Raw genomic sequence first — 56553 nt, 5'->3', positions numbered from 1 at the left:
GCGGGGGACGTCACGTTCTCGCGGAGCTTGACGGGGTGTTCGCCGCTGTCGCGGAGCATCGTCGCGGCGCCGATGGCGGACTGGACGATCAGGTCGTGTGCCTTGTCCCGGGGCAGGCCGAGCAGGATGCCGGCGTCGGTCATGGCCTCGACCAGGTAGAAGAAGTACGCCGGGCCCGAGCCGGAGAGGGCGGTGCAGGCGTCCTGCTGGGACTCGGGGACGCGGAGCGTCTTGCCCACGGCGCCGAAGATCTCCTCGGCGTGGGCGAGGTGGTCGGCGGTGGCGTGGCTCCCGGCGGAGATGACCGACATGGCCTCGTCGACGAGGGCGGGGGTGTTGGTCATGACGCGGACGACCGGGGTGCCGGGGGTGAGGCGTTCCTCGAAGTAGGACGTCGGGATGCCCGCGGCGCCGCTGATGACCAGGCGGTCGGCGGGGACGTGCGGGGCGAGCTCGTCGAGGAGGGTGCCCATGTCCTGGGGTTTGACCGTGAGGATCAGGGTGTCGGCGGACTTGGCGGCGTCCTGGTTGGAGACCGGGGTGACGCCGTAGCGGGTGCGGAGTTCGTCGGCCCGGTCCCGGCGGCGGGCGGTGACCAGGAGGTCGGCGGGGGCCCAGCCGGCGCGGATCATTCCGCTGAGCAGGGCTTCACCGATCTTGCCGGTGCCGAGGACTGCGACTTTCTGGGTCATGGCTGTGGGTGCCCTCCGGGGGTGCGTCGTCCCTCGTCATCCTCGCATCCCGGGGGCCGGTGGGGGCGGGGCGTCCGGTGGGCGGGACGCCCGGGTGGCGGGCCGTCGCTGATTCACACCGTCCGGCGTTTCAACGTGGCCGCGCCCAGGGCGAGGACCAGCACCGCGCAGCCCGCGACGATCGCGGTGTCGCGGACGAAGGCCGTCGTCATGTCGGTGTGCCGCATGACCTCGTTCATGCCGTCGACGGCGTAGGACATGGGCAGGGCGTCGGAGATGGTCTCGAGGACGGGGTGCATGTTCTCGCGTGGGGTGAACAGGCCGCAGAGGAGCAGCTGGGGGAAGATCACCGCCGGCATGAACTGGACGGCCTGGAATTCCGAGGCCGCGAAGGCCGAGACGAAGAGGCCGAGGGCCGTGCCGAGGAGCGCGTCGAGGAGGGCCACCAGCAGGAGCAGCCAGGGGCTGCCGATGACGTCGAGGCCCAGGAACCAGAGGGCGAGGCCGGTGGCGAGGGCCGACTGGATGACCGCCAGGGTGCCGAACGCGAGGGCGTAGCCGGCGATGAGGTCGCCCTTGCCGAGGGGCATGGCGAGGAGGCGTTCCAGCGTGCCGGAGGTGCGTTCGCGCAGGGTGGCGATCGAGGTGACCAGGAACATCGTGATGAGCGGGAAGATCCCGAGGAGTGAGGCGCCGATGTTGTCGAAGACGCGCGCGCTGCCGTCGAAGACGTAGCGGAGCAGCAACAGCATCAGGCAGGGGACCAGGAGCATCAGCGCGATGGTGCGCGGGTCGTGGCGGAGCTGGCGCAGGACCCGGGCCGCGGTGGCGGTGGTGCGGGAGAGGTTCAGGGCGCGGGGCGCGGCGGGTGCGGACGTCGCGGGGTGGGTGGTGCTCATCGGGTGCTCTCCTTCGTACCGCCGGCCGCGGTGGCCTCGTCGACCAGGTGGAGGAAGGCGTCCTCGACGGTCTCGGAGCCGGTGCGGGTGCGGAGGGCGTCGGGGGTGTCGTCGGCGAGGATCTCGCCGGCGCGCATGAGCAGGAGGCGGTGGCAGCGCTCGGCCTCGTCCATGACGTGGGAGGAGATCAGCAGGGTCGCGCCGCGTTCGGCGGCGATGGTGTGGAAGAGCTGCCAGAGGTCGCGGCGCAGGACGGGGTCGAGGCCGACGGTGGGTTCGTCGAGGACCAGGAGTTCGGGGGTGCCGAGGAGGGCCACGGCGAGGGAGACGCGGCTGCGCTGGCCGCCGGAGAGGCTGCCGGCGAGGACGTCGGTGTGGGTGGTGAGGTCGACGTCGGCGATGGCCCGGGTGACGTTCTTGTGGCGGCGGCCGGCGGCGGCGCGGCCGGGGTCCGCGATCGCGGCGAAGTAGTCGAGGTTCTGGCGGACGCTGAGGTCGTCGTAGATGGAGGGGGCCTGGGTGACGTAGCCGATGCGGGTGCGCAGGGTGGGGTGGCCGGCGGGGCTGCCGAGGACGTCGAGTGTGCCGCTGACCTTGGCCTGCGTGCCGACGACGGCCCGCATCAGGGTCGACTTGCCGCAGCCGGAGGGGCCGAGGAGGCCGGTGACCTGACCGCGCGGGACGGTGAAGTCGAGGCCGCGCAGGACGGTGCGGGGGCCTCGGACGACGGTGAGGCCCTGGGCGCGGACGGCCGGTTCCTCCGGTGGGCGGAAGGAGTAATTCATCATGCGATGAATAATCCTCCCGCTCCCGGGGAGGCGTCAAGCCGTCGACGCCGGGGGCGTGGTCGCGAGGAGGAGGACGACGTCGTAGGTCTCCTCGACGATCCCGTCCGGGAAGACCCGCAGGACGTGCCGTCGCTCCTCGGCGAGGTAGGCCGCGATCCGCGTCCTGGGTCAGGAAGACCGAGTGGCTGCCGATGTTGGCCAGGTGGGTGTCGATGGGCACGCGACGGCTCCAGCGGATGTCGCGGCGGCGCAGGTCGAGGCGGCCGGAGGGGTCGGCGACGTGGGCGCCGATGCCGCGTTTCTCGGCGAAGAGATCGAGGCCGAAGTGGCGGTCGATGCGCCCGGCCGCCTCACCGATCCACGGCACGTCGACCGCGTCGGTGTTCCACCACAGCGCGAGTGCGCCACCGGGGCGGAGGACGCGCAGCGCTTCCGGGACAGCACGGTCGGGGTCGGTCCAGTGCCAGGCCTGGGCGTAGGTGAGCAGGTCGGCGCAGTGGTCGGCGAGGGGGAGCGCGTTGCCGTTGCCCCGGACGACCGGCACGTCGGGGAGGGCGCGGCGGAACTCGGCCGCCATGCCGTCACCGGGCTCGACGGCGATCACATCGGCGCCGCGCGCGTGCAGGAGGGCGGTCGCCATGCCCGTGCCGGCGCCGACGTCCACGACGCGGGAGCCGGCGAGGGGGCGTGCGGTCAGCTCCTCGATCGTGTCGAGGAGCGCGGCGGGGTAGGAGGGGCGGTTGGCCGCGTACTGGGCGGCGGCTCCGTTGAAGGAGTGGGCGCGGGCGGTGCGGGCGACCTGATCTGCGCTCGATGTCGTCATACCGCCGTCGTGGCCGTACGACGAGCACGTGCCAGAGGCTTTCCGGTGAGGTCAGGAGCGGCGGCGGCGCTTTTTCGACGGGTTGCCCGAGCGGCGGGTGGTGCGCTTCTCGTGGTCCTCGCGGGCCTTCTCGTACTCGGCGCGGTGCAGCCTCTCGCCCGGGGCCTCGATGAGGGAGCGGAAGAAGTAGGCGAGGAGGGAGCCGATGAACCCGATGGACAGGAGGCCGCGGAGGGATGCCTGGCGGTCCGGGTCGGGGCGGGTGGTGAAGGCGGACCAGGTGTGGCGGAAGGCGAGCGCGCTGCAGATCGCGAACATCACGACCATCAGCAGCGTGACGAAGCTGCCGACATCGGCGATCTCGAGCCCCTGGTAGGCGATGCGCAGCACGAGGCAGGCGGCCACCGCCGCGGCCAGGGAGCCGACGGCGACGCCGACGCGGCGGCCGGTGTAGCCGCCGGAGTGGTCGACCCAGGTCGTGCCGAAGAAGCGGATGGGCTCGGGCTGGGGGCCGGCGGGCGTGCCCGGGGAGCCCGCGGTGCTGTCCGGGGTGCCGTTCTCTGCGCTCACGCGTCGATTATGGCTCCGGGGGCGCCGCGGGCTCCGGGTGGGATCAGGCGCAGCGCGGGGCCACGTACCCGTCGCTGCCGGTGCGGACGTACGCGTCGGAGACGTACTGGCCGTTGCCGATGTTGTCCCAGATGTTCGAGGTGCCGTACGGGCCCGACACCCACGTACCCGGCGTCTGGCAGCGGATCGAGACCCAGGCGCCCTCGGTCAGGACCCGCACGACCGGGTAGCCGGTGCCGGGACCGCTGCGGACGTTCAGCTGGTAGCCCGGTGCCACCGGGTAGGAGGCCGTGGCGGCGGCCGTGGTGATGTTCTCCGTGGTCGCCTTCTCGTCCCCGCTCGCCGTCTCCTGCGTCTGGTCGACAGACATGACACAACCTCCCCCGTTGCACCCCACGACTGTCGTGGGGTCCCGTTGATTCCCTGATAACAAGCCATGAAACACCAGTTCGTCACTCGCACGCGGAGGCGGGCAAGCCGCCTCGGTGCCGCACGCGCCATCGACTAGGCTCCGAGCGTCGCGCGCGCGGACGAACAGCACGGGGGTGGTTCCATGGCGCCGCAGCGGAACAGCGGAGCGGGCGCGGAAGCGGAACTTCCGGAGTACGCCGGTCACTACCGTCTGGAGTCCTGTCTGGGCTCGGGCGGCATGGGCGTGGTGCATCTGGCCCGGAGCACCTCCGGCATGCGGGTCGCGGTGAAGGTGGTGCACGCCCGGTACGCCATGGACCCCGAGTTCAGGGGGCGCTTCCGGCAGGAGGTGGCGGCGGCGCGGCGGGTGAGCGGGGCGTTCACGGCACCGGTCGTGGACGCCGATCCCGAGGGCGGGCGGCCGTGGATGGCCACCCTGTACATCCCCGGACCGACGCTCTCCGAGCGGGTGAAGCGGAACGGCCCCCTGGACCCGGACCAGGCGCGTCGGCTGATGGCCGGGCTCGCGGAGGCGCTGCGCGACATCCACCGGGTCGGGGTGGTGCACCGGGACCTCAAGCCGAGCAACGTCCTGCTCGCCGAGGACGGGCCGAAGGTCATCGACTTCGGCATTTCCCGGCCACGGGACAGCGAACTGCGGACCGAGACCGGGAAGCTGATCGGCACGCCGCCGTTCATGGCGCCCGAGCAGTTCCGCCGGCCCCGCGAGGTGGGCCCCGCGGCCGACGTGTTCGCCCTCGGCTCGCTCATGGTGCACGCGACGACGGGGCGCGGTCCGTTCGACTCCGACAGTCCGTACGTCGTCGCCTATCAGGTCGTGCACGACGAGCCCGATCTGACGGGCGTTCCGGAGTCGCTCGCGCCGCTGGTGCTGCGGTGTCTCGCCAAGGAGCCCGACGACCGGCCCACGCCGGACGAGCTGATGCGTGAGCTGCGGTCGGTGGCGGCGGCCTACGACACGCAGGTGTTCGTGCCGGCGCAGCGGACGGAGGAGCCGCGCGAGGAGGCCGCGCCGGAGCCTTCGGCGGACGCCCCCGCGCGGCGTCTCGGCAGGCGGGCGGTTGTGGTGGCCGGGGCGCTCTGCCTCGCCGTGCTCGGCGGGCTCACGGCGCTCCAGGTGTCCGGCGGCACGGAACCGGCGCGGCGGACCACCGCCGCGCAGAGCGTGCCGGGCGGCTTCGGCGTGTGGGAGACGGCCCTCGACTCCGAGGGCGGCGGCATGCCCCAGTGCTCGTACGGAACGGGGGAGCTGCTGTGCGCGCTGCCCGGTTCGGTGCTCGCCCTCGACCCGGCCGACGGCCGCACGCTGTGGCGGCACGAGGTCGGGGGAACCGCCCGGAGCGAACCGCCGCTCCTGTCGGGCGGCCTCGTCCAGCCCTCCCTCGACCGGACAGGCGACCTGGAGGCGCTCGATCCGGCCACGGGAGAGCCGGTGTGGCGGAAGGACCCGCCCGAGTACGACGGAGTGCGGGCGGTCGGCGGCACGCTCCTGCTGACCCGCGCCGACGGGACGGTCACGGGCGTGGACGGCGCCTCGGGCGGGACCAGGTGGTCCCACCGGATTCCCGGGCAGGCCGTGCCGTACTTCTCCTCGTTCGCCGGGGAGCGCGGGGAGCCGTCCGCGTACGCGACGAGTCCGTCCGGGGACGGGAGCCGGACGCGGGTCACCGCGGTGGATCCGGCGACGGGCGACGTGCGGTGGGCCGCGGAGCTGGAGGGGGAGCTGACGCCTGTGGGCGCGGCGGACGGGGCCGTGTACCTCGTCGTCGGCGGTGAGGTGTACGGGGACGCGACGGCCGTGCTCCGCTACACACCCGGCACCGGGGCCACCCGCCGGGTGGAGCTGCCGGTGCCGGTCGCGCAGGCGCAGGCCGGGGTGCGCGGGGAGACCGTGTACCTCATGGGTGCGGGCGGATCGCTGGTCGCCGTCGACATGGCGGCGGGGACGCAGCGGTGGCGGCTGGAGACGGGCGTGAGCCGGGGCTCGGAGCCCGTCTCCGACGGGCGGCACGTGTACGTCACCGCACCAGACGGACGGCTGCTGGGCGTCGACGCCCGCCGGGGGAAGCTTCTCGGGCAGACCCGGCCACGGCTAGGCGCCGACTCCGACCGTGTGCCCGCCGCGCTGCCCGCACCCGTGCTCGCGGGCGGCCACGTCTACGCGGGCGCGCCCGACGGCACCGTGTTCGGGGTGGCGGGACGGGACCCGGCCGACTGGTGAACCAGGGGGACTGCGCCGGGGAACGGAGGCGCGAGCGCGAGCCGGTGATCGCGTACGGCATGTGCACGCGTCCGTGCCCCCGCGGGACCGGGTGTGCGGGCGGGGACGGGCGGGGTGCGGCGGCCCGGAGCGGCGAGGGCCGCCCCCGCGGTGCGGAAGCGGCCCTGCTCGCGGCCCGGTGAGGCTCGGCGTGTGGCTCGGCGTGTGGCTCAGCCCAGCTTGCTGACGTCCCGCACCGCGCCCTTGTCCGCGCTCGTCGCCATCGCCGCGTACGCCTTCAGCGCCGCCGAGACCTTGCGGTCGCGGTTCCGTGGGGCGTACCGGCCGTCCAGGGCCTGCTCGCGGCGGGCCAGTTCCGTCTCGTCGACCAGCAACTCGATCGAGCGGTTCGGGATGTCGATGCGGATGCGGTCGCCGTCCTCGACGAGGGCGATGGTGCCGCCCGAGGCCGCCTCCGGGGAGGCGTGGCCGATGGACAGGCCGGAGGTGCCACCGGAGAAGCGGCCGTCGGTGATGAGGGCGCAGGCCTTTCCGAGGCCGCGGCTCTTCAGGTACGACGTCGGGTAGAGCATCTCCTGCATGCCGGGGCCGCCCTTGGGGCCCTCGTAGCGGATGACGACGACGTCGCCCTCCTTGACCCGCTGGGTGAGGATCTTCTGGACGGCCTCCTCCTGCGACTCGCAGACGACCGCCGGGCCCTCGAAGGTCCAGATGGACTCGTCGACGCCGGCCGTCTTGACCACGCAGCCGTCGACCGCGAGGTTGCCGCGCAGGACGGCCAGGCCGCCGTCCCTGGAGTAGGCGTGCTCGGCGGAGCGGATGCAGCCGCCCTCGGCGTCCTCGTCCAGGGAGTCCCAGCGCTCGGACTGGGAGAAGGCCTCCGCCGACCTGACGCATCCGGGAGCGGCGTGCCACAGCTCGACCGCCTCCCGCGAGGGGGAGCCGCCGCGGATGTCCCAGGTCTTGAGCCAGTCCGCCAGGGACGGGCTGTGGACGGAGTGGACGTCCTCGTTGAGGAGTCCAGCGCGGTGCAGCTCGCCCAGCAGGGCGGGAATGCCGCCCGCGCGGTGCACGTCCTCCATGTAGTACGTGCGGTCCTTGGCGACGTTCGGGGCGACCTTGGCCAGGCAGGGGACGCGGCGCGAGAGGGCGTCCATCTCGGTGAGGCCGAAGGGGACCTCCGCCTCCTGGGCGGCGGCCAGCAGGTGCAGGATCGTGTTGGTGGAGCCGCCCATCGCGATGTCGAGCGCCATGGCGTTCTCGAAGGCAGGCGCGGTGGCGATGCTGCGGGGCAGGACCGAGTCGTCGTCCTGCTCGTAGTAGCGGCGGGTCAGGTCCATGACCGTGCGCGCGGCGTTCTCGTAGAGCGCCCTGCGGGCGGTGTGGGTGGCCAGGACCGAGCCGTTGCCGGGGAGGGAGAGCCCGATGGCCTCGGTGAGGCAGTTCATCGAGTTGGCGGTGAACATGCCGGAACAGGAGCCACAGGTCGGGCAGGCGTTCTCCTCGATGCGCAGGACGTCCGCGTCGGAGACCTTGTCGTTGGCCGCCTCGACCATGGCGTCGACCAGGTCCAGCGTGCGGACCGTGCCGTCGACCAGGGTGGCGCGGCCGGACTCCATCGGGCCGCCGGAGACGAAGACCGTGGGGATGTTCAGCCGCAGGGCCGCGTTGAGCATGCCTGGCGTGATCTTGTCGCAGTTGGAGATGCAGATCAGGGCGTCCGCGCGGTGCGCCTCGACCATGTACTCCACGCTGTCCGCGATCAGGTCGCGGGAGGGGAGGGAGTACAGCATGCCGCCGTGGCCCATGGCGATGCCGTCGTCGACGGCGATGGTGTTGAACTCGCGCGGGATGCCGCCGGCCGCGGTCACCGCCTCGCTGACGATCCGGCCGACCGGTGCGAGGTGGGTGTGGCCGGGGACGAACTCCGTGAAGCTGTTGGCGACCGCGATGATCGGCTTCCGTCCGATGTCCGCACCGGGTACACCGGAGGCGCGCATCAGGGCGCGGGCGCCCGCCATGTTGCGGCCGTGGGTGACTGTGCGGGACCTCAGCTCGGGCATCGTCGCTCGCTCCTTCGGAGAGTTGTGACTGTCGTCGAGCGTACGCCGGTCATTCAGGGAGTGGGACGAGGCGTCCGGAATGCGGGACGCATGTCTCGCCCGGCCGGGGCTCCGCGCGCCGGCCCCGAGGGTGTCAGCGGCCGGTCAGATGTCCCTGCACCACCGGGGCCACCCGTCTGATGATCTGCTCGGCATCGGCCGAGGCCAGCGGCTCCACCTTGATCACGTACCGGACCATCGCGATGCCGACGAGCTGGGCCGCGGCCAGCTCGGCGCGCAGTTCCGCGTCCGGGAGGTCGAGCCGTCCGGCGATACGGCGTAGCAGCTGGCCGGCGATCAGGCGGCGGAAGACCCCGGCCGCGGTCTCGTTGTTCACGGCGGAGCGGACGATCGCGAGCAGCGGGGCCCGCGTGACCGGGCTCTCCCAGAGTCCGATGATCATGCGGGTCATCCGCTCGCCCACCTCGTCGAGCGGCCCCTCGAGCACCTTGTCCCGCGCGGTGAACGCCGGTGCGAAGGCGACCTCGACGGCGGCCTCGAACACCTGCTCCTTGGTGCCGAAGTAGTGGTGCACCAGCGCGGAGTCGACCCCGGCCGACCTGGCGATCCCCCGGACGGTCGTCTTCTCGTACCCCCGCGAGGAGAACTCCTCCCTGGCCGCGTCGAGGATGCGGTCCCGGGTGCCGCCCGATTCCGTACGCCGAGGACGGCCGCGGCGCCGGGTGGCGCCGTCGCCCCGGGCGGAGGCGCCCGGGCCGTCGCTCGCGGTGACGCCGGTCACCGCCGGGGCACCCGGATGCCGGAGGACGCCAGGTGCAGGCGGGTGAACGCCAGCGCCTCGGCCAGATCGGCCTCGCGCTCCGCGCTCGACATGGCCCGGCGGGTGTTGACCTCGATGACGACGTGACCGTCGAAGCCGCTCGACGCGAGGCGCTCCAGCACCTCGGCGCAGGGCTGGTCGCCGCGGCCCGGCACCAGGTGCTCGTCCTTGGCGGAGCCCCTGCCGTCGGCGAGGTGGACGTGGCCGAGGCGGTCGCCCATGCGGTCGATCATCTGCAGGGTGTCGGTGCGCGCGGTCGAGGCGTGGCTGAGGTCGATCGTGAAGTGGCGGTAGTCCTCCTTGGTGACGTCCCAGTCGGGGGCGTACGCCAGCATCTCGCGGTCGCGGTAGCGCCAGGGGTACATGTTCTCGACGGCGAACCGCACGTCCGTCTCGTCCGCCATCCGCCAGATGCCGTCCACGAAGTCACGCGCGTACTGCCGCTGCCAGCGGAAGGGCGGATGGACGACGACCGTCCCGGCGCCGAGCTTCTCGGCGGCGACGCGGGCCCGCTGGAGCTTGGTCCAGGGGTCGGTGGACCACACGCGCTGCGTGATGAGCAGGCAGGGCGCGTGGACGGCCAGGACGGGGATGCGGTGGTAGTCGCTGAGCCTGCGCAGCGCCTCGATGTCCTGGCTGACCGGATCGGTCCACACCATGACCTCGACGCCGTCGTACCCGAGGCGCGCGGCGATCTCGAAGGCCGTCGCCGTCGACTCCGGGTAGACGGAGGCCGTCGACAGGGCGACCTTCGCATCCGGGATGCGGACTACGTCCCTTGCTTCTGCCACGAGCCTCAGGTTACGGGGTGCGGTCGGGTGGGCGCGGGGTGCCCGATGGCCGGTGTGGTGATTGCCATAGGCGGACGCTGACTCCCGCGCGGCCTTCGCGTCCGCGCGCCGGAGCCACGCACCGGGACGGCCGCGCGCCCTCCGAAGTCCTATCCCTGATCCATGTGGTCCAGGCGGCGGAGGATGACGCCCTCCCGCAGGGCCCAGGGACAGATCTCCAGGCGCTCGACGCCGAACAGGTCCATCGCACCCTCCGCGACCAGGGCCCCGGCGAGCAGCTGGCCCGCGCGGGCCTCGGAGACGCCGGGCAGCTCGGCGCGCTCGGCGGCGGACATGGCGGCGAGCCTCGGCACCCAGGCCTCCAGCGACTCGCGTTTCAGCTCGCGCTGGACGTACAGGCCCTCGGCGGAGCGGGCGGCGCCGGCGAGGCGGGCGAGCTGCTTGAACGTCTTGGATGTGGCCACCACGTGGTCGGGGGCGCCGAGGCGGCTGAAGTCCCCGACGGTGCGGGCGATCTCGGTACGCACGTGGCGGCGCAGCGCGCGGACGTCGTCCGGCTCGGGCGGGTCACCGGGCAGCCAGCCGGCGGTGAGGCGGCCGGCCCCGAGCGGCAGCGACACCGCGGTGTCGGGTTCCTCGTCGAGGCCGTAGGCGATCTCCAGGGAGCCGCCGCCGATGTCGATGACGAGCAGCTTCCCGGCCGACCAGCCGTACCAGCGGCGGGCGGCGAGGAAGGTGAGGCGGGCCTCCTCCTCACCGCTGAGAACCCCGAGCTCGACCCCGGTCTCCTCGCGCACCCGCGCGAGCACGTCGTCGGCGTTCCCCGCCTCGCGCACCGCCGAGGTGGCGAACGGCAGCAGCTCCTCCACGCCCTTGTCCTCGGCGGCCTGGAGCGCCTCCTGGACGACCGCGATCAGTCTGTCCACCCCGTCCGGGCCGATGGCACCGTCGTCGTCGAGGAGCTGGGCGAGGCGCAGTTCGGTCTTGTGCGAGTGCGCGGGCAGCGGGCACGCGCCGGGGTGCGCGTCCACCACCAGCAGGTGCACCGTGTTCGAACCCACGTCGAGGACACCGAGTCTCATGTACGGAACGCTACTGCCCGGAGCGCCGTGTGGTGCCCAGTCTGCGACGGCCGGGCCGGTCCCGGACGGGGTGCGGGCGACTTACCCTGGACGGGTGCCAAAGACGAAAAAGGCGAAGGACGAAAAGACGGACAAGAAGGCCAGGAAGGACAAGAAGGCCGGACTGACCGCGGGTTCTTCGCGGATGACAGCGCCGCAGACGCCGGGGAAGGCGCCGGTGGACGACGAGAAGGGCCTCGACTTCGCCCGCGCATGGGTGGAATTTCCGGATCCGGCGGACGACGAGCAGGTCTTCCGCTGCGACCTGACCTGGCTGACCTCGCGCTGGAACTGCATCTTCGGCAGCGGCTGCCAGGGCATCCAGGCCGGCCGCGCGGACGACGGGTGCTGCACCCTCGGTGCCCACTTCTCGGACGAGGACGACGAGAAGCGGGTCGCCGGGCATGTGGCGAGGCTCACTCCGGACATCTGGCAGCACCACGACGAGGGCAAGCGGGGCGGCTGGGTCTCCGAGGACGAGGACGGCGACCGTCAGACCCGTCCGTTCCAGGGCTCGTGCATCTTCCAGAACCGGCCGGGGTTCGCCGGCGGCATGGGCTGCTCGTTGCACATCCTCGCGCTCAGGGAGGGCCGCGAGCCACTGGAGACGAAGCCGGACGTGTGCTGGCAGCTGCCCGTCCGGCGGACCTACGACTGGATCGACCGCCCGGACGACACGCGCGTGCTGCAGGTGTCGATCGGTGAGTACGACCGTCGCGGCTGGGGCCCGGGCGGCCACGACCTGCACTGGTGGTGCACCTCGGCCACCTCGGCGCACGGCGCCGGGGACCCGGTGTACGTCTCCTACCGCGCGGAGCTGACCGAACTGATGGGCAAGGCGGGCTACGACCGTCTGGTCGAGCTGTGCGAGGAACGGCTGGCCTCGCAGCTCCCGCTGCTGGCGCCGCATCCGGCAGATCCCGCCTGACGACCGGACGTCTGACCCGGGCAGCCTGACGACCGGACGCCTGACCCGGGCAGCCTGACGACCGGACGTCTGACTCGGGCGACCGGACGACCGGACGTCTGACCCGGACGGCCGGACGACCCGACGTCTGACCCGGACGGCCGGACGACCCGACGTCTGACCCGGACGGCCGGACGACCCGACGTCTGACCCGGACGGCCGGACGACCCGACGTCTGACCCGGACGGCCGGACGACCCGACGTCTGACCCGGACGGCCGGGCGACCGGACGACCGGCCCCCGGACGCCGGACGCGCGGCACCGGTCGCGGTCTACGGCGCGGCCGGGCTCGGGGCGGTGCCGTCGGCCGTGGGCGACGGGTCCCCCTGGTCCGCCGTACCCGAGCCGGTCGCGACCGGCTCGCCGGGCGTCGACCCGGTGGGGGTGGGGCCGCCGGTCGTGGGCTCCGGGTCCGGTGAACCCGACGGGTCGCCGGGTGTCGGCTCCTGGGGCGCCGGTGTCGTGGGCGTCGGCTCCGGGCCGGGGGACGACGCGGGAGGGTCGCTCGGAGTGCCGGGGTGCGCGGTGCCCGGACCGCCGGGGTGGCCCGAGGGCGAACCGCCGGGAGCGGACGGGGCGGTGCCGTAACCGTCGATGGTGACGACGGAACCGGCGGGGGAGATCGCCACGGTGGCGCGCCAGTGGCCGGACGGCTCGCGCAACTGGTCGACGTGGACCCTGATCGTCACCGACTCCCCGGCGGCCAGCGTTCCCGACGACCGGCTCGGATAAAGCCAGGACGCTCCCGTCGAGACCGACCAGCGGACCGGCCCGGAACCCGTCGCGGTCAGGGTGATCAGCGTGGTGTCACCGCTGTGGCCGGCCGTGACGGCCAGCGCGGCGGTGCCCTCGTCCCCCGCGCCGGGGACACCGACGACCTCCACGGACACGTCCGCCTCTCCGTCCTCGCCGAAGCGGGGCCCGGGGCCGGTGCCGGCGTCCCCGGTGTTGCCCGTGTTCTCGTAGCCGGCGCCCGCCTCCTCGCCGTCGAGGTCGACGACGCCGCCGTCCTCCCGCGCGGAGGCCGCACGGCCGTCCCGGGCCTCACCGACGGGGGTGCCCCGGTAGGCGGCCCACAGCGCGAACACGGGGGCGGCGACGACGGTGGCGACGACGGTCGTCGTGACGGCACGCGTGCGCAGCCGGTCCCGGCGGGCGACCCGGTCCTTGGGGTCCACGGGGTAACCGCGCCGGTCGAAGCGAGGCGCGGCGCCGCGCGCGCGTGGGTGGTGCGCCATGGCCGCGTGCAGGGCCGGGCGCGGGGCCGGCAGGACGGGCAGCGCCTCCGGGCTGACGCTGCTGCCGGGCCAGCGGCCGGGGACGGCCCGTTCGGCTGTGCGGCGGCAGCGCGGGCAGTCGTCGACGTGCCGGACGAGCTCGCGGCGCAGGGTCGTGCCGAGCACGAGACGCCCGTCGCCGGTGAGATGCGCCACGCCGGGGCAGGTGCCGGTCTCGACGACGGCGAGCGCCGCGCGAGTGCGCTCCACCTCGCAGGCCGCGGTGGCCAGCAGCTCACGCGCGGCGGCCGGCTCCATGCCGAGCACGAGGGCGACCTCGTGGGCGGCGAGGTGGTGGCGCACGGCGAGTTCGAGCGCCTCGCGCTGCTCCGGGGTGGTCCCGGCGGCCTCCGGCCAGGCGAGTTCGGCCAGTTCCCGGCGGCGCCGCTCCCGGACCTCCTCGGAGACGGCCGGCGCGGTGGCCGTCCCGGCCGCCCGCCGCCGGCCGGCGCGGCCGACGGCGTGGGAGGTCCGGTGTCTCTGCCTGGCCTCCGCCAGGGTGCGCAGACACGCCCAGCGGGCCAGCGCGTACAGCCAGGCCCTGCGGCTCCCGAGGCCGTCCGGGACGTGCCGGCCGCGGCGCTCCGCGAGCGTCAGCGCGTCGGCCAGGGCGGCGGTCGCCGCGTCGTGGTCGCACAGCACGGACAGGCAGTAGGTGAACAGGCCGTCCAGGTGGGGCTCGTAGCGGCTGGGCGGACGCTGGGCCAGGGTGCGCGCGGCGCCGCGGTCGCGCGCTTCCCGGTGCGCCCGGCGTGCTCCGGTCGTGCGGGTCGAGGTGTCCGGGCCGCTGCTCGTCATTCGGCGACCGTAGGGGGCCCGGGGCGGGCCCTTCCGGAGCCCTGCGCACTTTTAATCCATACGGGTGAAACGATCCCTCAATCGGGGACAGGAACCTTTCGCCACCCGCGAGCCGGACCGTTCCGAGGGCGGCCCGGGGGCGTGGACGGCCCGTTGTCAGAGCCTGCCGCTACCTTTTCCGCATGGCTGCCCGTACGAAGACCACCAAGGACCGCCCGTCCTACCGCTGCACCGAGTGCGGCTGGCAGACGGCCAAGTGGCTCGGCCGCTGCCCCGAGTGCCAGGCCTGGGGGACGGTCGAGGAGTACGGCGCGCCCGCGGTCCGCACGACGACGCCCGGGCGGGTCACCACCTCCGCCCTGCCCATCGGCCAGGTCGACGGCCGTCAGGCCACGGCGCGTTCCACCGGCGTGCCCGAGCTGGACCGGGTGCTCGGCGGCGGGCTCGTGCCCGGCGCGGTGGTGCTCGTGGCGGGTGAGCCGGGCGTGGGCAAGTCGACGCTGCTGCTGGACGTCGCGGCCAAGTCGGCGAGCGAGGAGCACCGCACCCTCTACGTCACGGGCGAGGAGTCGGCGAGCCAGGTCCGGCTGCGCGCCGACCGCATCCACGCCATCGACGACCACCTGTATCTGGCCGCCGAGACGGATCTGGCCGCCGTGCTCGGCCACTTGGACGCGGTGAAGCCGTCCCTGCTGATCATGGACTCGGTGCAGACGGTGGCGTCCCCGGAGATCGACGGTGCCCCGGGCGGCATGGCGCAGGTCCGTGAGGTGGCGGGCGCGCTGATCCGGGCCTCCAAGGAGCGCGGGATGTCCACCCTCCTTGTGGGACACGTCACCAAGGACGGCGCCATCGCCGGTCCGCGCCTGCTGGAGCACCTGGTGGACGTCGTCCTGCACTTCGAGGGCGACCGGCACGCGCGGCTGCGCCTGGTGCGCGGGGTGAAGAACCGCTACGGCACCACCGACGAGGTGGGCTGCTTCGAGCTGCACGACGAGGGCATCACGGGCCTCGCGGACCCCAGTGGACTCTTCCTGACCCGCCGTGCCGAACCGGTCCCGGGCACCTGTCTGACCGTCACCCTGGAGGGCCGCCGCCCCCTGGTCGCCGAAGTGCAGGCGCTCACGGTCGACTCGCAGATCCCCTCCCCCCGGCGCACCACGTCCGGTCTGGAGACGTCGCGGGTGTCGATGATGCTGGCAGTGCTGGAACAGCGCGGCCGCATCAGCGCCTTGGGCAAACGGGACATTTACTCCGCCACGGTCGGCGGGGTCAAGCTCTCCGAACCGGCCGCCGACCTGGCCGTCGCGCTGGCGCTGGCGTCGGCGGCGAGCGACACCCCGCTGCCGAAGAACCTGGTCGCGATCGGCGAGGTCGGCCTGGCCGGCGAGGTGAGACGGGTCACGGGCGTCCAGCGCAGGCTCGCCGAGGCGCACCGCCTCGGCTTCACGCACGCCCTGGTCCCCGGCGATCCGGGCAAGGTCCCGGCGGGCATGAAGGTGCTGGAAGTCGCGGACATAGGGGACGCACTGCGCGTCCTCCCCCGCTCCCGTCGCCGAGAGGCCCCACGGGACGAGGAGGAGCGCCGGTAGACTTTGCCCAGGTCTCGCCCGTCCGTACGAACCGAGTGCGCGAAACGGGGGCGCCCAGAACCTGCGACCGGAGGAGTGCAGTGGCAGCCAACGACCGGGCAACGGCTCCCGGAAAGTCCGGCGGGAGTGCCGGTTCCGAGGGCCTGATGCGCGCCTCGCTGAGCGCCGTGGCACCGGGCACCAGCCTGCGTGACGGCCTGGAGCGCGTGCTCCGCGGCAACACCGGCGGGCTCATCGTGCTCGGATTCGACAAGACGGTCGAGGCGCTGTGCAGCGGCGGCTTCGTGCTGGACGTCGAGTTCACCGCGACCCGGCTGCGCGAACTGTGCAAGCTGGACGGCGGAATCGTCCTGTCGTCCGACCTGTCCAAGATCCTGCGGGCGGGCGTGCAGCTCGTGCCGGACCCCACCATCCCCACCGAGGAGACCGGCACCCGGCACCGCACCGCCGACCGCGTCTCCAAGCAGGTCGGCTTCCCCGTCGTCTCGGTGTCGCAGTCGATGCGCCTGATCGCGCTGTACGTCGACGGCCACCGTCGCGTCCTGGAGGACTCGGCGGCGATCCTGTCCCGCGCCAACCAGGCCCTGGCCACCCTGGAGCGTTACAAGCTCCGCCTCGACGAGGTGGCCGGCACGCTGTCGGCGCTGGAGATCGAGGACCTGGTGACCGTCCGGGACGTCTCGGCGGTCGCGCAGCGACTGGAGATGGTGCGCCGCATCGCCACCGAAATCGCCGAGTACGTGGTGGAACTGGGCACCGACGGGCGTCTCCTCGCCCTCCAGCTCGACGAGTTGATCGCCGGCGTGGAGCCGGAACGCGAACTGGTCGTGCGGGACTACGTGCCCGAGCCCACCGCCAAGCGCTCCCGCACCGTCGACGAGGCCCTGCACGAGCTGAACGTGCTCACCCACGCCGAGCTGCTGGAGCTGTCGACCGTGGCGCGCGCCCTCGGTTACACCGGTTCCCCGGAGACCCTGGACTCGGCGGTCTCGCCCCGCGGCTTCCGGCTGCTGGCCAAGGTGCCGAGGCTGCCCGGCGCGATCATCGACCGTCTGGTGGAGCACTTCGGCGGCCTGCAGAAGCTGCTGGCCGCCAGCGTGGACGATCTGCAGACGGTGGACGGCGTCGGCGAGGCGCGGGCACGGAGCGTCCGCGAGGGCCTGTCGAGGCTGGCGGAGAGCTCGATCCTCGAGCGGTACGTGTAGGCACCCCCGTTGCCGGTGCCGGTGCCGGCCAGGGGTGCGTCGCGCGTGCCCGCGCAGGTCCCGTACCGGCTCAGGCGCGACTGCCCGCGGCCGGCTCAGTCCGCCTCCAGCACGAACGACGTCCGCGCCTTCTCGAATCCCGGTGCCTTCGCCTCCACCAGGTACGTGCCCGGCTTCGCCGCGCCCGCCTTCGGCGTCGCGCACTCCGGCGCGCTCGCCTTGCGGTCCCACTTCACCGTGTAGGTGATGCCGTCCTTCGCCGGCACCCGGAACACCAGGCTCCGGGCCCCCTTCGGACAGTCCTCCGACGCCCAGAACGCGTCGTCGCCGCTCGCCTCGGTCACCGTCAACACCGCGCTGTCCGGCCCGAGATCGATCCTGCAGTCACTGCCCGAGGTGTTCCGCACCGTCAGCAGGAACGTCGGCGTCTGCCCCGGCTCGTAGGCGTTGCGGGCACTGCGCAGGCTGAACGTCACGTTCTTCGCGGTGCAATCGGGAAGCCCCGACCCGGACCCGGCCGGCAGCGCGTCCGCCGCGCCGACCCCGGCCGACGTACCGCCCTCGGAACCACCACCGGCGCTGCCGCCCGCTCCGCCGGTGCCACCGGAGTCGGCGGGGTCGCCGCCCGCGCCGTCGTCCCCCGCGCCGGAGGACGAACCACCGGAACCGCCGGAACCGCCCGAGTCGGTCCCCCCGTCCCCCGACTCGTCGCGTCCGCCCGGCGCCTGACTGATCGCCGGTCCCGAACCCGAGGGCCCCGGCGTGATGGACGGTGCGGGATTCTTGCCGTTGGCCCCGTTGTCACCGCCGTCGCCACCCCCGCCGCCGGAGACGACGACCCAGGTGACCAACAACGCCGACAGGGCCAGCACGGACAGCAGTACGGCCCTCCTTCGCCAGTAGATGGAGGAGGGAAGCGGCCCGACCGGATTGCGCAGAGATCCCACGGCGCAAACCTTACGAGAGATCGGCGCGTTCGCCCGTCCCACCCGCCGCTCGGGCAACAACTTTTCAGGATCATCATCCCGGAACCCGCCCTGCTCCCCTCGACGTTCGTCAGGTACGGCACCCGACGATCGCGGGGTGTGACCGTTCCGGCATCTCACCTACGGTCCGTGACCATGGACTTCACGGACAGCGGGCTCTACCGCGACATCACCGACTTCGCCCGGGACACCCCGGTGTGGGTGCGGCACACGGCCGAGATCGGGACGGAAGCCGGACTGCTGGTCTTCGTCGCCCTGTTCGTGGCCGGCTGGTGGCGGGCCCGGCGCGCGCACACCCGGGCGTTCGCGATCGCGGCCCTTGCACCTCTGGCCACGGCAGCGGCGTACGTGTGCAGCGAGGCGCTCAAGTCCCTCGTGACGGAGGAACGTCCGTGCCGTGCGGTCGCCGGCGCCGCCCCGTCGCTCGCGGAGTGCCCGCCGCACGGCGACTGGTCGTTCCCGAGCAACCACGCCACCATCGCGGGCGCCTCGGCCCTCACCCTGGTCCTGGTCCGTCGCGCGCTGGTCTGGCTGACGGTTCCGCTGGCACTGCTCATGGCCTTCTCCCGGGTGTTCGTCGGCGTGCACTACCCGCACGACGTGGCGGCCGGGCTCCTGCTCGGCACGGTCGTCGCCCTCGTCGCCGTGCGCCTCGCGCTGCGCCCGGCACTCCGGCTCACCGGGGCGTTGCGCGCCTCGCCGGCGCCCGCCGCGCGGTGGCTCACCGGGCCGGGGCCGCGGCCCGCGACCCGCCCGGGCCCGACGTACGCCACCCACCGGCGCCGCTGAGCGCGATCAGGCGGCCGCCACCAGGCCCGCCTCGTACGCGACGATCGCCGCCTGTACCCGATTGCGCACGCCGAGCCGGTCGAGGACGGCGCTGACGTACGCCTTCACCGTGCCCTCGACGAGATGGAGCCGGGCGGCGATCTCCGGATTGGACAGGCCCGCCCCGACCAGGCCGAGCACCTCGCGTTCCCGCGGGCTCAGCACCGCCACGCGCGCCTGCGCCTCGGCCTCCCGGGCGAGGCGCCCGCCGCCGTCGGCACCGCCGAGGCCCTCGATGACGTACCGGGCCACCTTGGGCGACAGGAAGGCGGCGCCGCCCGCCACCGCCCGCACCCCGGCGATGAGTTCGTACGGATCGCCGGACTTCAGCAGGAAGCCGGTGACGCCGCCGCCCAGGGCGCGGGCCACGTAGGCGCGTTCCGAGAAGGTGGTGAGCATCGCGACGGCCGTGCCGGGGACGGTGCGGACGATCTCCTCGGCCGCCGCGAGACCGTCCAGGCGGGGCATGCGGATGTCGAGCAGCGCCACGTCGGGGCGGTGCGCCCGGGCCAGCTCGACGGCCTCGCGCCCGTCCCCCGCCTCGGCGACGACCTCCGTCTCCCCGCCGCTCCCCAGGATGGCGCCCACCCCGGCGCGCACCATCGCCTCGTCGTCGGCCAGCAGGACCCGGATCATCGTGCGAACTCCTCGTACTCCTCGCGGCCTTCGCCGGGCAGGCCGACGCGCGGGATCACGTTCTTGGCGGCGAGGCGGCCCTCGGCGTCGAAGCACAGCCGGAAGTGGTCGACGGAGACGAACAGCTCGCCGCTCGCGCGGTAGTAGCGGCAGTCGGTGCCCTCGGGCGGCGCGGGGGCGCGGTCCGACGGAGGGTCCTGGATGTGCCGGTCCGGCAGCACGTCCGCGACCTCCTCGGCCGGTGTGCCCGGGCGCAGTCCGGCGTACGCGGCCGGTTCCAGCACCGAGTGCGTCTCGGTGTACGCGTACCAGCCGATGCCCGAACCCACCAGGACGACGCCCGCGCAGGCGGCCGCACCGATCCCGGCTGCGACACGGCGCCGGGCCCGGGTGAAGGGCGCGGAGGGCGGACGCGGCCCCGCGGACGGGGCCGCCAGCGCGGGGACGTACGCCCTGACCCGGTACCCCTCGGCGTACGGGCCCGCCTCGAACGTGCCGCCGACCGCGGTGACCGCGGCGCGCAGCCCGAGCAGACCCGAGCCACCCCCGGAGGCCGGGCAACTGGGCTCGCCGGGGCGTCCGTTGGTGATCGTGACGGTCACTCCCCGTACGTCGTGCCCCGTCATCCCCACGACGACGGGGGCGCCCGGTGCGTGGCGTGCCGCGTTGGTCAGCGCCTCCCGGGTCACCCGGTGCAGCAGCCGCTCGGCGACCCCGCCGGGTGCCGGCGTCTTCCGCGCGCCGGTCTCCCAGCGCACCGGAAGCCCGGACTCGGCCGCGCGGGCGACGAGTTGCTCGACGTTCTCCCCGGCCGGGGCGAGCGGCACGGGTTCGTCGTCCTCCTCCCGCAGGACGCCGATGATGCGGTGCAGCCGGTCCGTGGCGTCGGCGGCCGCGGCGCGCAGGTCGGCCGCGGCGGTGCGGTGATGGCCGGGGAGGTCGGGTGCGACCTGGAGCGCGGCGGCGCGCAGGGCGATCAGGCTCAGCTCGTGGCCCAGGGAGTCGTGCATGTCCTGGGCGATCCTGGCCCGTTCGCGCAGCCGGGCACGTTCCTCGGTGAGGCGCTGTTCCTCTTCCAGCCGGGCGGCTCGCAGCCAGCCCGCCGCGGTGAGCTCGCGGCTCTGCCGCCAGTAGCGCCCGCCGAGCCAGGGGAAGACGCAACCGAAGAGGAGGGTGCCGGTCAGGACCAGCCACTGGGGAACGGGGTCGAGTCCCACGAACGCGATCTTCACGGTGCCGGCGCAGCCGACGGCGCCGAGGCAGAGCACCGCGGGAGTGGTGCGGCCCGCGCGCAGGCCGAGCAGCAGGGCGAACACGCCGAGCGCCGGGCCGTACGAGAGGCTGAACAGTGCGGGGGCCGTGGCGAGACCCAGCGCGGCCGTCAGCCCGAAGGCGGTCAGGGGCCGGCGCCGGGCCACGGCGGTGGCGGCGGCGAGCACGGCCAGTCCGGCGAGGTGCTGCGGGAGCGGACGGGGCTCGTTCAGGCCGAGCCGGTCGGCGGAGACCGCCGGCAGGGCGAGGGCCGCCCAGAGCAGGCAGCCCCCGCCGAGCGCGGCGAGAGGAGCGCGTGGCATGCCTCGACGCTACTGGCGGAGGCTGTGGCGCCACTGCTGCCGATCGTCAGGTGGTCCGTCCCCCTGCGGTCCCGTGCCGACCGGGGGGTGCTCGCCGGGAGGGGGATTTCCTCGGTGAGCGGTGCTCCCGCCTGCGGCCAGTGCTCCCCCGGGAGTGCGGTGCTCTCCGGTGTGACCGATGCTCTGGCGGGCGGCCGGTGTTCTCGTTGGCGACCGGTGCTCTGGCGGGCGGCTGGTGTTCTCGTTGGCGACCGGTGCTCTCATCGACGACCGGTGCTGGGACCGGCGCCTTACGGGTCCCCGTGACCGCCCGACCGTGGCGCTCCCCCCGGAGGCGGGGCCCGGCGTGGCAGGATCGGTGCGTCATGACTGCTCCCACGAAGCCCCCGTACGGCGACGCCGCCGATTCCGCGTCCGAGCGCGCTCCCGGTGAGCCGCTGCACTCCCCCGTCATCGACTGGTTCGACGAGCACGCCCGGGATCTGCCGTGGCGGCGCCCGGAGGCCGGCGCGTGGGGAGTGATGGTCAGTGAGTTCATGCTCCAGCAGACCCCGGTGAACCGGGTCCTGCCCGTCTACGAGCAGTGGCTGGCGCGCTGGCCGCGCCCCGCCGACCTCGCCGCGGAGGCGCCCGGCGAGGCCGTCCGCGCCTGGGGCCGGCTCGGTTACCCACGCCGCGCGCTGCGGCTGCACGGCGCCGCCGTCGCCATAACGGAACGGCACGGCGGTGACGTACCGGCGGATCACGCCCAACTGCTGGCGCTGCCCGGCATCGGCGAGTACACGGCCGCCGCGGTGGCGTCGTTCGCCTACGGTCAGCGGCACGCGGTGCTGGACACGAACGTCCGCCGGGTGTTCGCCCGCGCGGTCACCGGTACCCAGTACCCGCCGAACGCCACCACCGCCGCCGAGCGCCGGCTCGCCCGGGCCCTGCTTCCGGAGGACGCCACGACCGCCGCGCGGTGGGCCGCCGCCTCCATGGAGCTGGGCGCGCTGGTGTGCACGGCGAAGAACGAGTCGTGCCACCGCTGTCCGATCGCCGCCCACTGCGCCTGGCGTCTTGCGGGCAAGCCGGCCCACGACGGTCCGCCACGCCGGGCCCAGACGTACGCGGGCACGGACCGTCAGGTCCGCGGGCGGCTGCTGGCCGTGCTGCGTGAGGCGCACGGGCCGGTCCCGCAGACCGCCCTGGACCGGGTGTGGCACGAGCCGGTGCAGCGCGCCCGCGCGCTGGACGGTCTGGTCGCCGACGGATTGGTGGAGCCCCTGCCGGGCGGTCTGTACCGGCTACCGCTGACCTGACGCGAGCCACACCGGCCCAAGGCCACCCCCTCCGCACAACGGGTGTACCGCCGCATAACCGTCCCGATCAGGCGACCGCTTCACCCCCTTCCGCCTTCCGTTACACAACCGACGGACAGCCGAGGGCTGCCCGCAAGCTGCCTCGGACAGTGCCGTGACAACGCCTCCGTACCTTCGATCGCGTGCTCGACCGGGGCACGACGACCGAGGAACACAGGCAGTGCGACCGGCCCGCGCGGGCGGGCCGAACGGGGAGCGGAAGGCGGTACACCATGGCGCAGGGCGAGGTGCTCGAGTTCGAGGAGTACGTCCGCACCCGGCAGGACGCGCTGCTGCGCAGCGCCCGCCGCCTGGTCCCGGATCCCGTGGACGCGCAGGACCTGCTGCAGACCGCGCTCGCCCGCACGTACGGCCGCTGGGAGACCATCGAGGACAAGCGGCTGGCCGACGCCTACCTGCGCCGCGTGATGATCAACACGCGTACGGAGTGGTGGCGCGCCCGCAAGCTGGAGGAGGTGCCCACCGAGCAGCTCCCGGAGTCGTGTGTGGACGACTCCACCGAGCAGCACGCGGACCGCGCCCTGCTGATGGACGTCCTGAAGGTGCTCGCCCCGAAGCAGCGCAGCGTGGTCGTGCTGCGACACTGGGAGCAGATGTCCACGGACGAGACGGCCGCTGCCCTCGGTATGTCGGCCGGAACGGTCAAGAGCACGCTGCACCGGGCGCTCGCCCGGCTCCGCGAGGAGCTGGAGGCGCGCGATCTGGACGCACGCGCGCTGGAGCGTGAGGAGCGGGAGCGTTGCGCGGCCTGACCGGCCCGGGGTCCGCAGGGACCCGGTCCACCGCCCGGGCGGCGATCGCGGTGACGGCCGTGCTCGCCGCCGCCCTGCTGTTCACCGGCGGTTGCGGCACGGGCGGCACCGGAGCCCGGGACGAGGGCCCGGCGCACGCGGACTCGGTGGCGAGCGCGGCCGCGCCGTCGCCCTCACGGACCCCCGACCGGGTGGACGCGGTCCGCCTGGTCAAGGAGGACCCGGCGGTCTCGGCGGAGGTCAAGCGGGAGCTCAAGCCGTGCGTCGCCGACGAGTACCCCGTCGACGTGAGCTACGGGAACCTCACCGGAGGGGCCGCCGACGACGTCGTCGTCAACGTGCTCACCTGCGGGGACGCCGTCGGTGTCGGCTCGTACGTGTACCGCGGCCAGGGCGGTGCGTACGTGAACGTGTTCACCGCCGAGGAGACCCCGGTGTACGCGGAGATCGACCGCGGGGACCTCGTGGTGACCAGGCAGGTGTACGACCGCGACGACCCGGTGTCGAGTCCGTCCGGCGAGCACGTGATCACGTACCGCTGGGCCTCCGGCCGGTTCGTCGAGGAGTACCGCACGCACAACGACTACGGGCAGGTGGCCGGCGCGCAGCCGGCACCGGTGCCCGCCGGCTGAGTCATGGCGCACGGCGTGAACCGGCGGGAGGGTCCCGTCCGACGAAGGGGTGAACCCCGCGCGCCGCTCACGCGTCCGTCCGGTGGGGCGAGGAAACCGCACCGGACGGAGCGGAAGGGCCGCGTCCGTACCGATCCGAGATCACACGAGGACAGAGAGCACCGGGATGGCAGACCAGACCCACGTCCTGTTCGTCGAGGACGACGACGTCATCCGCGAGGCCACCCAGCTCGCCCTGGAGCGGGACGGTTTCGCGGTCACGGCGAAGCCCGACGGGCTGTCGGGCCTGGAGGCGTTCCGGGCCGACCGGCCGGACATCGCGCTCCTCGACGTCATGGTGCCCGGGCTCGACGGGGTCAGCCTGTGCCGGCGCATCCGGGACGAGTCGATGGTCCCGGTGATCATGCTGTCCGCGCGGGCCGACGCCATCGACGTGGTGCTGGGTCTGGAGGCGGGCGCCGACGACTACGTGACCAAGCCGTTCGACGGCGCCGTCCTGGTGGCCCGTATCCGGGCGGTGCTGCGGCGCTTCGGGCGGGCGGGCAACGGCCGGGAGGGGCAGGACGCCCCGGACACCGGGGGCCTGCTCGCCTTCGGCGAGCTGGAGATCGACACGGAGGGCATGGAGGTGCGCAGGGCCGGGGAGCCGGTGGCGCTGACGCCGACCGAGATGCGGCTCCTGCTGGAGTTCTCCGCGGCGCCGGGCACCGTGCTTTCCCGCGACAAGCTGCTCGAACGGGTGTGGGAGTACGGCTGGGGCGGTGACACCCGGGTGGTGGACGTCCATGTGCAGCGGCTGCGTACGAAGATCGGCCAGGACCGTATCGAGACGGTCCGCGGTTTCGGCTACAAGTTGAAGGCCTGAGCGAGCGCATGTGGGGGTACTTCCGGCGCCTGGTGGCGGCGTGCGTCGACCGGGCGGGCATCGGGGCGGGTCTGAGGTGGAAGCTCAGTGCGGCCATCGCGCTGGTCGGGGCGCTGGTGGCGGTCGCGCTGAGCCTGGTGGTGCACAACGCGGCGCGGGTGTCGATGCTGGACAACGCGCGCGACCTCGCCGACGAGCGCATCATGATCGCCCAGCGCAACTACGAGATGTCCGGTCGGCTGAACTTCCCCAACACCAAGATCGACGATCCGCGGCTGCCGAAGGAACTGCGGGAGAAGGCCGAGGCGGGGCGGCGGGCGACCTATGTCGCCGACCGGAGCGGGGCGCCGGACATCTGGGCGGCCGTACCGCTGAAGAACGGGCACGTGATGTCCCTGCACTCCGGGTTCACCGACCGCAGCTCGGACATCCTCAAGGACCTGGACCAGGCCCTGGTGATCGGTTCCATCGCGGTCGTGCTGGGTGGCAGCGCGCTCGGGGTGCTCATCGGCGGGCATCTGTCGCAGCGGCTGCGCAAGGCGGCCACCGCCGCCAACCGGGTCGCCAAGGGCGAGACGGACGTCCGGGTGCGGGAGGCCATCGGCGGCGTCGTCCGGGACGAGACCGACGATCTGGCCAGCGCGGTGGACGCCATGGCGGACGCGCTGCGGCAGCGGCTGGAGGCCGAGCGCCGGGTCACCGCCGACATCGCGCACGAGCTGCGCACGCCGGTGACCGGCCTGCTCACCGCGGCCGAGCTGCTGCCGCCGGGCCGGCCGACGGAGCTGGTGCTGGACCGGGCGAAGGCGATGCGCACCCTCGTGGAGGACGTCCTGGAGGTGGCCCGGCTGGACAGCGCCTCCGAACGGGCCGAGCTGCAGGACATCCTGCTCGGGGAGTTCGTGGCCCGGCGGGTCGCGGCGAAGGACCCGGACGTCACGGTGCACGTGGTGCACGAGTCGGAGGTCACCACCGACCCGCGGCGTCTGGAGCGGGTGCTGTTCAACCTGCTCGCCAACGCCGCCCGGCACGGCAGGCCGCCCCTCGAGGTCACCGTCGAGGGGCGGGTCATCCGGGTCCGGGACCACGGGCCCGGCTTCCCCGAGGAACTGCTCGCCGAGGGGCCGAGCCGCTTCCGCACCGGCAGCGCCGACCGGGCCGGCCGCGGTCACGGCCTCGGCCTGACCATCGCGGCCGGTCAGGCCCGGGTGCTGGGGGCGCGGCTGACCTTCCGCAACGTACGGCCCGCCGGGGCGCCGGACGGAGTGCCGGCCGAGGGCGCGGTCGCCGTGCTGTGGCTGCCGGAGCACGCGCCGACGAACACCGGGAGCTATCCCCTTCTGACGTAGCGTGGCGCCTCAGGAGGACCAGGCCCGGTCGAGGTCGAGGCCGCCCTCGCGGCGCTGGGTGAAGGAGAACCAGTTGCCCGAGTCGTCGCGGAACAGCGCCTCGACGCCGTACGGGCGCTCCTGCGGTTCCTGGATGAACTCCACCCCGCGGTCCTTGAGCTTGGCGTAGTCACCGTGGATGTCGTCGGTGGTCAGGACGCCCGCGCCGAGTGCGCCCTTGGCCACCAGCTTCTTGATCATCTCGGCGGACTCGGGGTCCGTGCCCGAGCCGGGGACCATCAGCGTCAGCTCCACGTCGGGCTGGCCGGGTGCGCCGACGGTGAGCCAGCGCATGCCGCCCTCGCCCATCGTCATGTCGGTCCGGACCTCCAGGCCCAGTTTCTCCGTGTAGAACTCCTTCGCCCGGTCCTGGTCGAGGACCCAGACGGTGGAGATGGCGAGACCCTTGATCATGGCGTACTCCCTGTTCGCGGCCGTTTCCGCACTGCTCTGTCACCGTAGGCGGCGGTGGAGTCAGTCAGCTTCTCCGGAATTGCGCCGTACGCTCGCCCTGCCGGGGCCGGCTCTGAAACCGCCGGCCCAGAGCATGGCGTAGCAGCCGGGTATCAGGGCGGCTCCGCGGCCCACGTGCTGGACGCGGTACTCGCTCGGGGTGAGGCCGGTCCAGGTCTTGAAGCGCGCCGAGAAGGTGCCCAGGCTGCTGAAGCCGACCAGGTGGCAGATCTCCGTCACCGACAGGTCGGCGGTGCGCAGCAGGTCCTCGGCACGCTCGATCCGGCGGTGGGTGAGGTACTGGCCCGGGGTCTCGCCGTACGTCTCCTTGAAGGCGCGCAGGAAGTGGTACCGCGAGTAGCCCGCGTGCGCGGCGATCGCGGACAGGTCGAGGTCCGGGTCGGCCCAGTCCCGGTCCATCGCGTCCTTGGCCAGCCGCAACTGGCGCGCCTTGTCCATGCCTTCGATGGTGGCACGGGGGTCTGACACCGGGCTCGGCTCCGGGCCCCGGCGTACGAACAGGCTCCCGGGGGCGCGGGTGCGCCACCGGGGGCCGTCGTGCCGCCCGTCCTGCCGTTGGGAAGGGCCGTACTCCCTGCCGCTCGGGGAGTCTCAGACGGGCTCGGTCACCGGGGCACCTCCGGCGGCCTTCCCGCCCGGACCCTCGCCCTTCAGCGGGACCTCCTTCACGAACACGGCCGCGACCAGCGAGATCACCGCGATCACGGCACCCAGGAGGAATGCCGAGTGTGTGCCCGAGGACACCGCGTACTGGTAGGCCTCGCGTGCCGCTTCCGGCAGCTTCGCCAGGCTCTCCGCGTCCAGCTGGGCGGACCGCTCGGTCACCTGGGAGCCCAGCGCGCCGGCCTTCTCGGCCATGACGTCCTGGACGCGGCTGTTGAACAGCGCGCCCATGACCGCGACGCCGAAGGACGAGCCGAGGGTGCGGAACAGGGTGGTGGACGAGGACGCCACCCCCATGTCCTTCATCTCCACGCTGTTCTGCGCGACCAGCATGGTGATCTGCATCAGACAGCCCATACCGAGACCGACCACGGCCATGAAGACGCCGGAGGTGAAGCGGGAGGTGCCGGTGTCCATCGTGGACAGCAGGTACAGGCCGACGATCATCAGCGCGCTGCCGAGGACCGGGAAGACCTTGTACCGGCCGGTGCTGGTGGTCACCCGGCCCGCGACCATCGAGGTGACCAGCATCGCGCCGAGCATGGGCAGGAGCAGCAGACCGGAGTTGGTGGCCGAGGCGCCCTGCACGGACTGCTGGTACAGCGGCAGGAAGAGGGTGGCGCCGAACATCACGAAGCCGGTGATGAAGCCGATGACGGACATCAGCGTGAAGTTGCGGCTGCGGAAGATGTGCAGCGGCAGCACCGGTTCGGCGGCCCGCTTCTGCCAGAACACGAACCCGACGAGCGAGGCGACACCGAGACCGATCAGCTCCATGATCCGCGCGGAGGTCCAGGCGTACTCCGTGCCGCCCCAGGTGGTGACCAGCACGACGGCGGTGATGCCGACGGTCAGCAGGACGACCCCGAGGTAGTCGATGCCGGCCTCGGCCCGCTTCTTCGGCAGGTGCAGGACCACGCCCACGGCCGCCAGCGCCACCGCGCCGAGCGGCAGGTTGATGTAGAAGGCCCAGCGCCAGCCCCAGTTGTCGGTGATCGTGCCGCCGACCAGGGGTCCGCCGATCATCGCCAGCGCCATGACGGCGGCCATCATGCCCTGGTACTTCCCGCGCTCGCGGGGCGGGATGAGATCGCCGATGATCGCCATGACGCCGACCATCAGACCGCCGGCGCCCAGGCCCTGCACCGCGCGGAAGCCGATCAGTTCACCCATGTTCTGCGCCATGCCGCTGAGCGCGGAGCCGACCAGGAAGATGACGATGGACGTCATGAACGTGGCCTTGCGCCCGTACATGTCGCCGAGCTTGCCCCACACCGGAGTGGAGGCCGCCGTCGCGAGGGTGTAGGAGGTGACCACCCAGGACAGGTGCTCCAGGCCGCCCAGCTCACCCACGATCGTCGGCATCGCCGTGCCGATGATCATGTTGTCCAGCATGGCCAGCATCATCGCGATCATGAGTGCGAGCAGGATCACCCGCACGCTGCGCGGCTGCTTGCCGCCGTCCTTCTCGGCGACCCCCGCCACCGCTGTGTCCGCCATCCCCATCGGTTCTCACTCCCCCGGCCACTGTGGTGCGGCCACCGCTACTTACTTGCCGCCCGGCTAGTACTCGGAAGCTAGTCGCGCGACTAGCCGGGCGTCAAGTAAGTTTTTGTCAAGGGCGGGTCGAGCAGGAGGATGGGCGGCACCATGGACGGCACCAGACAGCGGCGCCGCGGGAACACCCGCCAGCGCATCCAGGACGTGGCCCTCGAACTCTTCGCCGAGCAGGGCTACGAGAAGACCTCGCTGCGCGAGATCGCCGAGCATCTGGACGTCACCAAGGCGGCTCTCTACTACCACTTCAAGACCAAGGAAGAGATCCTCGTCAGCATCTTCGAGGACCTCTCCCGGCCGGTGGAGGAGCTGATCGAGTGGGGGCGGCAGCAGCCGCACTCGCTGGAGACCAAGCAGGAGATCATCCGCCGCTACAGCGAGTCCCTGATGGGCGCCGCACCGCTGTTCCGCTTCATGCAGGAGAACCAGGCGACGGTCCGCGAGCTGCGCATCGGCGAGATGTTCAAGACCCGCATGCTCGGGCTGCGGGACATCCTCATGGACCCGGACGCCGATCTGGTCGACCAGGTGCGCTGCGTCAGTGCCCTGTTCACCATGCACGCGGGGATGCACGTCCTGCAGGACGTGGAGAGCGACCCCGAGGAGAAGCGCAAGGCCGTCCTCGAGGTCGCCACCGATCTGATCACCCAGGCCCACCGGGGCTCCGGGGCCGCCTAGGCACCGTCACGCGCCCGGGGCGCCCCCGGTCAGAGGGTGACGCCGTTGGCGCGGAGGAACTGCGCCGGGTCGACGGCGGTGCCGTAGTTCGGGCTGGTGCGGATCTCGAAGTGCAGGTGGGGTCCGCTGGAGTTGCCGGTGTTGCCGGACAGGGCGATCTTCTGGCCGGTCTTGACGATCTGGCCGGCCTTCACGTTGACCGAGGACAGGTGGGCGTACTGGGAGTACGTCTTGTTGCCGTGCTTGATCACGACGGCGTTGCCGTAGGCGGGGCCGTCGCCGGCGCCGTTGCCGCCGGCCTTGACGACGGTGCCGCCGTGGGTGGCGAGGACCGGGGTGCCGGTGGGGACGGCGTAGTCCTGGCCGGAGTGCTTGGAGGCCCACATGCCGCCGTTCTGGGCGAAGCTCGCGGACAGCTTGTAGCTCTTCACCGGCGAGACCCACGACGCCTGCTTCTTCGCCGCGGACTGCTTGGCCTGGACGGCCTTCGCGGCCGCGGCCTTCTTCGCCTCGGTGGCCTCGGCGGCCTTGGCGGCCTTGGCCTGCGCGGCATCGGCCTGCGCGGCGGCCTGCGCCTTCGCGGCCTCGGCCTGGGCGGCCACCTGCGCCTGAACGGCACCGGCGGCGCCGGATGCGGCCGTGGTGTCGACGGCGACCGCGACCCCGGCCCCCAGTGCGACCGAGGCCCCCAGGCCGGCGGCGAGCACGGCCGCGCGGGTGCGGATCAGGGACGTACGAGAGGAACGGGACGTGACGCGCTGGGACATCTCAACCTCATCAGGAAGGGAGCAGAGGAAAACCACCCGGCGCACAGGACCGCGCCGCGGTGGCCACTCAGTGGTAACCCGTCCGTCCGAAAAGCCGCAAAGGTGTGATCTACGACGTAACGTCGTACTTACGGCTTGAGATGCACGTCTCTTGACAGAGCCCCCTTACAGGGCGAAACACCCATTTCAGGCTGATCGATCAAGGGATTGCGCTGAATGTCCGATTTGCTTTCTGCCCCGTTCTCACTATTCCAGGTAGTACCGGACATAACGCCTGTGCAGCATGTCACCGGAGCATGGCGTGCGCCGCGCCAGAAATGTGGCGCAGGCCTCTAGGCACCTACCGTCCGGTAACCCTACGGTTCACCTCGCGTCACCCTCGCACACGAACATGCACACGACATGTTGGCAGCGTCACGGACGTGAGAGGACCCCCCACGACATGAGAAGCCGACACCCCCTGTTGCGCCGCGTATCGGTGACCGCCGTCTCCGCGACCGCACTGGTGGCCCTCGCCGCGCCGGCCGAGGCCACAACCCCCTCAGGCTCCCCCGCCGTCGCGACCGCGGCCCCGGCCGCCGCCGCGGACGTCGACTACGACACCTGGCAGCGGGACTGCCGGGCGGTCATGGACCAGGCCCTGCCCTATGTGAAGCAGCGGATCGCGGACACCGGGCCGGGCGAGAAGCAGGCGATCGTGCTCGACATCGACAACACGGCCCTGGAGACCGACTTCGGATTCAGCTTCCCCCAGCCGGCCAACGAGCCCGTCCTGGAGGTGGCCCGGTACGCCGAGGAACGCGGTGTCGACCTGTTCTTCGTGACCGCCCGTCCCGGCATCATCCACGCGCCCACCGAGTGGAACCTCGACCAGGCCGGCTACGAGTCCTCCGGCCTGTACGTCCGCGGCTTCCTCGACCTGTTCAAGAACGTCGCCGACTACAAGACGGCCCAGCGCGTCGCCATCGAACGGAAGGGCTACACGATCATCGCCAACATCGGCAACAGCCCCACAGACCTGTCGGGCGGCCACGCCGAGAAGACCTTCAAGCTGCCGGACTACAACGGTCAGCTCTCCTGACGCGATCCCACAACTCCCAGTAGCCTCGGAGCCGTTCACACTGGAGCGCGTGCACGGGGGTGAGGCGCTTGGAACCCGCCGTCCTGGGCGGCAGGCTGGCCTCCAGCCTGATCCGCCCGCTGGTGCGCAGACTCTTCGTCCCGGACGGGCCCGGTGCCGGACTCGTGGACAAGCCCGTCCGGCTGACGGACCTGGTGTCCTTCAGGGGCGAGAAGCGCACGCTGGGTGAGAAGGAGGTCCACCGGCTCGCCGGCCGGCTGGTGGCGGAGGCCGTGGCCTCACCCGGCGAGCGCCCCTTCCCGCCCGACGAGGAGACGGCCGTGACCGACGCCCTGGCGCGTCGGCTGCTCGCCCTCGGCGACCTGGACATGGACGACGTCCAAGCCGTGCGGCTGGGCAGCCACGAGCTCGCCCAGCAGCTGCACCACCGGGCCCCGCCGCCTGACGGCCTGACCGCGGACGCCTCCGTCTTCCTCGACTCGGCGACGCAGTGGGCCTGCCTGCACATCCTGGAATTCTTCACCCGTCGCTCCACCTTCGTGGCCCGCACCCTGGTGCATCAGACCCGCGCCCAGGCCGAGCTGATCGCACAGGTCGACGACCTGCTCACCCGCGTGCCCCGCCCCGACGCCAGGGACGCGGCCTTCGAGCGGCGCTACCTCGCCCACCTGGCGAAGAAGCACAGCCGGCTCACCATCTACGGCATCGACCTCGCCAACTCCCCCCGCCAGTGGCCGCTCGACGCCGCCTACCTGAGCCTGGAGGCCACCGGACGCGGGGAAGAGCCCGATCGCACCGTCTTCGAGGGGGAGCCTCCCGCCCATGCCGCCCGGCCGGCCGACCAGGCGCTGGCCGACCACGAGCGGGTACTGCTGCGAGGAGTCGCCGGTTCCGGCAAGACGACGCTGATCCAGTGGCTCGCCGTGTCCGCCGCCACCGGCGCCTCGGAGACGATGGCCCACCTCACCGGCAAGGTGCCGTTCGTCCTCCCGCTGCGCACCCTCACCCGGCACGGCGAGCGGCTCCCGGCCCCCGCCTCCTTCCTCTCCGCGACCGGCAGCCCCCTGGCCGGAGCACAGCCGGACGGCTGGGAGGACCGCGTCCTGGCCGCCGGACGGGGGCTCGTCCTGGTCGACGGCCTCGACGAGGTCCCGGAGGCGGAGCGCGAGCGCGCGCGGAGCTGGCTCACCGACCTCCTGGCCGCCTATCCCGGCAACGGCTGGCTCGTCACGTCCCGGCCCTCGGCCGTACGGGAGGACTGGCTGGCCACCGACGGCTTCACCGAACTGGTCCTCTCCCCGATGAGCACGGCGGACGTGACCTCCTTCGTCCGGCGCTGGCACTGCGCGGCCGCGAGCGGGGTCGCGGAGGAGGACAGGCAGCTCGCCCCGTACGAGAAGCAGCTCCTGCACGCGGTACGCACCAAGGCGGACCTCGGCAGGCTGGCCACCAACCCGTTGATGTGCGGGCTGATCTGCGCCCTGCACCGGGACCGGCGCGGCTACCTCCCGCACGGACGCAAGGAGCTGTACGAGGCCGCCCTGTCGATGCTCCTCGTCCGACGCGACCGCGAGCGCGACATGACGGGCCCGGAGCTGAGCGAGGAGCCTCAGCTGCAGATCCTGCAGCGGCTCGCGTACTGGCTCATCCGCAACGGCCGCACGGAGATGGACCGCTCCCGCGCTGAGCGGATCATCGCGGAGGTCCTCCCGGCGGTCCCGGCGGCATCCCGCCTCGGCGACGCGTCCGCGGTGCTCGACCACTTCCTGATCCGCACGGGCCTGCTCCTCGCCCCCACCGCGGACACCCTCCACTTCGTCCACCGCACGTTCCAGGACTTCCTGGGGGCCCGGGCCGCCGTGGAGGCGGGGGACCTGGGCCTGCTCGCCCAGCATGCCGACGACGACCAGTGGTCGGACGTGATCCGCATGGCGGTGGCCCTGGCCCGGCCCCGGGAGCGGGCCGAGCTGCTCGGCCTGCTGACCTCACGCACCGGCAAGCGGACCCGGTTGCTGGCCATGGCCTGCCTGGAGCACGCCACGGAGCTCGATCCGGCGGTGCGCCGCCGGGTCGAGGAGCTGGCGTCCGCGCTCCTGCCGCCCCGTACCGCCGAGGAGGCCCGGGACCTGGCCGAGGCAGGACCGCTGCTCCTGGAACTGCTGCCCGGTCCGGAGGGCCTCTCGGACGAGGAGGCCGAGGCGGTCACCACGGCCGCCGCGCTCGTCGGCTCCGAGGCGGCGCTCCCGGTTCTCGCCCGGTACGCGGAGCACCCGGCGGACCGGGTCCGGATGAACCTCATGCTGGCCTGGGAACGCTTCGACGCGCAGTCGTACGCCGACGAGGTGCTGGCCCGGGTCGACTCCGACGACTTCTTCATCCGGGTCTCCTCCCCGGAGACCCTGCGGGCCCTGCCGCGGATCGGCCGCCGCAAGCGCCTGACCGTCTGGGACGACCACGAACTCCGGGAGCTCCTGCGCGCCCTTCCCGACGCTGTGGAACGGCTGGTCCTGGCGGGCAACTCGCTGCTCGACGACCTGCGTCCACTGCGCGAACTGGCATCGCTGACCATGCTGAACCTCGTCGACTGCCCCTCGGTCCGCGATCTGTCACCGCTGGCGGAGCTGGAGCTGGAGGAGGTGCTGCTCAGCGACCTCGTACGGGTCTCCGGACTCGAACACCTCGGCACCCTGCGCAGTCTCTCGGTGATGACCTCGCTGGAAGGCGGCCTGGCCGCGCTGCCTCCCACCGCACCGCTGGCCTACCTCCACCTGAGCGAACGGGCCCGGTCCGGAGGGCTGGGCGGCCTGAGCCGCTGGCAGACGCTGACCCATGTCAACCTCAACGGTGTCGGACCCCTGCGGCCCGAGGACTGGGCCGAACTGGCCGCGCTGCCCGCGCTGAACCAGCTGTCCGTGGACGCGCGCCTCGCCGCCCGGGCCACCGGGGCACCGAGCCTTCCGCGCGTGCGCGAGCTGTACGTGCACAGCCTGCAGGCCGGCACGGACCTCTCCCCGCTGGCACGGCTCTGCCCGAACGCGCGCACCGTCCGGCTGTCTCCCGCAGCGACCTCCGCGCCGCCGGTGGATGCCGCGTACTCCGCCCAGTTCCCCGGCGCCGAGGTCACCGTCTCCCGCGGTCGCCCCTTCGCCCTGTCCTGAACACGCCGAAGGGGCCGGTGCCCCGGAAGGCACCGGCCCCTTCTCGCTCGCCCGGGCGCTTACGCGTCCTTGCTCAGGTTCGGACCGGCTCCGCCGGCCGCCTGCTCGATCGGCGGGACGTCGGGCAGGGCCGACTTCTCCTCGCCGCGGAAGGTGAAGGTCTGGGACTCGCCCTCGCCCTCGGTGTCCACGACCACGATGTGACCGGGACGCAGCTCGCCGAAGAGGATCTTCTCCGACAGCGAGTCCTCGATCTCCCGCTGGATGGTCCGGCGCAGCGGCCGGGCGCCCAGGACGGGGTCGTAGCCCCTCTTGGCCAGCAGCTCCTTCGCGGACTGGGAGAGCTCGATGCCCATGTCCCGGTCCTTCAGGCGCTCGTCCACCTTGTCGATCATCAGGTCGACGATCCGCAGGATGTCGTTCTGCGTGAGCTGCGGGAAGACCACCACGTCGTCGACGCGGTTGAGGAACTCGGGACGGAAGTGCTGCTTGAGCTCGTCCGAGACCTTGTTCTTCATGCGCTCGTAGTTGGTCTTCGTGTCACCCGCGGCGGCGAAGCCCAGGTTGAAGCCCTTGGAGATGTCCCGGGTGCCGAGGTTGGTCGTCATGATGATGACCGTGTTCTTGAAGTCCACGACCCGGCCCTGGGAGTCGGTCAGACGACCATCCTCCAGGATCTGCAGCAGCGAGTTGAAGATGTCCGGGTGGGCCTTCTCGACCTCGTCGAAGAGGACGACCGAGAACGGCTTGCGGCGCACCTTCTCCGTCAGCTGACCGCCCTCCTCGTAGCCCACGTAACCGGGGGGCGAACCGAAGAGGCGCGAGACCGTGTGCTTCTCGCTGAACTCCGACATGTCGAGGGAGATCAGCGCGTCCTCGTCACCGAAGAGGAACTCCGCGAGCGCCTTGGACAGCTCCGTCTTACCGACACCGGACGGACCGGCGAAGATGAACGAGCCGCCCGGACGCTTCGGGTCCTTCAGACCCGCACGGGTACGGCGGATCGCCTTGGACAGCGCCTTGACGGCGTCGTCCTGGCCGATGACCCGCTTGTGCAGCTCGTCCTCCATGCGGAGCAGACGGCTGGACTCCTCCTCCGTGAGCTTGAAGACCGGGATGCCCGTCGCCGTGGCGAGGACCTCGGCGATCAGCTCGCCGTCGACCTCGGCGACGACGTCCATGTCGCCGGCCTTCCACTCCTTCTCCCGCTTCGCCTTGGCGGCCAGGAGCTGCTTCTCCTTGTCGCGCAGCGAGGCGGCCTTCTCGAAGTCCTGCGAGTCGATCGCGGACTCCTTGTCCCGGCGGACACCGGCGATCTTCTCGTCGAACTCGCGCAGGTCCGGCGGCGCGGTCATCCGGCGGATGCGCATCCGCGAGCCGGCCTCGTCGATCAGGTCGATCGCCTTGTCCGGCAGGAAGCGGTCCGAGATGTAGCGGTCGGCCAGGGTGGCGGCCTGGACCAGGGCCTCGTCCGTGATGGAGACGCGGTGGTGCGCCTCGTAACGGTCACGGAGGCCCTTGAGGATCTCGATCGTGTGCGGCAGGGACGGCTCGGCCACCTGGATCGGCTGGAAGCGGCGCTCGAGGGCCGCGTCCTTCTCCAGGTGCTTGCGGTACTCGTCCAGCGTGGTGGCGCCGATGGTCTGCAGCTCACCACGGGCCAGCATCGGCTTCAGGATGGAGGCGGCGTCGATGGCGCCCTCGGCGGCACCCGCACCGACCAGCGTGTGCAGCTCGTCGATGAACAGGATGATGTCGCCGCGGGTGCGGATCTCCTTGAGCACCTTCTTCAGGCGCTCCTCGAAGTCACCGCGGTAGCGGGAGCCCGCGACCAGCGCGCCGAGGTCCAGGGTGTAGAGGTGCTTGTCCTTGAGGGTCTCGGGCACCTCGCCCTTGACGATGGCCTGCGCGAGGCCCTCGACGACGGCGGTCTTGCCGACGCCGGGCTCACCGATCAGCACCGGGTTGTTCTTGGTACGGCGGGACAGCACCTGCATGACCCGCTCGATCTCCTTCTCGCGCCCGATGACCGGGTCGAGCTTGGACTCACGAGCGGCCTGGGTGAGGTTCCGGCCGAACTGGTCGAGGACCAGGGACGTCGAGGGCGTGCCCTCGGCGGGACCGCCGGCGGTGGCGGTCTCCTTGCCCTGGTAACCGGAGAGCAGCTGGATCACCTGCTGCCGCACGCGGTTCAGATCAGCGCCCAGCTTGACCAGGACCTGGGCGGCGACGCCCTCGCCCTCACGGATCAGGCCGAGCAGGATGTGCTCCGTGCCGATGTAGTTGTGGCCCAGCTGAAGGGCCTCGCGGAGCGAGAGCTCCAGGACCTTCTTGGCACGGGGGGTGAAGGGAATGTGACCCGACGGGGCCTGCTGGCCCTGCCCGATGATCTCCTCCACCTGCTGGCGGACCGCCTCGAGCGAAATCCCGAGGCTCTCAAGGGCCTTGGCGGCGACACCCTCACCCTCGTGGATCAGGCCCAGGAGGATGTGCTCGGTGCCGATGTAGTTGTGGTTGAGCATCCGGGCTTCTTCCTGAGCCAGGACGACAACCCGCCGCGCGCGGTCGGTGAACCTCTCGAACATCGTTAATCGCTCCTCAGAGCGGTCAGGCAGTGGGGGGAACTTCCCCTCCCTGTCCTTCCGCAGCTTAGTCCCGCAAGCGGGGACCGCTCATTCCAACTGCCGACACCGTCGATGGCCTCCTGACCCCGCTAACGCCGACATCTGCTCCAACCCGATGGTGCGAGACGATGTTCCCGCAGGCCAGGCAGTTACCCCCATCGCCACTACGCCCATGGCGAACGGGAGACGTCCCGCCCTGCGTGTCGCCCCCTCCCACTAGGGATGTCTTACCCGCTGCTACGGACGGTCCATGCCGAGTGCACGGGTTCCCTCCGCTACGGGCGAACAACCTTGCGCCTCCGCGCACCCCCGCACGCCCCCCGGTCCGGCACTCCCCGCTCACGGTACGCGACCCAACGTAACCCTTCGGGGCTCCGGAGGGTTGCGCGGGGCATGGCTGGTCCCCCCTCCCCCGGCGTACCGCTTCCCCGTCGACCGCTCACGCCGCGTGACGACGAGGTGAGGCACTGGTACGAGAACGTCCTGGGCTGGCCCACGGCGCCCGGGGCTCCGCCGCGGCTGGCGACAGGGGTGCGGTTCGACGTCCTCGACATGCCCGCGCAGGCGGGGTGGGCGGCGCTGGGGCGCCTCGGGTGGGGGTTCCCGGTGGCGCTGCGCGGCAGCCGGATGCGACTGCTGGTCGCTGCGGGCAGCGCGGAGGAACTGCCGGGGCTGCTGGAGTGGCTGGAATGGGGCCCGCCGCTCGACCTGGATCTGACGGCGATCGGGGCGGGAGGGTCCATGGAGGCCCCCTGGCCCGCCGGCCCCGGCGCGGGCGGGGACGCCCGCGGGGGTCCGCCCCGTGGCGGCCGTGGGGGAGTCCCGGGCGGTTCGCAGGGGGCCGCCGTGTGGCTGCGGCCCCCCGAGCCGGAACACGGGGCCGGGGCCCCGCTGCCGACGCTGTCGGCGATGGGCACGAGGGGTGCGAAGGGGGACTGTGACGGCCCCCCGGATCTCGTGCGGCTGGTGAACACGGTGGCGACGCAGATCCACCGCGTTCGGCTGCGGCGCGCCGGTGCGGGCGCCGCTGTCGAGGCCGACGGTCAGCCGTTGGCCTTCTCGTAGGCCTCGCGGATGGACGCCGGGACACGGCCGCGGTCGTTGACCTCGTAACCGTTCTCCTTCGCCCAGGCGCGGATGGCCGCGGTGTCCTGGCTGCCACCGGAAGAAGCACGCGCCTTTCCGCGCCCACCCGAAGCGCGGCCCCCGGTGCGACGACCGCCCTTCACGTAAGGCTCGAGAAGGCCGCGGAGCTTGTCCGCATTGGCAGTGGTGAGATCGATCTCGTATGTCTTGCCGTCCAACGCGAACGTCACGGTCTCGTCCGCCTCGCCGCCGTCGAGGTCGTCGACAAGAAGGACCTGAACCTTCTGTGCCACCGGATTTCCTTTCATCGATAACTTGAGGGCCGGGGTGTGCCGGCGTCCGCCGTATCGCCGCCCCTTGTTATATGCAGTACAGCAGTACTGCGGAAAGCAAACCGCTTTTGCCGTAAAAACACAAACCCCTGGCGGAGACCCGCTGCCCGCAACCGGTACGAAAACAGGCGCGTTTCGGACATAGGGCACCCCACAGATCACAGATGCAGAAGCATCCGGCTGTTGCCCAAGGTGTTCGGTTTCACGCGTTCGAGACCGAGGAACTCCGCGACGCCCTCGTCATAGGAGCGCAGCAACTCCGCGTACACATCGGTGTCGACGGGTGTCTCGCCGATCTCCACGAAGCCGTGCTTGCTGAAGAAGTCAACTTCGAAGGTCAGGCAGAAAACGCGCCGAACACCGAGCCAGCGGGCCGTCTCCAGCAGCTTCTCCAGCACCCGGTGACCGACGCCGGCGCCCTTCAGCCCCGGCTTCACGGCGAGAGTGCGGACTTCCGCGAGGTCTTCCCACATCACGTGCAGGGCGCCGCAGCCGACCACCTCTGCGTTGTCGTCCCGTTCCGCGACCCAGAACTCCTGGATGTCCTCGTAAAGCGTCACCGTCGCTTTGTCGAGCAGGATGCCCCCGCGGACGTAGGTGTCAAGGAGACGGCGCACGGCCGGCACATCGCTGGTGCGGGCCCGTCGGACCGTGAGGGCATTTGCGGTGGCTTCGGGGCTGTCTGCTGACATGAGCGGACGCTATCGTCCGCCGTGGTCGCCGGCGGAGCCGGGGTTCTCTTCGGGCTTCTCGCCGGGGGATTCGGGGAGCTGGACGATCCGTACCGCGTCCGTGAGAGCCCGGCGCTGTTCCTCGCTCATCATGCCGAAGAAGGCGACGAGAGCGGCGGCGGGGTTGTCGCTCTGCGACCAGGCCTCGTTCATCAGGGCCGCGGCGTAGGCGGCGCGCGTGGAGACCGCCTCATATCGATAGGCCCGGCCCTCGGCTTCTCGGCGCACCCAGCCCTTCTGATGAAGATTGTCCAGAACGGTCATCACCGTGGTGTACGCGATGGACCGTTCCTTCTGGAGATCTTCCAGGACTTCCCGAACGGTCACCGGGCGGTTCCACTTCCACACCCGCGTCATGACCGCGTCTTCGAGTTCTCCCAATGGGCGAGGCACACCTCAGAACCATAGTGGGAGATCCCGGTCATGGCGTGCCGGACGGGCGTCGTTCGGGATGAACGCGACGAAAAAGGGCGTACGAGGGTGCGTCGTACGCCCTGGGGCGGGGCCGGGCGGCGGGCCGGGCAGGCCGGGCCGAGTGGGTGGTCAGGCGTCCGTCTTGGGGGAGGGGGTCGCACCCTCCGTCCTTGCGAGGGCCGCGTCGACGGCCGCGTCCTCCTTGGTCTTGTTGGCGCCACCCTGGGTCTTCACGATCACCCGGATCACGGCGATGAAGAGGACGGCCATGACGGCCGGGGGGAGGAGCGCGGAGACGTAGTCCATGTATCCAGGGTAGCCAGGGCGGGCCGTCAGCCGGCGGCGAGGTGCTGGTCGGCCGGGGGTGGCGTGGGTTTGCGGCGGGGGAAGACCTCGCCGGGGGTGGGGACGGGGCGGCGAGTGGGCTTGGGGGTGCCGGGGGCCGGGGCCGGGGTGGGAGCGGGGGCGGGGCTGGGGTTCGGTGCGGGGTGCGGGCCGGCAGGGGGGTTCTCCGCGGGCTTCTTCTCCTGGTCGTCGGCGGCTGCTCCGCGTCCTCCGGGGAGGGCCGTGAGGCGGGTGCGCTCGCAGTGGTGCAGGAGGGCGGCGGCGGTGGGGTTGCCGCGCAGGGCGCGAAGGGCGGCCAGATCGTCGGGCTGGGGGCGGTATCCGGCGCCCAGCGCCTCCTCCAGGAGCGTGAGGTAGCCGGCAGCCGTGCCGGGGAGGGCGGCGCGGTAGCGGCCGAGGTCGGCCAGGAGGAAGGCGCGCAGCCGGGCACTCTCCCGCGACGCCTCGTCGAGGGAGTCGGCGAGGCGGAGGCAGTCCTGGACGTCGTCGGCCGAGGCGGGGGTGGGGAGCAGGGCGAGGGCGAGAGCGCGGCGGAGCACGCGCAGTTCCTCCGCGCCGAACGCCATGCCGCCGCGGGATCCGTAGGGCGTGGGCATGCTGCGACGATACGCGCTAATCAGACAAACATCGCGTATGGGGCTCAGGTGTGGCGCGGAGTGCCACCCGGGTGGCTGGGAGGCCGTGCATGCGCCCGGCCTGCGGTGGGACACGCCGGCTGCGGGTGGGGGCTCGGGTGGCGCCTTCGGGTGGTGGGTGGGTCGGGGTCGGGTCGGGGGTGTCCGTCCTCGGACCGGCGCGACCGGGTCGGCCGGTGGAGGTGCGGGGTGCTCGTTCGCACCAGCCGCTGCGGGCGCACACCCCCGCCCCGCCCCCTTCCCGCCGTAGGCGGCACAGGCGACGTACACGGCGGGCCGCCGCACCGCTCTCACAGGCCCCCCATGCCGCACCCGCCGCACCCGCGGGCCCCATGCCGCTTCCGCCGCACCCGCGGGCCCGCCGCGCCGCTTCCGCCGCTCTCGTGGGCCCGCCGCGCCGCTCCCGCCGCACCCGCGGGCCTCACGTCGCTCCCGCCGCACCCACGGGCCCGCCGCGCCGCTTCCGCGGGCAGTCGTGCCGCTGGGGCGATGGGGGTCCCCCCGCTCGAGCGGCGTCGGGAGTGGGGGAGGGTGGGCGCGACGGCGCCCCGCAAGCGCCGGGCTGCGCGACCTCCCCCGGCCCGCAGCGGCACCGGGCACCACGCGAGCAACGGGCTGAGCAACGAGCCCCGGCCCCCGGCTACAGGCGCGATGCGTTCCGCTCGTACACCAGGCGGAGCCCGACCAGCGTCAGCCACGGCTCGTGCTCGTCGATCACCGAGCTCTCGCCCAGCACCATCGGCGCCAGCCCACCCGTCGCGATGACCGTCACGTCGTCGGGGTCGTCCGCCAGCTCCCGCGCCATCCGGTTGACCACGCCGTCCACCTGACCGGCGAATCCGTAGATGATGCCGGACTGCATCGCCTCGACCGTGTTCTTGCCGATCACGCTGCGCGGGCGCGCCACCTCGATCTTCCGCAGCTGCGCGCCGCGGACGCCGAGCGCCTCCACGGAGATCTCGATGCCGGGCGCGATGACGCCGCCGACGTACTCCCCGCGCGCGCTGACCGCGTCGAACGTCGTCGCCGTGCCGAAGTCGACGACGACCGCGGGACCGCCGTAGAGGTCGACCGCCGCGACGGCGTTGATGATGCGGTCCGCGCCGACCTCCTTGGGGTTGTCGGTGAGGATGGGGACCCCGGTCTTCACGCCCGGTTCGACGAGGACGGCGGGGACGTCCCCGTAGTAACGGCGGGTGACCTCGCGGAGTTCGTGCAGCACGGAGGGGACCGTCGCGCAGATCGCGATGCCGTCGATGCCGTCGCCCAGCTCGTCGCCCAGCAGTGGGTGCATGCCCATGAGGCCCTGCAGGAGGACCGCCAGCTCGTCGGCCGTGCGGCGGGCGTCCGTGGAGATGCGCCAGTGTTCGACGATGTCGTCGCCGTCGAAGAGGCCCAGGACGGTGTGGGTGTTGCCCACGTCGATCGTCAGCAGCATGGCCGGTCCTACTCCGCCGCTCGCAGGTCGAGGCCGATGTCGAGGATCGGCGAGGAGTGGGTGAGGGCTCCCACGGCCAGGTAGTCCACGCCCGTGTCCGCGTAGGCCTTCGCGCCCGCGAGGGTGAGGCGGCCGGAGGCCTCCAGGGCGGCCCGGCCGTCGACGAGGGCCACCGCCTCCGCGCACTCGCCGGGCGTGAAGTTGTCCAGCAGGATCAGGTCGGCGCCGGCGTCGAGGACGTCGCGCAGCTGGTGGAGGGTGTCGACCTCGACCTCGATCGGGACGTCGGGGAAGCGCTCGCGGACCGCGCGGAACGCCTCGGCGACGCCGCCCGCGGCCACCACGTGGTTGTCCTTGACCAGGGCCGCGTCCGAGAGGGACATGCGGTGGTTGACGCCGCCCCCGCAGCGCACCGCGAACTTCTCCAGGCTGCGCAGGCCGGGGGTGGTCTTGCGGGTGTCGCGGACCTTCGCCCCGGTGCCGTCGAGGACGTCCGCCCACGCGCGTGTGGCCGTCGCGATGCCCGACAGGCGGCACAGGAGGTTCAGGGCGCTGCGTTCGGCGGTGAGGATGTCGCGCGTGCGGGTGGTGATCGAGAGGAGGGTCTGGCCCGCTTCCACGCGGTCGCCGTCCTCCACGTGGCGCTCGACCTCGAACTCCTCCGTGCAGACGATCGACATGACCGCCTCGGCGATCCTGAGGCCCGCCACCGTGCCCGCCTCCCGCGCGGTGAAGTCGGCGGTGGCCACGGCGTCCTCCGGGATGGTCGCGACCGTGGTCACGTCCACGCCGTGGGCCAGGTCCTCCTGGAGGGCGACGTTCGCGATGTCCTCGACCTCGACGGGGTCGAGGCCCGCGTCGGCCAGGAGCTGGGCGAGTGCGGGGTCGAGGCCGCACTCCAGGTAGGTCTCCTCGTCGGCGCCGCAGGCACAGCCGTCGCCACAGCCGCCGGAGGAAACGAGAGGAAGGTCGGGGGTGGTCACTGCTGTCACTGCTCCTGGGACTGAGGGAGGGTCGGGGGGAAGTCTGTGGTGCCGGTGGTGTGCGCCGCCAGCGATCGGTCCGGATTCAGCCGTACGACGATGTGGCGGCGCCAGTGGGTGTCGTCGCGTTCGGGGCGGTCCTCGCGCCAGTGGCAGCCGCGGGTCTCCTCGCGGCGCAGCGCGGCGGCCACCAGGACGCGGGCCACGCACAGGAGGTTGGTGGCCTCCCAGGTGTCGACGCCGGGCTCGGCGGTCTTGCCGTTCTCGTCGAGGGCGTCGCGCGCGTCGGCGTGCAGCTCGTGGAGGCGGTGCGCGGCCTCGGAGAGGGAGGCCTCGGAGCGCAGCACGCCTGCTCCCCGGGTCATGATCCGCTGGATGGTGAAGCGGGCCTCCGGCGGGAGGAGGGGGTGCTCGGGGCGCTCGCCGGTGGGGAGCGGCTGCGGCACGCGGGGGTGGAGGGTACCGGTGCGTGCGATGTCGGTGGCGATGCGCTCGGCGTAGACCAGGCCCTCGAGGAGGGAGTTGGAGGCGAGGCGGTTGGCGCCGTGCACGCCCGTGCAGGCGACCTCGCCGCACGCGTACAGGCCGGGCACGGTGGTGCGGCCGTGGGAGTCGGTGCGGACGCCGCCGGAGGCGTAGTGGGCGGCCGGGGCGACCGGGACGGGCTCGGTGACCGGGTCGATGCCGTGGGCGCGGCAGGCGGCGAGGATCGTGGGGAAGCGGTGCTCCCACATCTCGGCGCCGAAGTGGCGGGCGTCGAGATACATGTGCTCGGCGTCCTGCTCCCGCATGCGGCGCATGATGCCCTTGGCGACGATGTCCCGGGGCGCCAGTTCGGCGAGCTCGTGCTGCCCCCGCATGAAGCGCACGCCCTCGGCGTCCACCAGGTGGGCGCCCTCGCCGCGTACCGCCTCGGAGACCAGCGGCTGCTGGCCCTCCGCCTCGGGTCCGAGGAAGAGGACGGTGGGGTGGAACTGGACGAATTCGAGGTCGCTCACCTCGGCGCCCGCGCGGAGCGCGAGGGCCACGCCGTCGCCCGTGGAGACGGCAGGGTTCGTCGTCGCCGAGAAGACCTGGCCCATGCCGCCGGTCGCCAGGACGACGGCCGGGGCGTGGACCGCGCCCACGCCGTCGTGCTGGCCCTCGCCCATGACGTGCAGGGTGACGCCGGCGGTGCGGCCGTCGGCGTCCGTGAGGAGGTCCAGGACCAGGGCGTTCTCGATGGTGCGCAGCCCCCGCGCGCGGACCGCGTCGACGAGGGCCCGGGAGATCTCCGCACCGGTGGCGTCGCCGCCCGCGTGAGCGATGCGGCGGCGGTGGTGGCCGCCCTCGCGGGTGAGGGCGAGGCCGCCCTCGGTGGACTCGTCGAAGTGCGCGCCCGTCGCGATGAGGCGGCGTACGGCGTCGGGGCCCTCGGTGACCAGGATGCGGACCGCTTCCTCGTCGCACAGGCCCGCGCCGGCGACCAGGGTGTCGTCCAGGTGCTGCTCGGGGGTGTCGCCCTCGCCGAGGGCCGCGGCGATCCCGCCCTGCGCCCAGCGGGTGGAGCCGTCGTCGAGGCGGGCCTTGGTGACGACCACCGTGGTCAGGCCGGCGGCCTCGCAGCGCAGGGCCGCGGTGAGGCCGGCGACGCCGGAGCCGACGACCACGACGTCCGCGTCGATGGACCACCCGGCCGCGGGGGCGTGCAGTCGTATGCCTGTGCTGGTCACGAGGCGGCTCCGAAGGTTCCGAAGGTCAGGGGGACGTTGTCGATCAGACGGGTGCGGCCCACGCGGGCAGCCACGGCGAGGACGGCCTCGCCCGTGAAGTCGTCGCCGATCTCGGTGAAGTCGGAGGGGTCGACCAGGGCCAGGTAGTCCAGCTCGAGCGGCGGGTCGAGCCGGGCGGCCTCGTCGAGGACCAGGCGGGCGGCGGCGCGGATGGCCGCCGGGCCGCCGGCGGTGGTGGCGACGGCGTGCGCGTCGGCCGCGGCGCGGGACTCGCCTATGGCGCTGAGCGCCTCGGCACGCGCGCGCGTGGCGGGCACCTCATGGGCACGCGCGCGCAGCGCCTGCTGGGCCGCGTGCCGGTCGCGTCCGGCGAACAGGGCCTGCGACAGGGCGAGCGCGGTGCGCCGCCCGGTGGGCGAGAGGTAGCGGTTGCGGCTGGACAGGGCGAGCCCGTCCTCCTCGCGGACGGTGGGCACGCCGACGACCTCGACGCCGAAGTTCAGGTCCCGCACCATGCGCCGGATCAGGGCGAGCTGCTGGGCGTCCTTCTGGCCGTACAGGGCGATGTCGGGGCGGGTGAGGTGGAGCAGCTTGGCGACGACGGTGAGCATGCCGTCGAAGTGGCCGGGGCGGGACGCCCCCTCCAGGCGTGCGCCCATCGGACCGGCGCTGACGCGGACCTGGGGTTCGCCGCCCGGGTAGACCTCGTCCACCGAGGGGGCGAACACGGCGTCGGCGCCGGACCGCCCGGCGAGTTCCAGGTCGGCGTCCAGGGTGCGCGGGTAGCGGTCCAGGTCCTCGCCCGCCCCGAACTGCAGCGGGTTGACGAAGACGGTGACCACGACCTCACCGTCGGGGCCCGCGACGTCCCGTGCGGTGCGGATCAGCGTGGCGTGGCCCTCGTGCAGCGCGCCCATGGTCATCACGACGGCGCGGCGGCCCGTGCGCGCGCGTGCGTGCAGTTCGGCGGCGGTGCGCAGCAGGGTGGTCATCGGGCGGCTCCGTTCCGGCACGCGCGCGTCGTCGTACGGGTGGGATGGGCGGTGGGGCGGGGCGTGCCGCTCATCGGGACTCCCCCGGGGTGCTTCCGGTGCCGTCGGCTCCGCCGGTTCCGCCTGCTCCGCCGTCGGCGAGCACCCCGAGGAGGTCCTGGGCGAGTTCCGGCTTCAGCAGGCCGTGCGCGAGGGCGCGGTCGGCGGTCGCGCGGGCCATCGCGAGATAGCCGGCGACGGCCGCCGGGGAGTGCCGGCGCAGCTCGGTGACGTGCGCGGCGACCGTGCCCGCGTCGCCGCGGGCGACGGGGCCGGTGAGGGCCGCGTCGCCGGAGCGCAGGGCGTTGTCCAGGGCGGCGCCGAGCAGCGGGCCGAGCATCCGGTCGGGGGCTCCGACGCCGGCCGCGCGCAGCAGCTCCATGGACTGGGCGACCAGGGTGACCAGGTGGTTGGCGCCCAGGGCGAGGGCCGCGTGGTAGAGCGGGCGGTTCTCCTCGGCGATCCACTCGGGCTCGCCGCCCATCTCGATGACGAGGGCCTCGGCGGCCAGCCGCAGCTCCTCGGGCGCGGTGACGCCGAAGGGGCACCCGGCGAGGCGCTGCACGTCGACGGGGGTGCCGGTGAACGTCATCGCCGGGTGCAGGGCGAGCGGCAGGGCACCGGCGCGCAGGGCGGGGTCGAGGACCTTCGCGCCGTACCGGCCGGAGGTGTGCACCAGCAGCTGTCCCGGCCGCACCGCGCCGGTGTCTGCGAGTCCGGACACCAGCTCCGGGAGCGCGTCGTCCGGGACGGTCAGCAGCACCAGCTCGGACCGCTGGAGGACGTCGGCGGGCGTCACCACCGGCACGTCCGGGAGCATCTGCTCGGCGCGCCTGCGGGAGGCGGCGGAGACGGCGGAGACGGCCACCGGGCGGTGCCCGGCGAGCTGGAGGGACGCGGCCAGGGCGGGGCCCACGCGTCCGGCGCCGACGACGCCGACGGTGAGCCGCGCGGGGCGGTCCCGGGGATCGGGCTGTGGGGTTGTGTTCACGCGACGGCGGCCTTCCCGTTCCAGTCCGCTCGGGGTACCGGACGATTTCTCGTCATGTTAACGCGATCGGTTCCGGGGGGCGGTCGGTTGTCCACAGGCTGTGGGTTTCCGTGCGCCGCGGCGGCACACGCGCGTGCGGAAATGGGTGTGCACGCGCGGACGGGGGCGCGGGATGATCGCGCGCATGAGCGATACGGACGGCACAGAGGGCACCACCACGCTGCGCGAACGGCGGATCGCCGCCTGGCGCGCCGCCCCGCGCGTGCTCGCGCGCCTCGGCTTCCTCGCCCCTCTCTCGGAGCGGCTGGCTCTGCTGGAGGCGGCGGGGACCGTGTACGACCTCGGCGAGACCTCCGACATCTACGGCAACGGTGTCGTGGAGGCCCTGGAGAAGCGGGTCGCCGGGCTGCTCGGCACCGAGGCCGCCGCGTTCTTCCCGACCGGCACGATGGCCCAGCAGGTCGCACTGCGCTGCTGGGCCGGCCGGACCGGCGACCCGGCGGTCGCCCTGCACCCGCTGAGCCACCCCGAGGTGTACGAGCGGAACGCCTTCAGCCAGGTCAGCGGATTGCGGCCGGTACGGATGACGAGTGAGCCCCGGCTGCCCACCGCCGCCGAGGTGCGGGACTTCGAGGAGCCCTTCGGGGCGCTGATGCTGGAACTGCCGCTCAGGGACGCCGGTTTCGTGCTGCCCACCTGGGAGGAGCTGACCGAGGTGGTGGGCGCCGCGCGGGAACGCGAGGCGGTGGTGCACTTCGACGGGGCCCGGCTGTGGGAGTGCACCGAGCACTTCGGGCGGCCGCTGGAGGAGATCGCGGGCCTCGCGGACAGCGTCTACGTGTCGTTCTACAAGTCCCTCGACGCCTACGGCGGCGCCGCCCTGGCCGGTCCCGCGACGCTGGTGGAGGAGGCGAGGGCCTGGCGGCACCGGTACGGCGGCAACGTGTTCCAGCAGTTCCCGACCGCGCTGTCGGCACTGATCGGGCTGGAGCGGGAGCTGCCCCGGCTGCCGGAGTACGTCCGGCACGCGCGCGTGGTGGCGGCCGCGCTGCGCGAGGGCCTGGCGCAAGGAGGGCTGCCCTGGTTCCGGGTCCATCCCGAGGTGCCGCACACCTACGACTTCCAGGTGTGGCTGCCGTACGAGGCGGACGTGGTCGCCGAGGTGGCGATCGCGGCGGCGGAGGAGACGGGTGCGGTGCTCTTCGCCAACCACTGGGACCCGAAGGGGCCGGGCCTGTCCTTCACGGAGGTGTACGTACGGGCCGCGGGGCTGGAGTGGACGGCGGACGACGTCCGCAGGGCGGCTGAGGGGTTCGCGCGGCGGCTGGTCCGGGCCTGACGCCCTTTCGCCCCCGCCGCCCTTTCCGTCCCGTCCCCGGGTCTGGGGCGGAGCCCGGTCGGGAAGCGGCGGCGGGGGCGAGGTCACGTCGTCGTGCACCATGTGGACATGGGCGTGCACATCGACATCGCGGGGCTGCGGCCGGAACGGGTCGCCGTCGTACCCTCGCCCTTGGCCGAGCTCGGCATGGCGCTGCACGCGCTGTCCGAGCCGTCGCACCATCCGGCGCTGCGGGGCTGGGTGACGGGCGTGACCGCGCGGCTGGACCCGCACCTCGCGGACCGGATGTGCGAGGCGGACTTCCTGTGGCGGACGACGTTCTCGGACCTGTTCCTGCCGAGCGCCGGCCTGCCGGGCCGCAGGACGCTCCCGGGCGGGACCCTCGCCGAGGAGCTGGACCTGCTGGACGAGCTGTCCGACGAGCAGTTCGTGGACGCCGCCCTGGAGTTCACCTGCGCCCTCCCCTACGGCCTGCCGGGGGCGGGCCCGCTCGCCGACGAGGGGCTGCGCCGCCGCTCGCTGGAGCTGGCCGCCGCGCGGGGGCCGCGGCAGCTCCTGTTCACCGAGCGGCTGCTCGCGGATCCACCGCGGATCAGGGACTGGCTGCGGCAGTTCCTCCGGGACTGCGACGCCGCGTTCTTCGCCGGGACGTGGGCCCGGCTGCACCCCCGGCTCGCCGCCGACACCCGCCTCAAGACCGACCTGCTCCGGCACAAGGGGCCGGCCGAGGCACTGGGCTCGGTGTCCCCCGCCGTGACGCTCGACGAGGCGGCGGGCCGGATCACCGTGGACAAGCTGGGCGAGGGCCGTACGGCCACGGGCGACGGCGGGCTGCTGCTGATCCCGACCAGCCTCGGCTGGCCGCACCTGATGGTGCTCCACCGGTACGGCTGGCAGCCGGTGCTGCACTACCCGGTCGGCTCCCCCGAGCCGGCCGCCCCGCCGACGGTCGACCAGCTGGCCCTGCGGATGACCGCGCTGTCCCACCCGGTCCGTATGCGCATGTGCCGCCATCTCGCCCGCAGCGCGCACACCACCAGCGAACTGGCCCAGGTGCATGGCATGACGGCGCCGGAGATATCCCGGCACCTGAGCGTGCTGAAGAAGGCCGGGCTGATCAGCACCCGCCGCCGCGGGCGGTACGTGCTGCACCAGCTGGACGTGACGGTCGTGGCCCGGCTGGGCAGCGACTTCCTTGAGGGGATCCTGCGCTGAGGGCGCGCACCGCCTGTGCGGTCAGTCGAAACGGATGTGCCGGATGCCCACGCCCGCCTGCCGCAGCCGGGTCCGCAGCGGGCCCCCTTGGTGGGGGCGCAGGGTCAGTCCGGCCAGGACGGCGATGCGGTCCGCCGTCTTCGGCACCGTGGTGCGGTCGGTCCACAGGTGCTCGGCGAACTCAGGCTCGCGCAGCCGCTCCAGGCAGTGGTCGAGCCGCTGCACCGCCCAGCTCTCCCGGCGCAGCGAGGCCTTGCCCAGGACGGACCCGAGGAGGTGGCCGAAGCCGCGCTCGCGCAACCGCCGCAGTACCGTCGCACGTTCGGCGAGGAGCGTGAAGTGGCGCACGTCGTGGCCGAGTTCGCGCAGCCGTCCCACGGTCTCCGCGAAGTGCCCGGGGTCGGTGACGGTCATCGGCGCGATCACCACGCAGTCGTGCCGGGTCAGGGCGAGGTCGAGGACCTCGACGACGCCCTGCCGCCAGGCGCGCAGGTCCTGGAAGTCGCCGCGCAGGTCGGGCGGGAGCATGCGGTGCAGGCCGAAGCCGGGGTACTCCGGGTCGCAGATGACGCTGCCCGGCAGACGGCGCCGAATCTCGTGTGCGGTCTGGGTCTTGCCGCCCCCGAAGGGCCCGTTGATCCACAGCAGCATGGACGGACCCTACCGGCGCGCGGCCGTCCGTTCAGCCGTGTCCGCCGGCCCGCACCAGACCCGTCTCGTAGGCGAGGACGACGACTTGCACCCGGTCCCGCAGGCCCAGCTTGGTGAGGATGCGGCCCACGTGGGTCTTCACGGTCGCCTCGGAGAGCACCAGCCGGGCCGCGATCTCTCCGTTGGACAGGCCCTGCGCGACCAGGACCATGACCTCACGCTCGCGCTCGGTGAGCCGTTCCAGCTCCTTGTGCTGAGGCTGCCTGCCGCCGCTGGGCAGCATCGGCGCGAACCGGTCCAGGAGCCGGCGGGTGGTGGAGGGGGCGACCACGGCGTCACCGCTGTGCACCGCGCGGATCGCCGCGAGCAGCTCGCCCGGCGGCACGTCCTTGAGCATGAAGCCGGACGCGCCCGCCTTCAGCCCGGAGAAGGCGTACTCGTCCAGGTCGAAGGTGGTCAGGATCAGCACCTTCGGCGGGTCCGTGTCCGCGCAGATCCGGCGGGTCGTCTCCACCCCGTCGAGCTTGGGCATGCGGACGTCCATCAGCACCACGTCGACGGCGGTGGACCGCAGCACCTGAAGCGCCTCGACGCCGTCGCCCGCCTCCGCCACGACCTCCATGTCCGGCTGGGCGGCGAGCACCATCCGGAACCCGGTGCGCAGCAGCACCTGGTCGTCGACGAGCATCACGCGGATCGTCATCGGGCCTCTTCCGTTCGGTCGTCAGGTCGTCAGGTCGTCACAGAGGTTGTGACAGGTGTCAACAGGGGGCGCTGGAAGGCGTCAATGCGCTGGTTTGAGCGGCAGCAGCACGCTGATGCGGAATCCTCCGCCCGGGCGCGGTCCCGCGTCCAGGGTTCCGCCGACCATGCCGACCCGCTCGCGCATGCCGATCAGGCCGTGTCCCTGGCCGTCGAAGCCGCCCTCCTCGTAGAGCTCGTGCGGGGCGCCCTTTCCGTCGTCCTCCACGAGCAGGCCGAGGCCGTCGTCGAAGTACACCAGGCGAACGCTGGCGCCCGCGTTGGGGCCGCCGTGCTTGCGCGTATTGGTGAGCGCCTCCTGCACGATGCGGTAGGCGGTCAGCTCGACCCCGCTGGGCAGGGGGCGCGGTGTGCCCTCGACCCTGAAGTCCACGGGCAGCCCGGACCCCCGGCACTGCTCGACGAGGTCCTCGATCTGCCGCACGTCGGGCTGCGGCACGTACTCGCCCGCCTCCTGGTGCTCGCCGGTGCGCAGCACGCCCAGCAGGCGGCGCATCTCGGCGAGGGCCTGGCGGCCCGTGGAGGAGATGGTCTCCAGGGCCTTCTTGGCCTGGTCGGGCGCGGCGTCGAGGACGTAGGCGGCGCCGTCGGCCTGCACCACCATCACCGACACGTTGTGCGCCACGACGTCGTGCAGCTCGCGCGCTATCCGGGCGCGTTCGGCGGCGACCGCGACCTTGGCCTGCGCCGCGCGCTCCTTCTCCAGACGGGCGGCCCGTTCCTCGAGCTGTGCGAAGTAGGCGCGGCGGGTGCGGATGGAGTCGCCGAGCACCCAGGCGAGGGCGAAGGGCACGGTCTGGAAGATCATCAGGGCGAGATTGCCCGCCGTGCCCGTGTCCTCGTTCGGCCAGCGCAGCTGTGCGAGCGGGGCCGCGCACAGGCCGGCGGTCAGCGCGAGGCGCGAGGCCCAGCGGGCACCGACGGCCGCGACCGTGTAGACGATCACCAGCAGGGCGAAGTCGGCGGGCAGCGTCGCCACGTCCGTGATCAGCTGCCCCGCGCCCACGGCGAGGGCGAGGACCAGCATCCGCTCGGGCATGCGGCGGCGCAGCGCGACGACCAGCGACAGCAGCAGTACGACCGGCACGGTGAGGGCCGGAAGATCCGTTCCCCGGGCCGCCTCCGTATTCGCTCCGCTGATCACCGAAAGGCCGAACAGGACCACGGCCCAGAAGCCGTCGACCCATGTCGGGTGTCTGCGGAGGAAGTCATAGAGGCGCTGCACGTAACCCAGCGTAGGGAAGCGAAATGCGTGCAGGGGTCAACCGGAGGGTCGATCCCCGGTCCGCACGCGTACTCCGCAAGGTGGAGGCCCGGCATATCCCCGCCGTTAACCTGGGCCGGTGGCGAGTGCGAGGGCGGGTGAGGAACCGGTGACGCCGGGAACCGGAGAGGGCCTGCGGGGCTGGCGGGCGGCGGCCCGGGACGCCCTGTACGGCCCGGAGGGCTTCTACCGCCGGCCCGGGGAGGGGCCGGCCGGGCACTTCCGTACGTCGGTGCACGCCTCGCCGCTGTTCGCGGGTGCCGTGGCGCGGCTGCTGTGCCGGGTCGACGACGCACTGGGGCGGCCCGCGGTGCTCGACTTCGTGGACATGGCGGCCGGGCGGGGCGAGCTGGCCGCGGGCGTCCTCGCCGCACTGCCCGCCGGAGTGGCGGAGCGCACGCGGGCGTGCGCCGTCGAACTCGGAGGCCGGCCCGCCGGACTCGATCAACGGGTCGAGTGGCGCACCGAGCCCCCGGACGGCGTCACGGGGCTGCTCTTCGCCAACGAGTGGCTGGACAACGTGCCCGTGGACGTCGCCGAGGTGGACGCGGCGGGCGTGCCGCGCCTGGTACTGGTGCGTGGTGACGGGACGGAGCGGCTCGGGGAGCCGGTCACCGGTGCGGAGGCCGCGTGGCTGGCGCGGTGGTGGCCGCTGGCGGCCGAGGAGGGTCTCCGCGCGGAGATCGGGCTGCCCCGGGACCGGGCCTGGGCGGAGGTGGCCGGGACGGTCGCACGGGGGCTCGCCGTCGCCGTGGACTACGCGCACACGGCCGCCGCCCGGCCGCCGTTCGGGACGCTCACCGGGTTCCGGGAGGGGCGGGAGACGGCGCCCGTGCCGGACGGGTCGTGCGACATCACCGCGCATGTCGCGCTGGACGCGTGCGCCGCGGCCTGCGCGCTCCCCGGCACGCGCCTGCTGGCGCAGCGGGAGGCCCTGGACGCCCTGGGGGTGAGCGGCGCACGCCCTCCGCTCGCCCTGGCGTCCACGGACCCCGCCGGGTACGTGCGCGCCCTCGCGAGCGCCGGGGAGGCCGCCGAGCTGACCGCGCCCGGCGGACTCGGGGACTTCGGGTGGCTGGTGCAGCCGGTGGGGATCGGGGACCCGATCGGCGGCTGAGCACGGGGTGCCCTGCCGGGGACCTACTTGTCGATGTCCCCCACGACGAAGAACATCGACCCCAGGATCGCCACCATGTCCGCCACCAGCGTCCCCGGCAGCAGTTCGGTGAGCGCCTGGATGTTGTTGTACGACGCCGAGCGCAGCTTCAGCCGGTACGGCGTCTTCTCCCCCTTGCTGACCAGGTAGTAGCCGTTGATGCCGAGCGGGTTCTCGGTCCACGCGTACGTGTGTCCCTCGGGCGCCTTGAGGACCTTCGGGAGCCGCTGGTTGACCGGGCCCGGCGGCAGGCCGGCGAGCCGGTCGAGGCAGGCGTCGGCGAGGTCGAGGGCGTTGTGGGTCTGCGCGAGGAGGCACTCGAAGCGGGCCAGGCAGTCGCCCTCCTCGCGGGTCACCACCTCAAGGACGTCGCCCAGTTCGCCGTAGGCGAGGTACGGCTCGTCGCGGCGCAGGTCGAAGTCGACGCCCGAGGCACGCCCGATCGGCCCGCTCACCCCGTAGGCGTGCACCGCCTCCGGGGAGAGCACGCCGACGCCGCGCGTGCGGCCCCGGAAGATCTCGTTGCCGAGCACCAGGTCGTCGAAGCGGTCCATGCGGGAGCGCACGTCGGCCACCGCGGCACGCGCGCGCGTGGCCCATCCGGCGGGGAGGTCCTCCTTGAGGCCGCCCACGCGGTTGAACATGTAGTGCATGCGCCCACCGGAGACCTCCTCCATGACGTGCTGGAGCTCCTCGCGCTCCCGGAAGGCGTAGAAGATCGGGGTGATGCCGCCGAGTTCCAGCGGATAGGAGCCGAGGAACATCAGGTGGTTGAGCACCCGGTTCAGCTCCGCGAGCAGCGTGCGCAGCCACACCGCGCGCTCGGGGACCTCCATGCCGAGCATCCGCTCCACGGCGAGGACCACGCCCAGCTCGTTGGAGAACGCCGACAGCCAGTCGTGGCGGTTGGCCAGCATGATGATCTGGCGGTAGTCGCGGGCCTCGAAGAGTTTCTCCGCGCCCCGGTGCATGTAACCGATGACGGGCTCCGCGCTGATGATGCGCTCGCCGTCCAGGACGAGCTTCAGCCGCAGCACGCCGTGCGTGGAGGGGTGCTGGGGTCCGATGTTGAGCACCATGTCGGTGCTCTCCGCCGCGCCGCCGATGCCGACCATGGTCTCCGTCTTGGGAGTCATGAACACAGTCTCCCCTACGTACGCTGGCCCTATGGAGACGGGGAGCCCGCACGACACGGGGCCGGCGGAAGCGGACAGGACGGCGCAGGCGGCGGGGCCGGCGGGCGCGGGGGACGAACCGGTCTGGATCGCACTGCCCCCGGGACTGCTCACGATGCGGCGCCTGCTGCTGGTGGTGTGGCTGGGGCTGCTGACGCTCGCCACCGGGCTGGTGCCGGCGCTGCTGGCGGGGCCCGGCTGGGCGGCCTTCGCGGCCCTGCCGCTCGCCCTGCTGCTCTGGGGCTGGGTGATGCTGGAGCGGAACTGGCGCTCCTGGAGGTACGCGGAGCGCGCCGACGACCTGCTGATCAGCCGTGGGGTCCTGTGGCGCGAGGAGACGGTCGTGCCGTACGGGCGGATGCAGCTGGTCGAGGTCACCTCGGGGCCCGTGGAACGGCACTTCGGGCTGGCCAGCGTGCAGCTGCACACGGCGGCCGCCGCGACCGACGCGACCATCCCCGGCCTCGACCCGGCCGAGGCGGAACGGCTGCGCGACCGGCTCACGGAGCTCGGCGAGGCCCGATCGGCGGGGCTGTGACGGCCCCGGACGTCCACGAGGACGTACGCGGCCGGCCGCCCGTGACCGAGCGGCGGCTGCACCCCGTCACGCCGTTCAGGCGGGCGTGGGCGCCCGTCGCGGTGCTGATCGGGTGGGCGGTGCACGACCCCGACCAGGCACAGCGCCAGCTGACCCGGCTGACGACCACGACCCTGCTGATAGGGCTCGCCGTGCTCCTCCCGGCCGCCGCCCTCTACGGCTTTTTGAGCTGGTGGTTCACCCACTTCTCGGTGACCGGGACCGAGTTGCGCATCCGTACCGGGCTGCTGTTCCGGCGCACCGCGCACATCCGGCTTGAGCGGATCCAGGCCATCGACGTCACCCAGCCGCTGCTCGCGCGGGTCGCGGGCGTGGCGAAACTCAGACTCGACGTCATAGGCGCCGACAAGAAGGACGAGCTGGCCTTCCTCGGCGCCGACGAGGCGCGGGTGCTGCGCGCCGAACTGCTCGCGCGGGCGGCGGGCTTCGCGCCGGAGACGGCGCACGAGGTGGGTGAGGCGCCGTCCCGGCAGATGCTGCGGGTGCCACCGGGTGTGCTCGCCGTCTCCCTGCTGCTGACCGGGGCGACCTGGGGGTGGCTCCTGGTCGCCTGCGTCGTGGTGCCGTTGCTGTGGACGGCCACCCACAGCCTGTGGACGGTGCTCGCCGTGGCCGTGCCGATGCTGGGCGCGGCGGGCGCGAGCAGCGTGGGCCGGTTCGTCGCCGAGTACGACTGGACCCTGGGCGAGTCGCCCGACGGGCTGCGCATCGACCACGGGCTGCTGGACCGGGCGCACGAGACGGTGCCGCCGGGCCGTGTGCAGACCGTCCGGCTCGTCGAGCCGCTGCTGTGGCGACGGCGGGGCTGGGTGCGGGTGGAGCTGGATGTGGCGGGGTCGTCGAACTCCCTCCTGCTGCCGGTCGCCCCGCGCGAGCTCGCCGAGTCGGTCGTCGCGCGGGTGCTGCCCGGGGTGAGCGTGCCCCCGCCCGAGGCGCTGGTCCGGCCGCCGCTCCGCGCGCGGTGGTGCATGCCGGTGTGGTGGCGGGGTTACGGGCTCGCCGTCACCGACGGGGTGTTCGCCGCGCGCCACGGCCTGCTGCGCCGCAGCCTGTCCCTGGTGCCGCACGCCAAGGTGCAGAGCGTCCGGCTCGTCCAGGGCCCCTGGCAGCGGGCACGGGGGGTCGCCGACGTCCATGTGGACACCGGCGCGAACAAGTCGGTCACGGCCCGCCTCCGGGACGCGGCGGAGGCGGCGTCCCTGCTGCGGGCCCAGGCGGAACGATCCCGCACGGGGCGCAGGGACGCCCGCCCCGACCGCTGGATGGCCTGACCGGCCCCGAGCCCCTCCGCGCGGGCCGCGGGAGCCCTCGCCCCCTTCCCGGCCCCTCCGCGCGGGCCGCGGACTCCCTGCCCTCCCCGGGCCCCACGGGCACCCCGCCCGCACCTTGGAAGCAGGGCGCTCATAGGGCACCCCGCCCACGCGGGGATCCCGCACAAACGGACCCCGGTCCCGCCCCGGCCACGGAAACAGCCCGTTCCCGCCTCCCCCCAGCCCCACGGGCACCCCGCCCACGCGGGGATCCCGCACAAACGGACCCCGGTCCCGCCCCGACCACGCAAACAGCCCGTTCCCGCCTCCCCCACCCCCCACGGGCACCCCGCCCGCGCGAG

Annotated in this window: 51 protein-coding genes and 1 pseudogene (1 of these 52 only partly in view); 19 read left to right on the top strand and 33 right to left on the bottom strand. The window is 72.9% G+C overall.

The window, feature by feature from the left end; genetic code table 11:
* From proC to BU52_RS28505, 6 genes and pseudogenes are all read right to left on the bottom strand, one after another.
* A protein-coding gene (gene proC / locus BU52_RS28525) for a pyrroline-5-carboxylate reductase (RefSeq protein WP_037939854.1) crosses the window boundary here: on the bottom strand, positions 1–692 show its 5' portion. Its footprint begins 121 nt before the window's first position; only the first 692 of its 813 coding nucleotides appear in the window; the start codon lies at positions 690–692; its stop codon lies off the left edge, out of view.
* Between the two features lie 113 nt (positions 693–805).
* On the bottom strand, positions 806–1591 hold the full coding sequence (locus BU52_RS28520; RefSeq protein ID WP_037939853.1) for an ABC transporter permease: 786 nt from the start codon (positions 1589–1591) through the stop codon (positions 806–808).
* Entirely contained in the window at positions 1588–2379 is a 792-nt protein-coding gene (locus BU52_RS28515) for an ABC transporter ATP-binding protein (protein WP_037939852.1), read from the bottom strand. Before BU52_RS28515 ends, BU52_RS28520 begins: the two co-directional genes overlap by 4 nt.
* A gap of 33 nt (positions 2380–2412) precedes the next feature.
* Positions 2413–3202 (bottom strand): annotated as a pseudogene (locus BU52_RS34255) (class I SAM-dependent methyltransferase).
* 51 nt (positions 3203–3253) lie between these two features.
* Complete coding sequence (locus tag BU52_RS28510) at positions 3254–3772, bottom strand: hypothetical protein (RefSeq protein ID WP_037939851.1); 519 nt, start codon at positions 3770–3772, stop codon at positions 3254–3256.
* A 43-nt stretch (positions 3773–3815) separates the two neighbouring features.
* Positions 3816–4142, bottom strand: a complete 327-nt coding sequence (locus tag BU52_RS28505; RefSeq protein WP_037939850.1) for an SH3 domain-containing protein — start codon at positions 4140–4142, stop codon at positions 3816–3818.
* A gap of 183 nt (positions 4143–4325) precedes the next feature.
* On the opposite strand from BU52_RS28505, the gene BU52_RS28500 reads away from it, so the two are divergent.
* On the top strand, positions 4326–6425 hold the full coding sequence (locus tag BU52_RS28500) for an outer membrane protein assembly factor BamB family protein (RefSeq protein ID WP_037939849.1): 2100 nt from the start codon (positions 4326–4328) through the stop codon (positions 6423–6425).
* A 209-nt stretch (positions 6426–6634) separates the two neighbouring features.
* On the opposite strand, the gene ilvD is transcribed toward BU52_RS28500, so the two are convergent.
* The 4 genes from ilvD to BU52_RS28480 form a co-directional block, all read right to left on the bottom strand.
* The gene (gene ilvD, locus BU52_RS28495) at positions 6635–8488 is read right to left on the bottom strand and encodes a dihydroxy-acid dehydratase (RefSeq protein ID WP_037939848.1); all 1854 of its coding nucleotides are present in this window, start codon (positions 8486–8488) and stop codon (positions 6635–6637) included.
* A gap of 133 nt (positions 8489–8621) precedes the next feature.
* Positions 8622–9269 (bottom strand): TetR/AcrR family transcriptional regulator, encoded by a 648-nt coding sequence (locus tag BU52_RS28490; protein WP_037939847.1) that lies wholly within the window; start codon positions 9267–9269, stop codon positions 8622–8624.
* Positions 9266–10099 carry a sugar phosphate isomerase/epimerase family protein gene (locus tag BU52_RS28485; RefSeq protein ID WP_037939846.1) on the bottom strand — a complete coding sequence of 278 codons (834 nt, stop codon included), beginning with the start codon at positions 10097–10099 and terminating at the stop codon, positions 9266–9268. The genes BU52_RS28490 and BU52_RS28485 overlap by 4 nt, the downstream gene beginning before the upstream one ends.
* 149 nt (positions 10100–10248) lie before the next feature.
* Positions 10249–11181, bottom strand: coding sequence for a Ppx/GppA phosphatase family protein (locus tag BU52_RS28480; protein WP_037939845.1), 933 nt, complete (start codon positions 11179–11181; stop codon positions 10249–10251).
* Positions 11182–11275: 94 nt separating this feature from the next.
* Between BU52_RS28480 and BU52_RS28475 the strand changes: the two genes are divergently transcribed.
* Positions 11276–12148, top strand: coding sequence for a hypothetical protein (locus BU52_RS28475; protein ID WP_037939844.1), 873 nt, complete (start codon positions 11276–11278; stop codon positions 12146–12148).
* A gap of 311 nt (positions 12149–12459) precedes the next feature.
* Here the strand turns inward: BU52_RS28475 and BU52_RS28470 are convergent, their stop codons facing one another.
* On the bottom strand, positions 12460–14262 hold the full coding sequence (locus tag BU52_RS28470) for a BACON domain-containing protein (protein ID WP_037939843.1): 1803 nt from the start codon (positions 14260–14262) through the stop codon (positions 12460–12462).
* 182 nt (positions 14263–14444) lie between these two features.
* Between BU52_RS28470 and radA the strand changes: the two genes are divergently transcribed.
* Together radA and disA are read left to right on the top strand one after the other, a co-directional pair.
* The gene (radA, locus tag BU52_RS28465) at positions 14445–15854 is read left to right on the top strand and encodes a DNA repair protein RadA (protein WP_037939841.1); all 1410 of its coding nucleotides are present in this window, start codon (positions 14445–14447) and stop codon (positions 15852–15854) included.
* Positions 15855–15934: 80 nt separating this feature from the next.
* Positions 15935–17059, top strand: a complete 1125-nt coding sequence (disA, locus tag BU52_RS28460; protein ID WP_037939840.1) for a DNA integrity scanning diadenylate cyclase DisA — start codon at positions 15935–15937, stop codon at positions 17057–17059.
* A 95-nt stretch (positions 17060–17154) separates the two neighbouring features.
* Here disA and BU52_RS28455 read toward each other — a convergent pair whose 3' ends face one another.
* Positions 17155–18006, bottom strand: a complete 852-nt coding sequence (locus tag BU52_RS28455) for a hypothetical protein (RefSeq protein ID WP_078903489.1) — start codon at positions 18004–18006, stop codon at positions 17155–17157.
* A gap of 174 nt (positions 18007–18180) precedes the next feature.
* On the opposite strand from BU52_RS28455, the gene BU52_RS28450 reads away from it, so the two are divergent.
* Positions 18181–18834 carry a phosphatase PAP2 family protein gene (locus BU52_RS28450; RefSeq protein WP_200881324.1) on the top strand — a complete coding sequence of 218 codons (654 nt, stop codon included), beginning with the start codon at positions 18181–18183 and terminating at the stop codon, positions 18832–18834.
* 6 nt (positions 18835–18840) lie between these two features.
* Here the strand turns inward: BU52_RS28450 and BU52_RS28445 are convergent, their stop codons facing one another.
* Both BU52_RS28445 and BU52_RS28440 read right to left on the bottom strand, forming a co-directional pair.
* Positions 18841–19509, bottom strand: a complete 669-nt coding sequence (locus BU52_RS28445) for a response regulator transcription factor (protein WP_037939836.1) — start codon at positions 19507–19509, stop codon at positions 18841–18843.
* A complete protein-coding gene (locus BU52_RS28440) occupies positions 19506–21083 on the bottom strand; it encodes a sensor histidine kinase (protein WP_051858671.1) in 1578 nt (525 codons plus the stop codon). Before BU52_RS28440 ends, BU52_RS28445 begins: the two co-directional genes overlap by 4 nt.
* 365 nt (positions 21084–21448) lie before the next feature.
* Between BU52_RS28440 and BU52_RS28435 the strand changes: the two genes are divergently transcribed.
* The 5 genes from BU52_RS28435 to cseC all read left to right on the top strand — a co-directional run bounded on the left by BU52_RS28435 (position 21449) and on the right by cseC (position 26042).
* Complete coding sequence (locus tag BU52_RS28435; RefSeq protein ID WP_037939835.1) at positions 21449–22384, top strand: HhH-GPD family protein; 936 nt, start codon at positions 21449–21451, stop codon at positions 22382–22384.
* Between the two features lie 272 nt (positions 22385–22656).
* Entirely contained in the window at positions 22657–23196 is a 540-nt protein-coding gene (locus tag BU52_RS28430) for a SigE family RNA polymerase sigma factor (protein ID WP_037939834.1), read from the top strand.
* Complete coding sequence (locus tag BU52_RS28425; RefSeq protein WP_037939832.1) at positions 23184–23828, top strand: hypothetical protein; 645 nt, start codon at positions 23184–23186, stop codon at positions 23826–23828. Before BU52_RS28430 ends, BU52_RS28425 begins: the two co-directional genes overlap by 13 nt.
* A 166-nt stretch (positions 23829–23994) precedes the next feature.
* Entirely contained in the window at positions 23995–24693 is a 699-nt protein-coding gene (gene cseB, locus BU52_RS28420; protein WP_037939831.1) for a two-component system response regulator CseB, read from the top strand.
* Between the two features lie 8 nt (positions 24694–24701).
* Positions 24702–26042 carry a two-component system sensor histidine kinase CseC gene (cseC, locus tag BU52_RS28415; RefSeq protein ID WP_037939830.1) on the top strand — a complete coding sequence of 447 codons (1341 nt, stop codon included), beginning with the start codon at positions 24702–24704 and terminating at the stop codon, positions 26040–26042.
* A 9-nt stretch (positions 26043–26051) separates the two neighbouring features.
* Here the strand turns inward: cseC and BU52_RS28410 are convergent, their stop codons facing one another.
* From BU52_RS28410 to BU52_RS28400, 3 genes are all read right to left on the bottom strand, one after another.
* Positions 26052–26495 carry a VOC family protein gene (locus BU52_RS28410; RefSeq protein ID WP_037939828.1) on the bottom strand — a complete coding sequence of 148 codons (444 nt, stop codon included), beginning with the start codon at positions 26493–26495 and terminating at the stop codon, positions 26052–26054.
* A gap of 60 nt (positions 26496–26555) precedes the next feature.
* A complete protein-coding gene (locus BU52_RS28405; RefSeq protein WP_037939827.1) occupies positions 26556–26993 on the bottom strand; it encodes a helix-turn-helix transcriptional regulator in 438 nt (145 codons plus the stop codon).
* A 153-nt stretch (positions 26994–27146) separates the two neighbouring features.
* Positions 27147–28718, bottom strand: a complete 1572-nt coding sequence (locus BU52_RS28400; RefSeq protein ID WP_037939858.1) for an MDR family MFS transporter — start codon at positions 28716–28718, stop codon at positions 27147–27149.
* Positions 28719–28856: 138 nt separating this feature from the next.
* Between BU52_RS28400 and BU52_RS28395 the strand changes: the two genes are divergently transcribed.
* Positions 28857–29453, top strand: coding sequence for a TetR/AcrR family transcriptional regulator (locus BU52_RS28395; RefSeq protein ID WP_200881322.1), 597 nt, complete (start codon positions 28857–28859; stop codon positions 29451–29453).
* A gap of 29 nt (positions 29454–29482) precedes the next feature.
* Here BU52_RS28395 and BU52_RS28390 read toward each other — a convergent pair whose 3' ends face one another.
* On the bottom strand, positions 29483–30220 hold the full coding sequence (locus BU52_RS28390; protein ID WP_037939826.1) for a M23 family metallopeptidase: 738 nt from the start codon (positions 30218–30220) through the stop codon (positions 29483–29485).
* Positions 30221–30662: 442 nt separating this feature from the next.
* On the opposite strand from BU52_RS28390, the gene BU52_RS28385 reads away from it, so the two are divergent.
* Together BU52_RS28385 and BU52_RS28380 are read left to right on the top strand one after the other, a co-directional pair.
* Positions 30663–31301, top strand: a complete 639-nt coding sequence (locus tag BU52_RS28385) for an HAD family acid phosphatase (RefSeq protein ID WP_037939824.1) — start codon at positions 30663–30665, stop codon at positions 31299–31301.
* A gap of 68 nt (positions 31302–31369) precedes the next feature.
* Positions 31370–34459 carry an NACHT domain-containing protein gene (locus BU52_RS28380; protein ID WP_037939823.1) on the top strand — a complete coding sequence of 1030 codons (3090 nt, stop codon included), beginning with the start codon at positions 31370–31372 and terminating at the stop codon, positions 34457–34459.
* 59 nt (positions 34460–34518) lie between these two features.
* On the opposite strand, the gene BU52_RS28375 is transcribed toward BU52_RS28380, so the two are convergent.
* On the bottom strand, positions 34519–37044 hold the full coding sequence (locus BU52_RS28375; protein WP_037939822.1) for an ATP-dependent Clp protease ATP-binding subunit: 2526 nt from the start codon (positions 37042–37044) through the stop codon (positions 34519–34521).
* A 432-nt stretch (positions 37045–37476) separates the two neighbouring features.
* On the opposite strand from BU52_RS28375, the gene BU52_RS28370 reads away from it, so the two are divergent.
* A complete protein-coding gene (locus tag BU52_RS28370; protein WP_037939820.1) occupies positions 37477–38148 on the top strand; it encodes an SCO3374 family protein in 672 nt (223 codons plus the stop codon).
* Here BU52_RS28370 and BU52_RS28365 read toward each other — a convergent pair.
* From BU52_RS28365 to BU52_RS28320, 10 genes are all read right to left on the bottom strand, one after another.
* Entirely contained in the window at positions 38127–38462 is a 336-nt protein-coding gene (locus BU52_RS28365; RefSeq protein ID WP_037939819.1) for a histone-like nucleoid-structuring protein Lsr2, read from the bottom strand. The genes BU52_RS28370 and BU52_RS28365 overlap by 22 nt on opposite strands.
* Before the next feature lie 197 nt (positions 38463–38659).
* Positions 38660–39193: an amino-acid N-acetyltransferase gene (locus BU52_RS28360; RefSeq protein ID WP_037939817.1), complete on the bottom strand. Its 534-nt coding sequence runs from the start codon at positions 39191–39193 to the stop codon at positions 38660–38662.
* Positions 39194–39202: 9 nt separating this feature from the next.
* Positions 39203–39613, bottom strand: a complete 411-nt coding sequence (locus BU52_RS28355) for a BlaI/MecI/CopY family transcriptional regulator (RefSeq protein ID WP_037939816.1) — start codon at positions 39611–39613, stop codon at positions 39203–39205.
* A 162-nt stretch (positions 39614–39775) separates the two neighbouring features.
* Positions 39776–39952: a hypothetical protein gene (locus tag BU52_RS35070; protein ID WP_037939813.1), complete on the bottom strand. Its 177-nt coding sequence runs from the start codon at positions 39950–39952 to the stop codon at positions 39776–39778.
* Positions 39953–39978: 26 nt separating this feature from the next.
* Positions 39979–40587 carry a hypothetical protein gene (locus BU52_RS28345; protein ID WP_078903488.1) on the bottom strand — a complete coding sequence of 203 codons (609 nt, stop codon included), beginning with the start codon at positions 40585–40587 and terminating at the stop codon, positions 39979–39981.
* A 679-nt stretch (positions 40588–41266) separates the two neighbouring features.
* Complete coding sequence (locus tag BU52_RS28340) at positions 41267–42064, bottom strand: type III pantothenate kinase (protein WP_037939808.1); 798 nt, start codon at positions 42062–42064, stop codon at positions 41267–41269.
* 8 nt (positions 42065–42072) lie between these two features.
* Positions 42073–43047 carry a carboxylating nicotinate-nucleotide diphosphorylase gene (gene nadC, locus BU52_RS28335; RefSeq protein ID WP_037939806.1) on the bottom strand — a complete coding sequence of 325 codons (975 nt, stop codon included), beginning with the start codon at positions 43045–43047 and terminating at the stop codon, positions 42073–42075.
* A 5-nt stretch (positions 43048–43052) separates the two neighbouring features.
* The gene (locus tag BU52_RS28330) at positions 43053–44759 is read right to left on the bottom strand and encodes an L-aspartate oxidase (RefSeq protein WP_037939803.1); all 1707 of its coding nucleotides are present in this window, start codon (positions 44757–44759) and stop codon (positions 43053–43055) included.
* Entirely contained in the window at positions 44756–45751 is a 996-nt protein-coding gene (gene panC, locus BU52_RS28325) for a pantoate--beta-alanine ligase (RefSeq protein ID WP_037939799.1), read from the bottom strand. The genes BU52_RS28330 and panC overlap by 4 nt, the downstream gene beginning before the upstream one ends.
* A gap of 70 nt (positions 45752–45821) precedes the next feature.
* Positions 45822–46781: a Rossmann-like and DUF2520 domain-containing protein gene (locus BU52_RS28320; protein WP_037939797.1), complete on the bottom strand. Its 960-nt coding sequence runs from the start codon at positions 46779–46781 to the stop codon at positions 45822–45824.
* Between the two features lie 172 nt (positions 46782–46953).
* Here BU52_RS28320 and BU52_RS28315 point away from each other — a divergent pair, with 172 nt between their 5' ends.
* Positions 46954–48120 (top strand): threonine aldolase family protein, encoded by a 1167-nt coding sequence (locus BU52_RS28315; RefSeq protein ID WP_037939794.1) that lies wholly within the window; start codon positions 46954–46956, stop codon positions 48118–48120.
* Positions 48121–48228: 108 nt separating this feature from the next.
* On the top strand, positions 48229–49335 hold the full coding sequence (locus tag BU52_RS28310) for a DUF5937 family protein (RefSeq protein WP_037939791.1): 1107 nt from the start codon (positions 48229–48231) through the stop codon (positions 49333–49335).
* Between the two features lie 21 nt (positions 49336–49356).
* Here BU52_RS28310 and BU52_RS28305 read toward each other — a convergent pair whose 3' ends face one another.
* The 3 genes from BU52_RS28305 to BU52_RS28295 form a co-directional block, all read right to left on the bottom strand.
* A complete protein-coding gene (locus BU52_RS28305) occupies positions 49357–49986 on the bottom strand; it encodes an AAA family ATPase (RefSeq protein ID WP_037939789.1) in 630 nt (209 codons plus the stop codon).
* A gap of 31 nt (positions 49987–50017) precedes the next feature.
* A complete protein-coding gene (locus BU52_RS28300) occupies positions 50018–50689 on the bottom strand; it encodes a response regulator (protein ID WP_037939786.1) in 672 nt (223 codons plus the stop codon).
* An 81-nt stretch (positions 50690–50770) separates the two neighbouring features.
* Positions 50771–51973, bottom strand: coding sequence for a sensor histidine kinase (locus BU52_RS28295; RefSeq protein WP_037939784.1), 1203 nt, complete (start codon positions 51971–51973; stop codon positions 50771–50773).
* A 118-nt stretch (positions 51974–52091) separates the two neighbouring features.
* On the opposite strand from BU52_RS28295, the gene BU52_RS28290 reads away from it, so the two are divergent.
* The gene (locus BU52_RS28290) at positions 52092–53129 is read left to right on the top strand and encodes an SAM-dependent methyltransferase (RefSeq protein ID WP_078903487.1); all 1038 of its coding nucleotides are present in this window, start codon (positions 52092–52094) and stop codon (positions 53127–53129) included.
* Between the two features lie 23 nt (positions 53130–53152).
* On the opposite strand, the gene BU52_RS28285 is transcribed toward BU52_RS28290, so the two are convergent.
* Positions 53153–54304 carry an NADH-quinone oxidoreductase subunit D gene (locus tag BU52_RS28285; RefSeq protein ID WP_037939779.1) on the bottom strand — a complete coding sequence of 384 codons (1152 nt, stop codon included), beginning with the start codon at positions 54302–54304 and terminating at the stop codon, positions 53153–53155.
* A 31-nt stretch (positions 54305–54335) separates the two neighbouring features.
* Here BU52_RS28285 and BU52_RS28280 point away from each other — a divergent pair, with 31 nt between their 5' ends.
* Together BU52_RS28280 and BU52_RS28275 are read left to right on the top strand one after the other, a co-directional pair.
* Positions 54336–54881, top strand: a complete 546-nt coding sequence (locus BU52_RS28280) for a PH domain-containing protein (RefSeq protein WP_037939777.1) — start codon at positions 54336–54338, stop codon at positions 54879–54881.
* Complete coding sequence (locus BU52_RS28275; protein ID WP_037939774.1) at positions 54878–56212, top strand: PH domain-containing protein; 1335 nt, start codon at positions 54878–54880, stop codon at positions 56210–56212. The genes BU52_RS28280 and BU52_RS28275 overlap by 4 nt, the downstream gene beginning before the upstream one ends.
* Positions 56213–56553 lie beyond the last annotated feature (341 nt).

It is taken from the genome of Streptomyces toyocaensis (assembly GCF_000725125.1).
Taxonomy (GTDB): Bacteria; Actinomycetota; Actinomycetes; order Streptomycetales; family Streptomycetaceae; genus Streptomyces; species Streptomyces toyocaensis.
The sequence above is the reverse complement of the archived record's forward strand: the minus strand, read 5'-3'. Positions and strand labels throughout refer to the sequence as shown.

Coding starts and splice junctions, on each gene's coding strand:
- BU52_RS28520 (WP_037939853.1), bottom strand. CDS start 1,591: ATGAGCACCACCCACCCCGCGACGTCCGCACCCGCCGCGCCCCGCGCC.
- BU52_RS28515 (WP_037939852.1), bottom strand. CDS start 2,379: ATGATGAATTACTCCTTCCGCCCACCGGAGGAACCGGCCGTCCGCGCC.
- BU52_RS28505 (WP_037939850.1), bottom strand. CDS start 4,142: ATGTCTGTCGACCAGACGCAGGAGACGGCGAGCGGGGACGAGAAGGCG.
- BU52_RS28500 (WP_037939849.1), top strand. CDS start 4,326: ATGGCGCCGCAGCGGAACAGCGGAGCGGGCGCGGAAGCGGAACTTCCG.
- ilvD (WP_037939848.1), bottom strand. CDS start 8,488: ATGCCCGAGCTGAGGTCCCGCACAGTCACCCACGGCCGCAACATGGCG.
- BU52_RS28480 (WP_037939845.1), bottom strand. CDS start 11,181: ATGAGACTCGGTGTCCTCGACGTGGGTTCGAACACGGTGCACCTGCTG.
- BU52_RS28470 (WP_037939843.1), bottom strand. CDS start 14,262: ATGACGAGCAGCGGCCCGGACACCTCGACCCGCACGACCGGAGCACGC.
- radA (WP_037939841.1), top strand. CDS start 14,445: ATGGCTGCCCGTACGAAGACCACCAAGGACCGCCCGTCCTACCGCTGC.
- BU52_RS28450 (WP_200881324.1), top strand. CDS start 18,181: ATGGACTTCACGGACAGCGGGCTCTACCGCGACATCACCGACTTCGCC.
- BU52_RS28445 (WP_037939836.1), bottom strand. CDS start 19,509: ATGATCCGGGTCCTGCTGGCCGACGACGAGGCGATGGTGCGCGCCGGG.
- BU52_RS28440 (WP_051858671.1), bottom strand. CDS start 21,083: ATGCCACGCGCTCCTCTCGCCGCGCTCGGCGGGGGCTGCCTGCTCTGG.
- BU52_RS28435 (WP_037939835.1), top strand. CDS start 21,449: ATGACTGCTCCCACGAAGCCCCCGTACGGCGACGCCGCCGATTCCGCG.
- BU52_RS28430 (WP_037939834.1), top strand. CDS start 22,657: ATGGCGCAGGGCGAGGTGCTCGAGTTCGAGGAGTACGTCCGCACCCGG.
- cseB (WP_037939831.1), top strand. CDS start 23,995: ATGGCAGACCAGACCCACGTCCTGTTCGTCGAGGACGACGACGTCATC.
- cseC (WP_037939830.1), top strand. CDS start 24,702: ATGTGGGGGTACTTCCGGCGCCTGGTGGCGGCGTGCGTCGACCGGGCG.
- BU52_RS28410 (WP_037939828.1), bottom strand. CDS start 26,495: ATGATCAAGGGTCTCGCCATCTCCACCGTCTGGGTCCTCGACCAGGAC.
- BU52_RS28405 (WP_037939827.1), bottom strand. CDS start 26,993: ATGGACAAGGCGCGCCAGTTGCGGCTGGCCAAGGACGCGATGGACCGG.
- BU52_RS28400 (WP_037939858.1), bottom strand. CDS start 28,718: ATGGCGGACACAGCGGTGGCGGGGGTCGCCGAGAAGGACGGCGGCAAG.
- BU52_RS28395 (WP_200881322.1), top strand. CDS start 28,857: ATGGGCGGCACCATGGACGGCACCAGACAGCGGCGCCGCGGGAACACC.
- BU52_RS28390 (WP_037939826.1), bottom strand. CDS start 30,220: ATGTCCCAGCGCGTCACGTCCCGTTCCTCTCGTACGTCCCTGATCCGC.
- BU52_RS28385 (WP_037939824.1), top strand. CDS start 30,663: ATGAGAAGCCGACACCCCCTGTTGCGCCGCGTATCGGTGACCGCCGTC.
- BU52_RS28375 (WP_037939822.1), bottom strand. CDS start 37,044: ATGTTCGAGAGGTTCACCGACCGCGCGCGGCGGGTTGTCGTCCTGGCT.
- BU52_RS28370 (WP_037939820.1), top strand. CDS start 37,477: ATGGCTGGTCCCCCCTCCCCCGGCGTACCGCTTCCCCGTCGACCGCTC.
- BU52_RS28360 (WP_037939817.1), bottom strand. CDS start 39,193: ATGTCAGCAGACAGCCCCGAAGCCACCGCAAATGCCCTCACGGTCCGA.
- BU52_RS35070 (WP_037939813.1), bottom strand. CDS start 39,952: ATGGACTACGTCTCCGCGCTCCTCCCCCCGGCCGTCATGGCCGTCCTC.
- BU52_RS28345 (WP_078903488.1), bottom strand. CDS start 40,587: ATGCCCACGCCCTACGGATCCCGCGGCGGCATGGCGTTCGGCGCGGAG.
- BU52_RS28340 (WP_037939808.1), bottom strand. CDS start 42,064: ATGCTGCTGACGATCGACGTGGGCAACACCCACACCGTCCTGGGCCTC.
- panC (WP_037939799.1), bottom strand. CDS start 45,751: ATGACCACCCTGCTGCGCACCGCCGCCGAACTGCACGCACGCGCGCGC.
- BU52_RS28315 (WP_037939794.1), top strand. CDS start 46,954: ATGATCGCGCGCATGAGCGATACGGACGGCACAGAGGGCACCACCACG.
- BU52_RS28310 (WP_037939791.1), top strand. CDS start 48,229: ATGGGCGTGCACATCGACATCGCGGGGCTGCGGCCGGAACGGGTCGCC.
- BU52_RS28305 (WP_037939789.1), bottom strand. CDS start 49,986: ATGCTGCTGTGGATCAACGGGCCCTTCGGGGGCGGCAAGACCCAGACC.
- BU52_RS28300 (WP_037939786.1), bottom strand. CDS start 50,689: ATGACGATCCGCGTGATGCTCGTCGACGACCAGGTGCTGCTGCGCACC.
- BU52_RS28285 (WP_037939779.1), bottom strand. CDS start 54,304: ATGACTCCCAAGACGGAGACCATGGTCGGCATCGGCGGCGCGGCGGAG.
- BU52_RS28280 (WP_037939777.1), top strand. CDS start 54,336: ATGGAGACGGGGAGCCCGCACGACACGGGGCCGGCGGAAGCGGACAGG.